Origin of the sequence: Paenibacillus alvei DSM 29, from assembly GCF_000293805.1 — a bacterium.
GTDB lineage: Bacteria > Bacillota > Bacilli > Paenibacillales > Paenibacillaceae > Paenibacillus_B > Paenibacillus_B alvei.
In genome coordinates, this window is sequence record NZ_AMBZ01000008.1 from 230,687 (window position 1) to 288,357 (window position 57,671).

At 47.4% G+C, this 57,671-nt stretch carries 51 protein-coding genes, 4 pseudogenes and 2 riboswitches (2 of these 57 running past the window's edge); of the genes and pseudogenes, 3 read left to right on the forward strand and 52 right to left on the reverse strand.

The window, feature by feature from the left end; genetic code table 11:
- From PAV_RS23745 to PAV_RS23755, 3 genes are all read right to left on the reverse strand, one after another.
- A protein-coding gene (locus tag PAV_RS23745) for a nucleobase:cation symporter-2 family protein (protein ID WP_005550445.1) crosses the window boundary here: on the reverse strand, positions 1-764 show its 5' portion. Its footprint begins 589 nt before the window's first position; only the first 764 of its 1,353 coding nucleotides appear in the window; the start codon lies at positions 762-764; the stop codon falls past the left edge of the window.
- Complete coding sequence (locus PAV_RS23750) at positions 761-1,372, reverse strand: xanthine phosphoribosyltransferase (RefSeq protein WP_040736742.1); 612 nt, start codon at positions 1,370-1,372, stop codon at positions 761-763. Before PAV_RS23750 ends, PAV_RS23745 begins: the two co-directional genes overlap by 4 nt.
- 288 nt (positions 1,373-1,660) lie before the next feature.
- Positions 1,661-1,760: riboswitch (purine riboswitch) on the reverse strand.
- Between the two features lie 141 nt (positions 1,761-1,901).
- On the reverse strand, positions 1,902-2,762 hold the full coding sequence (locus tag PAV_RS23755; protein ID WP_005550448.1) for a DUF72 domain-containing protein: 861 nt from the start codon (positions 2,760-2,762) through the stop codon (positions 1,902-1,904).
- Between the two features lie 416 nt (positions 2,763-3,178).
- Here PAV_RS23755 and PAV_RS23760 point away from each other — a divergent pair, with 416 nt between their 5' ends.
- A complete protein-coding gene (locus PAV_RS23760) occupies positions 3,179-3,817 on the forward strand; it encodes a nitroreductase family protein (protein ID WP_005550450.1) in 639 nt (212 codons plus the stop codon).
- An 87-nt stretch (positions 3,818-3,904) separates the two neighbouring features.
- On the opposite strand, the gene PAV_RS23765 is transcribed toward PAV_RS23760, so the two are convergent.
- From PAV_RS23765 to PAV_RS23805, 9 genes are all read right to left on the reverse strand, one after another.
- On the reverse strand, positions 3,905-4,315 hold the full coding sequence (locus PAV_RS23765) for a YuzC family spore coat inner layer protein (protein ID WP_005550453.1): 411 nt from the start codon (positions 4,313-4,315) through the stop codon (positions 3,905-3,907).
- A 102-nt stretch (positions 4,316-4,417) separates the two neighbouring features.
- Positions 4,418-5,356, reverse strand: a complete 939-nt coding sequence (glsA, locus tag PAV_RS23770; RefSeq protein WP_005550454.1) for a glutaminase A — start codon at positions 5,354-5,356, stop codon at positions 4,418-4,420.
- 152 nt (positions 5,357-5,508) lie between these two features.
- Positions 5,509-5,913: a DnaJ family domain-containing protein gene (locus PAV_RS23775; protein WP_005550455.1), complete on the reverse strand. Its 405-nt coding sequence runs from the start codon at positions 5,911-5,913 to the stop codon at positions 5,509-5,511.
- Positions 5,914-6,071: 158 nt separating this feature from the next.
- Positions 6,072-6,566, reverse strand: a complete 495-nt coding sequence (locus tag PAV_RS23780; protein WP_005550456.1) for a DUF3939 domain-containing protein — start codon at positions 6,564-6,566, stop codon at positions 6,072-6,074.
- 360 nt (positions 6,567-6,926) lie between these two features.
- Entirely contained in the window at positions 6,927-9,251 is a 2,325-nt protein-coding gene (metE, locus tag PAV_RS23785) for a 5-methyltetrahydropteroyltriglutamate--homocysteine S-methyltransferase (protein WP_005550458.1), read from the reverse strand.
- A 321-nt stretch (positions 9,252-9,572) separates the two neighbouring features.
- Positions 9,573-9,764, reverse strand: a riboswitch (cobalamin riboswitch).
- Between the two features lie 197 nt (positions 9,765-9,961).
- Positions 9,962-10,252, reverse strand: coding sequence for a HesB/YadR/YfhF family protein (locus PAV_RS23790; protein WP_005550460.1), 291 nt, complete (start codon positions 10,250-10,252; stop codon positions 9,962-9,964).
- 198 nt (positions 10,253-10,450) lie between these two features.
- A complete protein-coding gene (locus PAV_RS23795) occupies positions 10,451-12,865 on the reverse strand; it encodes a heavy metal translocating P-type ATPase (protein WP_005550462.1) in 2,415 nt (804 codons plus the stop codon).
- A 128-nt stretch (positions 12,866-12,993) separates the two neighbouring features.
- The gene (locus PAV_RS23800) at positions 12,994-13,194 is read right to left on the reverse strand and encodes a cation transporter (protein ID WP_005550463.1); all 201 of its coding nucleotides are present in this window, start codon (positions 13,192-13,194) and stop codon (positions 12,994-12,996) included.
- 49 nt (positions 13,195-13,243) lie between these two features.
- Entirely contained in the window at positions 13,244-13,636 is a 393-nt protein-coding gene (locus PAV_RS23805) for a metal-sensitive transcriptional regulator (RefSeq protein WP_005550465.1), read from the reverse strand.
- A gap of 223 nt (positions 13,637-13,859) precedes the next feature.
- Here PAV_RS23805 and PAV_RS23810 point away from each other — a divergent pair, with 223 nt between their 5' ends.
- Positions 13,860-14,813: an L-lactate dehydrogenase gene (locus PAV_RS23810; RefSeq protein ID WP_005550466.1), complete on the forward strand. Its 954-nt coding sequence runs from the start codon at positions 13,860-13,862 to the stop codon at positions 14,811-14,813.
- Between the two features lie 58 nt (positions 14,814-14,871).
- On the opposite strand, the gene PAV_RS23815 is transcribed toward PAV_RS23810, so the two are convergent.
- From PAV_RS23815 to PAV_RS23855, 8 genes and pseudogenes are all read right to left on the reverse strand, one after another.
- The gene (locus PAV_RS23815; protein WP_005550469.1) at positions 14,872-15,585 is read right to left on the reverse strand and encodes a lysophospholipid acyltransferase family protein; all 714 of its coding nucleotides are present in this window, start codon (positions 15,583-15,585) and stop codon (positions 14,872-14,874) included.
- Positions 15,586-15,610: 25 nt separating this feature from the next.
- Entirely contained in the window at positions 15,611-16,630 is a 1,020-nt protein-coding gene (locus tag PAV_RS23820) for a P1 family peptidase (RefSeq protein ID WP_005550471.1), read from the reverse strand.
- A 301-nt stretch (positions 16,631-16,931) separates the two neighbouring features.
- A complete protein-coding gene (locus tag PAV_RS23825) occupies positions 16,932-17,792 on the reverse strand; it encodes an SMP-30/gluconolactonase/LRE family protein (protein ID WP_005550473.1) in 861 nt (286 codons plus the stop codon).
- A gap of 206 nt (positions 17,793-17,998) precedes the next feature.
- Positions 17,999-19,500: pseudogene (locus PAV_RS23835) on the reverse strand (nicotinate phosphoribosyltransferase).
- Between the two features lie 52 nt (positions 19,501-19,552).
- Complete coding sequence (locus PAV_RS23840; RefSeq protein WP_040736749.1) at positions 19,553-20,104, reverse strand: cysteine hydrolase family protein; 552 nt, start codon at positions 20,102-20,104, stop codon at positions 19,553-19,555.
- A 77-nt stretch (positions 20,105-20,181) separates the two neighbouring features.
- On the reverse strand, positions 20,182-20,607 hold the full coding sequence (locus PAV_RS23845; protein WP_005550478.1) for a PaaI family thioesterase: 426 nt from the start codon (positions 20,605-20,607) through the stop codon (positions 20,182-20,184).
- A gap of 164 nt (positions 20,608-20,771) precedes the next feature.
- Positions 20,772-22,490 (reverse strand): long-chain-fatty-acid--CoA ligase, encoded by a 1,719-nt coding sequence (locus PAV_RS23850; protein ID WP_005550479.1) that lies wholly within the window; start codon positions 22,488-22,490, stop codon positions 20,772-20,774.
- 78 nt (positions 22,491-22,568) lie between these two features.
- A complete protein-coding gene (locus tag PAV_RS23855) occupies positions 22,569-24,386 on the reverse strand; it encodes an acyl-CoA dehydrogenase family protein (RefSeq protein ID WP_005550480.1) in 1,818 nt (605 codons plus the stop codon).
- Between the two features lie 600 nt (positions 24,387-24,986).
- Between PAV_RS23855 and PAV_RS23860 the strand changes: the two genes are divergently transcribed.
- Positions 24,987-25,994, forward strand: coding sequence for an electron transfer flavoprotein subunit alpha/FixB family protein (locus PAV_RS23860; protein WP_005550481.1), 1,008 nt, complete (start codon positions 24,987-24,989; stop codon positions 25,992-25,994).
- Between the two features lie 88 nt (positions 25,995-26,082).
- Here PAV_RS23860 and PAV_RS23865 read toward each other — a convergent pair whose 3' ends face one another.
- The 32 genes and pseudogenes from PAV_RS23865 to dapA all read right to left on the reverse strand — a co-directional run.
- Entirely contained in the window at positions 26,083-26,586 is a 504-nt protein-coding gene (locus tag PAV_RS23865) for a YlbF/YmcA family competence regulator (protein WP_005550482.1), read from the reverse strand.
- A gap of 86 nt (positions 26,587-26,672) precedes the next feature.
- Positions 26,673-28,226, reverse strand: a complete 1,554-nt coding sequence (miaB, locus tag PAV_RS23870) for a tRNA (N6-isopentenyl adenosine(37)-C2)-methylthiotransferase MiaB (RefSeq protein WP_005550483.1) — start codon at positions 28,224-28,226, stop codon at positions 26,673-26,675.
- A 590-nt stretch (positions 28,227-28,816) separates the two neighbouring features.
- Positions 28,817-29,008: pseudogene (locus PAV_RS23875) on the reverse strand (helix-turn-helix domain-containing protein); the annotation flags it as partial.
- Complete coding sequence (locus PAV_RS23880; protein WP_005550485.1) at positions 28,998-29,222, reverse strand: hypothetical protein; 225 nt, start codon at positions 29,220-29,222, stop codon at positions 28,998-29,000. The gene PAV_RS23880 and the pseudogene PAV_RS23875, both read right to left, overlap by 11 nt.
- Positions 29,223-29,281: 59 nt before the next feature.
- A complete protein-coding gene (locus tag PAV_RS23885) occupies positions 29,282-29,524 on the reverse strand; it encodes a M23 family metallopeptidase (RefSeq protein ID WP_005550486.1) in 243 nt (80 codons plus the stop codon).
- A gap of 93 nt (positions 29,525-29,617) precedes the next feature.
- Positions 29,618-29,782 (reverse strand): hypothetical protein, encoded by a 165-nt coding sequence (locus PAV_RS34915; protein WP_157267239.1) that lies wholly within the window; start codon positions 29,780-29,782, stop codon positions 29,618-29,620.
- 219 nt (positions 29,783-30,001) lie between these two features.
- Entirely contained in the window at positions 30,002-30,571 is a 570-nt protein-coding gene (pduL, locus tag PAV_RS23890; protein ID WP_005550487.1) for a phosphate propanoyltransferase, read from the reverse strand.
- A 104-nt stretch (positions 30,572-30,675) separates the two neighbouring features.
- Positions 30,676-31,542 carry a 2-oxoacid:ferredoxin oxidoreductase subunit beta gene (locus PAV_RS23895; RefSeq protein ID WP_005550488.1) on the reverse strand — a complete coding sequence of 289 codons (867 nt, stop codon included), beginning with the start codon at positions 31,540-31,542 and terminating at the stop codon, positions 30,676-30,678.
- A gap of 1 nt (position 31,543) precedes the next feature.
- Positions 31,544-33,277, reverse strand: coding sequence for a 2-oxoacid:acceptor oxidoreductase subunit alpha (locus tag PAV_RS23900; RefSeq protein WP_040736655.1), 1,734 nt, complete (start codon positions 33,275-33,277; stop codon positions 31,544-31,546).
- Between the two features lie 204 nt (positions 33,278-33,481).
- Positions 33,482-34,441: a dipeptidase gene (locus PAV_RS23905; RefSeq protein ID WP_005550491.1), complete on the reverse strand. Its 960-nt coding sequence runs from the start codon at positions 34,439-34,441 to the stop codon at positions 33,482-33,484.
- A gap of 200 nt (positions 34,442-34,641) precedes the next feature.
- On the reverse strand, positions 34,642-34,902 hold the full coding sequence (locus tag PAV_RS23910; RefSeq protein WP_005550495.1) for a stage V sporulation protein S: 261 nt from the start codon (positions 34,900-34,902) through the stop codon (positions 34,642-34,644).
- Between the two features lie 347 nt (positions 34,903-35,249).
- Positions 35,250-36,044, reverse strand: coding sequence for a TIGR00282 family metallophosphoesterase (locus tag PAV_RS23915; protein ID WP_005550496.1), 795 nt, complete (start codon positions 36,042-36,044; stop codon positions 35,250-35,252).
- A 400-nt stretch (positions 36,045-36,444) separates the two neighbouring features.
- Positions 36,445-37,992: a ribonuclease Y gene (gene rny, locus PAV_RS23920; RefSeq protein ID WP_005550497.1), complete on the reverse strand. Its 1,548-nt coding sequence runs from the start codon at positions 37,990-37,992 to the stop codon at positions 36,445-36,447.
- 303 nt (positions 37,993-38,295) lie between these two features.
- On the reverse strand, positions 38,296-38,976 hold the full coding sequence (locus PAV_RS23925) for a regulatory protein RecX (RefSeq protein ID WP_005550498.1): 681 nt from the start codon (positions 38,974-38,976) through the stop codon (positions 38,296-38,298).
- Positions 38,977-39,047: 71 nt separating this feature from the next.
- On the reverse strand, positions 39,048-40,106 hold the full coding sequence (recA, locus tag PAV_RS23930) for a recombinase RecA (protein WP_040736752.1): 1,059 nt from the start codon (positions 40,104-40,106) through the stop codon (positions 39,048-39,050).
- A 264-nt stretch (positions 40,107-40,370) separates the two neighbouring features.
- Positions 40,371-41,642 (reverse strand): competence/damage-inducible protein A, encoded by a 1,272-nt coding sequence (locus PAV_RS23935; protein ID WP_040736754.1) that lies wholly within the window; start codon positions 41,640-41,642, stop codon positions 40,371-40,373.
- A 112-nt stretch (positions 41,643-41,754) separates the two neighbouring features.
- Positions 41,755-42,333 carry a CDP-diacylglycerol--glycerol-3-phosphate 3-phosphatidyltransferase gene (pgsA, locus tag PAV_RS23940; protein ID WP_005550501.1) on the reverse strand — a complete coding sequence of 193 codons (579 nt, stop codon included), beginning with the start codon at positions 42,331-42,333 and terminating at the stop codon, positions 41,755-41,757.
- Positions 42,330-43,658, reverse strand: a complete 1,329-nt coding sequence (rimO, locus tag PAV_RS23945; protein ID WP_005550502.1) for a 30S ribosomal protein S12 methylthiotransferase RimO — start codon at positions 43,656-43,658, stop codon at positions 42,330-42,332. Before rimO ends, pgsA begins: the two co-directional genes overlap by 4 nt.
- Before the next feature lie 156 nt (positions 43,659-43,814).
- On the reverse strand, positions 43,815-44,303 hold the full coding sequence (locus PAV_RS23950; protein WP_005550503.1) for a YajQ family cyclic di-GMP-binding protein: 489 nt from the start codon (positions 44,301-44,303) through the stop codon (positions 43,815-43,817).
- Between the two features lie 125 nt (positions 44,304-44,428).
- Positions 44,429-44,593, reverse strand: a complete 165-nt coding sequence (locus tag PAV_RS35365; RefSeq protein WP_005550504.1) for a hypothetical protein — start codon at positions 44,591-44,593, stop codon at positions 44,429-44,431.
- A 140-nt stretch (positions 44,594-44,733) separates the two neighbouring features.
- Positions 44,734-45,684, reverse strand: a complete 951-nt coding sequence (locus PAV_RS23955) for a helix-turn-helix domain-containing protein (protein ID WP_081505818.1) — start codon at positions 45,682-45,684, stop codon at positions 44,734-44,736.
- A 65-nt stretch (positions 45,685-45,749) separates the two neighbouring features.
- Positions 45,750-46,513: pseudogene (locus PAV_RS23960) on the reverse strand (DUF3388 domain-containing protein).
- A 241-nt stretch (positions 46,514-46,754) separates the two neighbouring features.
- On the reverse strand, positions 46,755-47,009 hold the full coding sequence (locus tag PAV_RS23965; protein ID WP_005550507.1) for a DUF3243 domain-containing protein: 255 nt from the start codon (positions 47,007-47,009) through the stop codon (positions 46,755-46,757).
- A 92-nt stretch (positions 47,010-47,101) separates the two neighbouring features.
- Positions 47,102-47,848 (reverse strand): elongation factor P 5-aminopentanone reductase, encoded by a 747-nt coding sequence (gene ymfI / locus PAV_RS23970; protein WP_005550508.1) that lies wholly within the window; start codon positions 47,846-47,848, stop codon positions 47,102-47,104.
- An 83-nt stretch (positions 47,849-47,931) separates the two neighbouring features.
- Entirely contained in the window at positions 47,932-49,212 is a 1,281-nt protein-coding gene (yfmH, locus tag PAV_RS23975; RefSeq protein WP_005550510.1) for an EF-P 5-aminopentanol modification-associated protein YfmH, read from the reverse strand.
- Between the two features lie 3 nt (positions 49,213-49,215).
- Positions 49,216-50,496: an EF-P 5-aminopentanol modification-associated protein YfmF gene (yfmF, locus tag PAV_RS23980; protein WP_193373014.1), complete on the reverse strand. Its 1,281-nt coding sequence runs from the start codon at positions 50,494-50,496 to the stop codon at positions 49,216-49,218.
- Between the two features lie 161 nt (positions 50,497-50,657).
- Complete coding sequence (gene sleB / locus PAV_RS23985) at positions 50,658-51,413, reverse strand: spore cortex-lytic enzyme (protein WP_005550515.1); 756 nt, start codon at positions 51,411-51,413, stop codon at positions 50,658-50,660.
- Between the two features lie 145 nt (positions 51,414-51,558).
- The gene (locus PAV_RS23990) at positions 51,559-54,315 is read right to left on the reverse strand and encodes an FtsK/SpoIIIE family DNA translocase (protein ID WP_040736659.1); all 2,757 of its coding nucleotides are present in this window, start codon (positions 54,313-54,315) and stop codon (positions 51,559-51,561) included.
- Between the two features lie 145 nt (positions 54,316-54,460).
- Positions 54,461-54,670: a YlzJ-like family protein gene (locus PAV_RS23995; protein WP_005550518.1), complete on the reverse strand. Its 210-nt coding sequence runs from the start codon at positions 54,668-54,670 to the stop codon at positions 54,461-54,463.
- A 200-nt stretch (positions 54,671-54,870) separates the two neighbouring features.
- A pseudogene (locus PAV_RS24000) lies at positions 54,871-55,578 on the reverse strand (ClpP family protease); the annotation flags it as partial.
- 180 nt (positions 55,579-55,758) lie between these two features.
- Complete coding sequence (locus PAV_RS24005) at positions 55,759-57,435, reverse strand: ribonuclease J (protein WP_005550520.1); 1,677 nt, start codon at positions 57,433-57,435, stop codon at positions 55,759-55,761.
- Between the two features lie 219 nt (positions 57,436-57,654).
- Positions 57,655-57,671 carry the 3' end of a 4-hydroxy-tetrahydrodipicolinate synthase gene (gene dapA / locus PAV_RS24010; RefSeq protein WP_005550521.1) on the reverse strand. Its footprint extends 868 nt past the window's final position, so the window shows 17 of its 885 coding nt (coding positions 869-885); its start codon lies beyond the right edge, outside the window — the gene reads right to left on this strand; its stop codon occupies positions 57,655-57,657.

A 57,671-nucleotide genomic window follows, 5' to 3' on the forward strand; every position in this document is an offset into this window, starting at 1 on the left:
TCCGCAATGCCAACCATTGCAACGATAATCATCGTCAGAATGGCCGTCATGTTGAATTTCGGAACACCGAAATAAAATGGCTGAACCGCATGAAACCAAGATGCCTCTGCAACTGGCGTAAAATCAACCTGTCCCATAAAGGACGCAATTGTCGTTCCGATGACAAGACCCAGCAGAATAGATATGGCACGAATAAATCCGCCAGACAGCTTGTTCATAATGACAATGAACACAAGTACACCGAATCCGAGCAGCAAGTTCGTTGGACTTCCGAAATCTGGATTCCCTTGACCGCCGCCCAAATCATTGAACGCAACAGGAATCAGGGTTACTCCGATTATTGTGACGACCGAGCCCGTTACAACCGGAGGGAACAGCCGAATTAATTTGCCGAATAAACCGCCGAATAAGATGACAAACAGCCCCATCGCTATGATAGCGCCGTAAATATAGGATATGCCGAAGTCCTTGCCGATTGCGATCATTGGCGTGACCGCCTGGAAGGCACAACCTAAGACGACAGGCATTCCAATACCGAACCACCGATTTGCAAATACTTGCAGCAAAGTAGCTATGCCGCACATGAACAAGTCAATCGCAACCAAATACGTAATTTGCTCTTGTGAGAATCCTAAGTTACCGCCCACAATGAGTGGAACGATAACGGCTCCGGCGTACATCGCCAATACATGCTGCAAGCCAAGTGAGAAGGTTTGCAGCGGATGCCGATTTTTCACAAATATGCGGTTGTCGATTTGACTCATTGCTGCACCGCCTCGGACTTCGCTTCTTCTACAGCTTCATTTACAAATGCAACACCGTCCGCAGACAATGACGCGATACGAGCAAGGGATTCTACACGATAGCCAGCATCGAGCAGCATTTGACGGCCTGGCTGGAACGACTTTTCAATTACAATCCCGAATCCAACGACACTAGCTCCCACCTGCTCGACGATGCGAGCCAAGCCAGAAGCCGCTTCGCCGTTCGCGAGGAAGTCATCAATGATCAGTACACGGTCATCAGCGGACAAGAAGCGCTTGGATACCGTTACTTCATTCGTCTCTTGCTTCGTGAAGGAATACACCTTCTCTACAATAATATCCTCACGCAGAGTGAGTGATTTTTGCTTGCGTGCAAAAATGAGCGGAACATTCAGTTCTAATGCAGTCATTAACCCTGGCGCAATCCCGGAAGATTCAATCGTGAGCACCTTCGTAATACGTTCTCCCGCATAACGGCGCACGAATTCTTGTCCGATCGCCTGCATAAGCGCTGGATCCATTTGATGATTAAGGAAAGAGTCCACCTTCAATACATTGTTGCCCAGCACTAATCCCTCTTGCATAATTTTATCCTGAAGCCGTTTCATGTTCAGTTCCCCTTTCGATGTGTGCAGCTGTGCATCTCTCTTTATTCTCATACGATAACAGCCCGGCTCCTGATCTACCTTCGGAATGAAGGTGATTGGAACCGGGCTGTGCGATAGTTGCATGCAATGACTGAATACAAACGGAATAGCCCTATATCCCATAAGCTCAATCAAGCAAGCATGCGATCGACTGTGAACCAAGTTTCCCCGCTGGCTGACAGCTGGATGAAACGGCCGCGCTGCAGCATACCCTATGGGCGATGTACAAGCCTGCTTCATATGATAGGCTGCGGCACGTTGGTTCCCCGTAGTCCAATCATTCCGGTGATTGGGTAGAAACATGCAGGCCAATTCCTGCACATATACGAGATGACGCTGCTTTATGATGTTAGCGGTAAGTATACCTCATTTTTTTATTGAAAGGAAGTAACAATTTCTGAAAATACGACAAATTCAGAGGGCTATTATCAGATGTTGTCGCCCCTTGTCTTCATTCGATGCTGACTGATAACATCTCCTAATTTCCACCTTAATCAAATAATGTCAGCTGCTCGGCCGGAAGCGGCGGATCCTCCATCCCTAGCATTCGCTTGAACTGCTTGCCATTGTGCGCTGCATCTCCGCCCGAATTATTGTTGAAAATGACCCAGCAGCGCTTCGTATCCTTCAGAAGCGACTGGACATGCCCCTTCCATTCCTGAAGCTCTTGTTCATTGTAGCGATACAAGTAGCGAACATCTCGCCAATTCGGTTGTCCGCTTGCATTCCAGCCAGATTCGTTGCGACCATGCATACGAACCATCGTGGCTCCCATCTGTGTCGGGACAAGCACTGTCGGCACGCTCCCCTCGCCAGCTTGCGGCTCATCACAGATGCTATGTATCCAGCCTTCCTCACGCATAAAGTCGAGTGTGCGCTCTCGCATCGGTTCTGCAAACCAGCTCTGGTGTCTAAATTCCAATGCGACAGGAATCCCCTCCATCCATTCTCGCGTTCGCCGTAAGATGTCAACATTTCGCCGATCACAATGGAACCAAGGCGGGTACTGGAACAACACCGTTCTAAGCCTTCCCCTCTCCAGAAGTGCATGGACGGATTGGCGAAATACTTCAAACATCTCCTTCGTGCTTGTGAAGGGATGCTTTCCTCGAGAATGGCCTGTCATGCCCTGATACGCCTTCACAATAAATCCGAAGCTGTCTGGTGTCTGCTTACTCCAGCCTTGCATCCGTTCAGGAGATGGAATGGCATAAAAGGAGCTGTCCAATTCAACGATGGAAAAATGCTTGGCATATTCCGTTAGCTTCTCATTGGCTCGTGTACCTGGCCCGTACAGTGCGTCCTGATCTCCCCAGCCTGCAAGCCCAATTTCGATTTGATGATGCTCCATATCCGACTCCTTTCGCATCAGATGCTACTGCCTATGTTGATTTACGACTCCATCTATGTATAAAGTACATATAAAGTACATTCTATATAACAAACTTAATTGAAGTGATTGGCCTCGCTGTTCCTAATCCCTTTTCCCTGGCTAAACGAAAGCAGCGAGGACTCTATCCATTGCCCCTATAATCCCCTTCTCTATTGTGCAATCTTTCGCATAGGATTTCAATTGTGTCCGCTCCTTTCGGAGAACAATTGCACACACTGAAGATGATGCTGCTTGTTTCTGTCTTCAAATAGGTTGATCATTGATTCAATAACGATAATTATGCTACTATATATTCGTTAGCACAATATTATCCATCACAAGATACTCGTTAGCATTTTATATGCGTATATCGCCTTGAAAGGATGACAATTACGATGACTATATCGATGACTGCAAGCGAAGCAATGCTTTCGCGCCATTCCGTACGTAAATACGTCCCAAATACTCCGATTGCTGCAACAGAATTGAACGAAATTTTGGAGTTGGCTGCTTCTGCTCCTTCTTCATGGAACCTGCAGCATTGGCGCTTCCTCGTCTTCCAACAGGAAGAAACAAAACAAAAGCTGCTTCCGATTTCGTACAATCAACAGCAAGTTGTGGACTGCTCAGCGGTGATTGCTGTACTTGGAGATACACAAGCGAACTTGATGGCTCCCGAATTGTACGGCGAGCAGCTTCAAGCAGGCAATATCACACAGCAAGTGCATGATACACTGGTGGGCAACATTAATCGCGCCTATGAATCATCTGCACAGCTTGGTACCGAAGAAGCGATTCGCAACGGTTCGCTTGCTTCCATGCAATTGATGCTGGCTGCAAAAGCCAAAGGATGGGACACTTGCCCGATGGGCGGCTTCAATAAGGAGCAGTTCGTTACAGAATTCAATATCCCATCCCGCTATGTGCCGGTCATGCTGATCACACTCGGCAAAGCTGCTGCTCCAGCGCATGCTACAAGCCGCCTGCCTCTAGAACGCACTGTATTTCATGAGACATTTCCAGCCAACCAATAAGCTAGCATGATTCATGCTTGCCTATCAACAATATGATTCGAAAGTAACAAAAGCGCCCATCCCTAGGATGAGGCGCTTTTGACGTCATTACATTGGATTCCAACGCATCTTCACTTCCAATTCACAGCACCGTGATTCCGAAGAATCCGTATTGAAAGTCAACTTGATACCATCAGGCGTAGACTTCACTTCCAGCCTCGATTGTACACCGATATCCCGAATTAAACGCGTTACTTCCGTTCTATTTCCCCGCTGTGCAGCATCCATAATAGCAGTCGCTAATGTTCTCGACTTCCTTAGGCGATCCAGCACGCGGACAGCCTGTTCTGCTAGAGAATGGGTACTATCTGCAGATGATACAAATTTACTCGAATCAACGGGTGGATACGTATCCGGAATGCGCTCACTCTTGCCTGCTACCGGACGGACAGGGGTTACTCGTACAATGGATTGGTTTGAGCCCACACGATACGTAATCCCCAGTTCATTGGACGACATCTTACACATCCCTCGTTTCTTGCGTAATCCGTACGAAGAGGTACTATGTCAGCCTATGTGAGGAGGACTTATTTCGTGTGCTCTTTTCATATTCTCACAGTATTAAAAGATGCTCCAATCATATCGCTCCGACAATGCGCCGAGCAAATGAACGCCTGCAACGCTATTTCCTTTCTTATTCAGGGCGGGACCTACCACTCCGATCCCCATCTTGCCTGGGATTACCGCAAGAATCCCCCCGGAAACTCCACTTTTGGCCGGTATCCCCACTTGAATTGCAAACTCTCCCGAGGCATTGTACATGCCGCATGTTACCATGAATGAATTCGCAATTTGTACATAATGCTTCGGAATGTAGCAGCGCCCGTTCTGAGGATTGCAGCCTCCATTCGCCAAGACAAGCGCCATACGCGCAAGATGGTCTGTGTTGACCTCGATCGCACATTGGCGAAAATACACTTCGAGCGTATCCTCGACATCGGCTTGAAGAACACCATTATCCTTCAAAAAGTAAGCGAGCGAGCGGTTGCGATGGGCAGTATCTCTCTCCGATTGATACACCTCTTCATTCCATGTTATCGTTGGGTCATCTGCCAATTCACGGATGAATTCAAGCATGCGCATCGATTTTTCTTGCGGAGTTTCGCCTTCAATCAGCGAGGCGATCGCGATTGCTCCCGCATTAATGAACGGATTGAACGGCTTGCCCGGATCAACGAGCTCAAGCTTCAAGATCGAGTTGAAATCATCTCCAGTAGGCTCCATGCCTACCTTACTAAATACGCCTGCTTCACCACTATCGAGCAAAGCGAGGAGCAGTGAAAATACTTTGGATATACTTTGCATCGTAAACGTTAACTTGCAATCGCCTGCATGCACTTGTTCACCTTGAATACCGAACAACGATATGCACAGCGCGTCCTTCGGAGCACTTGCAAGCCCGGGTATATAAGAAGCGACCTCTCCATCCTGTGATACAGTCCGGCTCTCCTCTACCCATTGAGGGAGCTCTCTTCTAAGTTGTTGCCAATAGGTCGTCATACCATGTACACCTTTCCTTCCTTCTATCCCAACATTGCAATGAACCTATCTGCATTGCTCTGCTTCAATATGTACGGTTATATCTATCGTTTCATGGATAACGAATTCACATGCGTCAAATGAGCTGCTCCTGAGTCTAGTTTGTCCAATTTTCACTTCTCATCGGGAGACTTCGTGACACCGGTCACCTTGCTTACGATTTGCGATTCATATTGGGCAAACGCGGGCACAACAGTCCACCCACGCTCCTCCATCATCATCTGCAGCCGGAGTTTCCGTTCATTCAGCTGCTTCCGAGTGTCGCCTATCCTTTGCTTATCTTCTGGATCACACGCTGCAAGAAGCTCCTCCAAACGTACGATTTCACGTCCAAGATATATAGGTTCAGGCAGCAGTCCAGCATTTTGCATCATCAAATATGCAGGCCGCAATTCCTCAGGAACATGGGTCAAATCTTTCAGATCTAATGGCCTCCCTTTGCCAGGCAGTTGATCAAATGCGCCTTCCTTCATCGCTTCTTGAATTTTCTGCTCTGCCATCCATCCGATGATGTCCATGATTACGCACCTCGCTCATCATTCGACTATAAATAACGAAGACATTCCATCTAATAGGATACCACTAATCGCCCCAGAATTTTAACTGGAAAATAAACAAAAAGAGCTTATCTCCCATCATAGGAGGCAAGCTCTTGTTCCCCTATACAGTTTGAGCCTCAGTTGAGGGCTCCTTGCGTTTTATGCCAATCCTCTTCATGTGTCAGCAAAAATTGCTCGGTCGTTAAGTAAAGCGAGATTGGCGGCTTCTCTTTTAAATAGTGGCGCTGCACGAGCAAGTCATAATGAACTTGGCGATTGCGCGTGCCCGAGAGTACGGGAAGATCATCATGTTCATCCAAATAATCATCCACCGCAGCCTGCACCATATCGAGATATATCGGAATATGCTTGTCTTTCTCATCAAATATTTCGTACGTATATTGGGACATATAAAATTTCTGATCCGATTCCCCGCCCAAGTAACGGCGCAGACGCTTCAAATCAATGCTGTGATCTGCTAGCATCAGTGTTGTGCGTTTGATTTCATTCGGCATATCTTTTTCGTATTGAAGCACCGCTCTGCGCACATCCTCCACAGTCACGTGCACCCTTTTACGTACCGATGGAGAAACCTGTTTGTTCCGTTTGAACCATTGTGTAATCCAACGCATATCAGATCCCACCTTTCTGCTTCCGGAAGTAGGGTACGGGAAGATGGAAGCAGGAGATATGTATCCGCTTACATCCCTATTATACCATATCTTTTCTTCATTTGATATATCCTTATATCTCGACATCCTTTACGTATAAATAACCATTTTCGTTCTCCTTTACTCATGTCCAGAAATCAAGTTGTCCATATGCCATCTATTGCATATTTCAAATTTTAATCTTTCTTATTCCACTCCACTTTAAGAAAGAAGGGCCATCCCTGCATGGCAATCACGATGATTGCGAGAGATGACCCTTTCCTACTTAAATGATCCTATTGAGGTATAATTGCATGTTGCGGGGAGTGGTAATGAACAAGCTTATGCTTCAGTTGATACGGCCGCTGCATGACGGGCACGAGCAAGCTTCGTTGCTTCTACCATGTTGCGCAATGCTGCTACTGTTTCAGGCTCGCGGCGAGTTTTCAGACCACAGTCCGGGTTAATCCAGAACGTCTCTACTGGAAGCACGCGCAGTGCCTGTTCGATGATTCGATCAATCTCTTCCACCGCTGGGACGCGGGGACTGTGAATGTCATAGACGCCAAGTCCGATGCCAAGCTCATAGCTTTGCTTCTCCAGCGTTCCAATCATATCGCCGCCGCTTCGTGCCGTTTCAAGTGAAATGACGTCCGCATCCATCTTGCGGATTGTGTCAACCATATCGGAGAAATCACAATAGCACATATGCGTATGCACTTGCGTTTCCGGCGCTGCTCCGCAGGTGGCAAGGCGGAACGCCAATACCGCCCAATCGGTGTAATAAACAGCATCCTCTGCCTTCAGCGGCATGCCTTCCTTCACCGCCGGCTCATCGACCTGGATCATGCCGATTCCGGCTTTCTCCAGCGCAGCAATCTCTTGGCGAAGCGCATAGGCCAGTTGGAACGCAGCTTGCTCACGCGGGATATCATCGCGGACAAAAGACCAGTTCAAGATTGTGACTGGGCCAGTAAGCATCCCTTTAACCGGATGAGAAGTCAAGGATTGAGCAAATGCCGTTTCCTTCACTGTCATTGCCTCTGTAAACGCAACATCTCCATACAACACTGGCGGTTTCACACAGCGCGAACCATAGGATTGAACCCATCCAAACTTTGTAAATGCGAACCCATCTAACTTTTCACCGAAATATTCGACCATATCTGTCCGTTCGAACTCGCCATGCACCAGAACGTCAATTCCGATCTCTTCTTGAATGCGGATCCATCGTGTCATTTCATCTTCTAAATACGTTTCGTATGTCTTTGCATCCCATTCGCCCTTGCGGAAACGAAGGCGAGCGCGGCGAATATCCGCAGTTTGCGGCATACTTCCGATCGTTGTTGTCGGCAGCAGCGGCAAGGAAGGCCAGCGCTTACGATGCAGCTCCTTGCGCTCTTCAAATGGAAGGCGTTCAATTCCTTTTTCTTTTTCTGTCCGAAGCAGCTCCTCCAAAGCCTGAACCACTTGCGGACGCTGTCTCGAAGGCTCATTGCGCCAAGCTTGAACGCGAGCGCCGCTGTCTGTGAGCACTGCGCGAGTCTCCTCGCTTGGGCTTGAGAAATGACGAGCAAGCGCAGCAGTCTCCTCCAGCTTCTCGTCTGCGAACGCCAAGGCTTCTCTAACAGGGGCTGGCAATTCAATCTCCCGCTTCGCAGTCAACGGTACATGCAGCAGGCTGCATGATGGCTGTACGATCCAGCGCTCCCTCGGGACAATACCTTCCACCGATTCGAGCCAAGCCGCTGCTGCGGCTAGATCCGTACGCCAAATATTACGGCCATCAATGATACCGATGGCAAGCTGCTTCTGTTCTGGGAATCCAAATTTACGCAGTGCTGCTTCATTTCTACCTTTATCATGAACAAAATCAAGACCGAGCGTATCTACCGGAAGCGACACGAACGATTCGTAATCTGATACTGCATCGAAGTATGTTTGCACCCATAGCGACAAGCTTGGAGCCGCCTTGCGAAGCTCAGCATATATTTCCTGCACTGCCGGCCAATGTTCGTGCGGCATCTCCAGAACGAATGCCGGCTCATCCAATTGAACGGTCTTCACGCCTTCCTGCTCCAATTCACTCAAGAGCTGTCCATATACTCCAGCGAATTGACGAAGTACATTCAAGCGTTCTTCCGGTTTAATCCCTTTAATAAAGCGGACATACGTATAGGGGCCGATGATGACTGGCTTTCCTTCAATGCCATGGGCTTGCTTAGCCCTGCGATATGCTTGCAGCGGGCGGTTGACCGTCAATTGCGGAGCCTTGCCCTCCCACTCTGGCACAATGTAGTGATAGTTCGTGTTGAACCACTTCGTCATCTCGCAAGCGACGGCATCCTGTGTGCCTCGAGCCAATGCGAACAGCAAATCCGCGCTTACTTCACCTCCATTGTAGGAGAACCGTGAAGGAATCAATCCGAAAGTAGCAGTCATATCAAGCACATGATCATACCAGGTGTAATCATTGACCGGAATCAGATCAATACCTGCCTCTTGCATCGTCTTCAGGCGAACGTCATTGATGCGTTCCAGCTCATCCTCCAATTGCTCCGCAGAGCTGTTGCCTGCCCAATACTGCTCCAATGCCTTTTTCCATTCCCGGTCGTATCCGATCCGAGGGTAACCTGCTGTGCTTGTCTTGATTGAATTGGCTGTCATCATACTGCCCCTCTCATGCGTAATTTTGCCGTACGGGATTAATTGGACAATTTCTATCGCTTAACACGGAATTAGAATTGCAGTCGAACTCACTACTCCACCTTATGAGACGTTTATGGATCGCCTTGTGCATTCATTACATCCTTAATATGCAAAAAAGACATTCCTGTCCCATAACAGAAATGTCTCGTAAACGTCCATGAAGGCATAATGGAATAGATCGTTCCTTCCGGCTCATTAGCAAAAAACACCTCATGCTAAGAGGAATCGAAATGACGATATCCATGCTTACGAACACTTCCCTATCTCCCGTAGGTACGAACAGTGTTGTCAAAACAGGCAGGTCTCCTGGCTTCAGCTTCATTGGCCATTGCAGCCTTCCCGATTCCTTACAAACCAGTGGCTCTCTCGCAATACCTCAACTGTCACAGTGGCGGGACCGCGCCGGATTTCCAACCGGCTTCCCTATTAAGCTCCGACGTTACCCGAAGCACCTGTTTCCCATATTCAATTACATTGAAAGCCGCTTTCACACATCTTCCAATTGAGAACGATTATATATCTAACCAGAGCGATTGACAAGAATTTTTTCTCAGTTTCTATTCGAAAAAAATCCTGACCCCGCCCGCTTCATTTGTACATAAGCTCCCCTTACATACACAATAGGCGAGCCTCACGGCTCGCCTAACGATCATTGATGGGGTGATATGCTAGATGACCATCCCTTCATGTACGAAAACAATATCTTCGTCCTTCTCATCCAGCGTCAATTCGCGATTATCCAAGAACCATACATCATTTTGCTCCATAAAGAACGTAATGCCGTTCACGACTTCCGTCACTGCTGGATATTGCGGACTGTCTTTCATGATGCCGAATGAATAAGGCCCTGAAGCACTGAATCCGCTGTAGCGCACAAAGATGCGCACTTGATCTCCTGCTGTAAATCCCCAATCGGCCAAAAAACGCTCGACTGCCTTCGCTGTAACGCGTAATTGCATGCTCAGACCTCCTTAATCCAACCTATCATCATTTATGATCATACCACGCGCATATATCATTTGTTAACACCAAAGTTGTTGGTACGAATATGGTCTGCGCCTTTTTCCGACTGTCCGCATTACGCAGATGTTGAGCATACAACACATGTCCGTTGTCGGCATTCATCCACCATAGCTCAGAAAAGCCTCTCCTTGAAATTACAGCTTGATCCGCTGAAGACGAAGCGCATTGAGCACGACCGAGACTGAACTGAACGCCATGGCCGCGCCTGCAAGCCATGGAGCAAGCAGACCGGATGCTGCAATCGGAATGCCGAGCGTATTGTAAATAAGCGCCCAGAACAAGTTTTGCTTAATATTGCGCATCGTCCGGCGGCTCATCTCCATCGCATCAGCAATCCCGTTCAAGTCGCCGCGCATCAAAGTTACACCTGCTGTCTCCATTGCTACATCCGTCCCTGTACCGATAGCGAAGCCAATGTCAGCCGCGGCAAGCGCAGGTGCGTCGTTGATGCCATCGCCTACCATGGCAACGACTGTGCCGTCCTGCTGCAGCTCACGAACATGCTGCGCTTTTTGTTCAGGCAGCACCTCTGCAAATACATCATCAATCCCGACTTGTGAAGCGATGGCTTTCGCTGTTCGAATGTTGTCCCCTGTCATCATCACTACGCGAATCCCCATCTGATGGAGCCGCTCAATCGCCTGCTTCGAGGAAGCCTTCACCTGATCAGCTACAGCAACAATCCCTCTCCACTTGCCATCAACCGCAATCAACATCGCCGTCTTGCCTGACTGTTCCATCTCCTGCAGTGCTGCTTCCGCGTTACTGCTTACGATTCCGTTCTTCTCCATCCATCTGCGCGTCCCGACAATGATGGATTGCCCATTTACTTGAGCCTCTATGCCATATCCAGGCTCAGCGCGGAATGAAGTCGGCTCAACCGTACTAATTCCTTGCTCGGACAGTCCCTTCACAATCGCTTGCGCAAGCGGATGCTCAGACTGCTTTTCGGCAGATGCAAGCAGGGTCAAGAGCTCTGCCTTCTCCTCTTCATTCACATCAGGAAGCACAACATCGGTAAGCGAAGGCGCCCCTTCTGTTACGGTACCCGTCTTATCGAGCACAACAGTCTGAACTCGATAAGCTCCCTCTAAGTGTTCGCCTCCACGGAATAGAACACCATATTCGGCCGCACGACCCGTACCAGCCATGATAGAAGTTGGTGTAGCCAGACCTAATGCGCATGGACAAGCAATGACGAGCACAGCGATGGTACGAGATAAGGCGATACCGAAGTTCCCGGGCTCAACTGCGAAGTACCATAGCAAAAACACAAGAACTGCAATCCCAACGACGATCGGTACGAAAATGCCTGAAATTTTATCCGCAATCCGCTGAATAGGAGCCTTGGATCCCTGTGCTTCCTCGACGATTTTAATAATTTGCGACAGAGCCGTTTCGGAGCCTATCTGAGTCGCTTGCATCGTGAAAGCGCCTTGCGCATTCACTGTAGCACCATACACATTATCCCCAGCCTGCTTCTCCACAGGAACACTTTCCCCAGTCAGCATGGACTCATCTACGGTTGAAGTACCACTAACGACAACTCCATCTACTGGAACCTTCTCGCCTGGACGAACGAGCACGATGTCTCCACTCGCCACATCTTCCACTGGCACTTCTACTTGTTCGCCATTGCGCACAACCGTTGCCGTTTTAGCACGAAGTCCCATGAGAGCGCGAATTGCCTGAGAGGAGCGCCCTTTCGCAGAAGCCTCCAGCCATTTTCCAAGCAGAATAAGGGTAATGAGCACAGCGCTCGTTTCAAAGTACATTTCAGGATGATGAAGTTGGCCGATTTGCCATTGCCACGCCAAATACACACTGTACACATACGCAGAAGTCGTGCCGAGAGCAACCAGCACATCCATATTGGCACTGCCGCTGCGAAGCGCTTTGTACGCCCCCACATAGAACCGTGCACCAATGATAAATTGAACCGGCGCAGCTAGAATCATCTGCACCCAAGGGTGCATGAACCATTCCGGCACCCATATCCATGAAGTGAACGAAAAATGTCCTACCATCGACCATAGAAGCGGAATCGACAAAATAGCCGAGACAAGAAATGTGTTGCGCAGACGGCGCATATTCCGCTGGGTCGGCGACTCTTGTTCCCCTTCACCCTCTTCCTTCTTCAATCGGCCTGTATATCCAAGCTGGGCAATTTTATTCAAAATATCTTCTTGCTTTAATCCAATGTAAGTTATTTTTGCAGTCTCAGTCGCCAAGTTAACGGCAGCGCTCTGCACGCCCGGCAATCGATTCAGCCCCTTTTCAATTCGGGTTGAACAGGCGGCACAGGTCATGCCTTCAATTTGCAAATCCATTGTTTCAACCGGCACCTTATACCCCAGATGCTCAATCTTATCTACAACCTGCTGTAAGGATACAGCATCGCCGTCATACTGCACGGCTGCTCGTTCAGAAGCCAGATTTACTGCTGCTTCCTCTATGCCGTCCATGCGCTTCAAGCCTTTTTCAATCCGGGTTGCACACGCAGCACAGGTCATGCCTTCAATCGGCAACGTTGTATGCTTTTCTGCCATGGTCAAGTCCTCCCTACTCTCATAAATATACCCCTATACCCTATATCCAATTCCAAAAGAAAACTCCTCGTAAGGAGTATTCTCGGTTGAATGATTTCGGGCAGGATGAAAGCGCCGCGCCCTAATTATTAAACTACATCGTATCCTTGATCCTCAATTGCCTCGCGAATTTGTTCTGGCTTCACCTTGGACTCATCATACGATATCGTCACTTGCTTCGCTGCCAAATCAACTTGAGCTGAAGCTCCTGTACCTTCAACCGCACGTTCTACCGCTTGCTTGCAGTGCCCGCATGTCATGCCTTCTACTTTCCATGTTACGTTTGTCATCACGATTTCCTCCCCTTGCGGCTGTTGCTTTAAATTGGAACAACCATTATTATTTAAGTAATTTATGAATCGTTGTTAACAGTTCATCAATAACTTCCGGTTCACCATCTTGCAAGCGCTCAACGACACAACTCTTCATATGCCCTTCGAGCAGCAATCTTCCAACAGAATGAAGAGCCGACTGGATGGATGCGATTTGATTCAGTACATCATCACAGTAAGTATCTCGTTCAATCATGGATTTCACGCCCCGCACTTGACCTTCAATGCGATTCAATCGGTGAATCAGCTTCTTTTTCATTTCGTCAGAGTGATGGCTCTTCCTCTTGCCTTCTGTTGAATGGCATGCCCCCCCATCCTCAATTGAGGAGCAACCATCATCTGATTCGAAAGCAGCGTCCAGTACGTCATCGACTTGTTCATCGATACGTTCGTTTGACATTTGTGTATCACCACCTCATGTATCTAATATACTATACCCCCCCACCCTATGCAAGCCTTTTTCTCACTCTTTTTTTAAACTGAATGGTACTTTTTGTAGCATGGAAATTAGGGTTGGTTATTTTTTCGGAAAATGGTTAAAATTTAAGTGGTTAGTCTGGCTTCTTGTCGCTGGTCAACACATGAATTTATCGTTTACTACTTAAGAGGAGGCAATACTTATTATGACTCAAATGACAAAAGTGTCCCGTGTCGCATTGATCGGATCGGGCTTTGTAGGCTCTAGCTACGCATTCGCATTATTCAATCAAGGCTTGGCCGCTGAGCTTGTCATCATCGACGCAAACCGCAAAAAAGCAGAGGGAGATGCGATGGACTTGAATCATGGACTTCCATTCGCATCCAATATGCGCATCTGGGCCGGAGACTACAGCGATTGCAAGGACGCGGACTTAGTTGTCATTACAGCAGGCGCGAACCAAGCTCCTGGCGAAACTCGACTTGATCTGATCGGCAAAAACGCGAACATCTTCAAATCGATCGTCACTTCCGTAATGGAAAGCGGCTTTGACGGATTGTTCCTCGTCGCGACGAACCCGGTCGATGTCCTTACATATGCAACCTGGAAATATTCTGGTCTGCCTGCGCACCGTGTCATCGGTTCAGGCACCATTTTAGATACAGCACGCCTTCGTTATTTGTTGGGTGAAAAGATCGGCGTCGATCCGCGCAACGTCCACGCTTATATCATGGGCGAACATGGAGACACTGAACTTCCTGTGTGGAGTAATGTCAGCATCGGCGGCCAACCGCTTGAGCACTATCGCAAGACACATGGCAATCCTACTCAAGAAGAATTGGATGAGATTTTCGTCAATGTGCGTGATGCGGCTTATCATATCATCGAACGCAAAGGTGCAACTTACTACGGAATTGCCATGGGATTGGCTCGCTTGACGAAGGCCATTCTGAAGAATGAGAACTCTGTATTGTCCGTATCTGGACTGCTTACTGGCCAGTACGGCTTGGACGATGTCTATATCGGGGTGCCAGCTGTCGTCAATCGTCAAGGTATCCGCGATATTTATGAGCTGCACTTGTCCGAAGAAGAGATGCAGAAGCTGCACCATTCCGCAAGCGTACTCAAACAAGCTATTTCTTCGGTGTTTCCAAAATAGCTTCTGATTCATCCAATGAAAAAGGCGCACTCTTCTAAAGAGATGCGCCTTTCCTGTATTATGCATTCATGATCATGGTGCGCACTTGCTCTGGCAGCATTGCTGCCTCTTCTTTCGACAGAGCGGAAGTCATAACGGCTGGAAGAACCGTCACCTCGACATGAGCTGGGCGAATCCAATTGCCGTTCGCCTCCATCAGCTTGTACGAACCGGATATACGAACCGGCACAATAGGCACTCCTGACTTTGTAGCCACTCGGAAGCCGCCATTTTTGAACTCCCCGATTTGATCGCCCTTGCTGCGCGTTCCTTCAGGGAAAATAACAATAGGATGCCCGCTCCCTACAAGCTTGCCTGCTTCATTCAAGCTGTTCATCGCCTGGCGTACATTGCTCCGATCCACGAAAATGCAGCGCAAGTATTTCATCCATACGCGAATGAAGGGCAGCTTGGCTAACTCCGCTTTAGCCATCAGCGCCTTCGGCTTGCCGATATGTCCGAGCATGATCGGTACATCGAAATTCCCTTGATGATTGGCGATAAAGACTGCACCGCCTTCCGGAATATGTTCCAATCCACGTACTGTGACTTTCGCTCCAGCTACACGCAGTAAGGAACGTGCCCACCTTCCTACCTGTTTGGCTGTGTAAGCGTCCAGCTCTTCAAGTCGCCCTTGTCTGTACAGTCTATTCGCCTTCATCATACCTGGAATGATAAAAATTAAATAAAGCCAAAAATAAATAAACCAAATGATTGTTCGTATGAATTTCATGCTGTAATTCCCTTCTACATATCGATCAAGTCAGCCATTCCTGCGAACATGGCGTGCCGTCTACAGATTGTGCCGCAACAATGGCATTATGAACAGCATAGCCAAGCACTTCCGCTGCCCACATCCCTGCAAGATCCACAGAAGACTCAACTCCGCCCGTCGTCATTGCGAACACCGTGTCCCCATCATACATCGTATGGACTGGATAAATCGTTCGAGCCAATCCATTGTGGGCCATTTGAGCAATTTTCGTCATTTCGGTTTTGGTGAATGAACCGTTACAGGCAACCGCAGCAATCGTCGTATTCGTACCCGGCTTCAACGTTCCTTGAAAAGGATTAGCCAATTGGGTAAGAAAGGACAACGGATCAATAAAGCTCCCCTTTTCATCTGATCTTGCACCAGCCAGTGTTCTGCCGTTCTTCGGGTGTCTAACCTCGCCGACTGCATTGACTGCGACAGCGGCTCCAACAATCAGTCCATTGGGCAATTGTACAGAAGCCGTGCCGAATCCGCCTTTCATTGACCGATCAATGCCCGCGAATTTGCCAAGCGTTGCACCCGTTCCCGCACCAACATTCCCTTCGGCAACCATTCCAGATGAAGCGCTCACTGCAGCCGCATATCCCATCTCTGCAGTTGGTACAACTGTGGGATCGCCAAGCGCCAGGTCAAATAAAATCGCCGAAGGTACGATTGGCACCTTCGCAACGCCGACATCCAATCCAATCTCCTGCTCCTGCAGCCGCTGCATGACCCCTTGTGCGGCAGCAAGTCCAAATGCGCTTCCGCCGCTAAGGCAAAGAGCATGTATATGCTGAACGAGCGCCGTCGGCTGCAAAAGCTCCGTCTCACGAGTACCTGGCGCTGAACCCCGGACATCGACGCCGCATACAGCGCCTTGCTCGGCTACAATGACGGTACAGCCCGTAAGTGCAATATTGTCCTGTGCATGGCCTACAGCAATGCCAGGTACATCTGTTATTGATCCAGGATAGCGAGCGGGCTTGTCACCCGCTCTATTCGTATAATGGGATGATTCCATATGCTCACCCTTTCCGGTCTGATTATGATGCGCCCTGCTATTTCCACACCAATCCGCTTCAGATTGCAACAAGAACGTGGCACCATTTTGGGCAAGCCTACACGCCTGTAAGAGGAAAATTGTCGAAAAAAGTAAACTTTTGCAGAAAAATGCACGTTTTTGCGCTTTCCCGAGAAATAATTTTGTCTTCCTTTCCCGAGATAGCGGCCCCTTGGCCTGTCATACATCGGATAGTCCAAAATCCTGCATGAAGCAGAGAAAGGAGCCCGATTGCAATGGGCTCCTCTTTGACATTAGGATGTTATACAAGTCCGAACAATCTGCGGCAGCGGCCAGGACGGTTCGCTCGGAATCGCTCGACATTGCCCTGATCCATCATCGTGACATATACGGTACATCCATCTTCGCCACCGAAGGTCACATTTGTGCAGTTGCTTCCATGGAGTCGTATCTCTTCGAGCAGAGTTCCATCCGGAGCGAGAACTGCTACCGTCCCTTTGCCAAAGCGAGCAACGTACAGATTGCCGTCTATATCACAGCGCATCCCATCCAGTCCGAAATCCGGAAACTCATGAAATAGCCGCTTGTTCGAAATACTTCCGTCCTCATGAAGATCATAGACCCATATTCGGCGTTGAACCGACTCGTTAACATACAACAGACGCTCGTCCGAGCTCACCTCTATGCCGTTCGTAGTTCCCATGCCCGTTTCCAACAATGTCATTTCTCCATTTGGACGGATGCGCCAGATTTGCCCGGAATCATCGGCCCACTTCGGATCACTTGCAAATATAATATCATTCGCCATAATTGCAATATCGTTCGGCTGATTCATTGTTGGATCGTGTGCAAGCACTTGCAGCTCCTTCGTCACAAAGGAATATCGGAACACATGATGTCCTGCATAATCGGCGATGCACATCTCCCCTCTGCGATTAAAGCGGATACCATTGCCTATGCATCCCTCGGGAAGCTCCAGAAACACAGAGCATTCGCCTGCCGGTGTGACTTTTCCAATAGTGCCTTGGCGTTCATAATTGACCGCGTACAAATTGCCTTCCTTATCGCAAGCAGGACCTTCTATGCCTTGTGTAAACCCATGCTGTGGTGTAAATACCTCACTGCTTCGCATTTCCACTGATCCATCAAACGTCTGACTCATGCTATCTCCCTCTCCCTCTTCGCATGTACATCATTCATAACGTTAAACGATCTTGCTCATGGTACGGCCTAACAGAAGTAAATCGCTTCATAGCCGCAATTGCAGTATGACAGCGATTCCTATCCCCGCATAAAATTCGCACAATCTCGCGTTAGACGGGGAAGTCAACTCGTATGATCAGAGCTTGTCCAACTCACCGATGTTCATTATTTATCGTGATCCTCATCCGAATCTCCAGCATCCATTTGGAATGAACGCAATTTTTCCTTCTCTTGCACATGCGCCTCAATCATGTCGCGCTTGAGCTCCCAGGCCTTCGTGCTCACATCGACATGATACTGCTCTGGGTTCGTCTTCCGCAAATATTCCGGCCAGAACAGTTGCAGCTGCTCCTTATGGTAGTTGCGGATCTCCTCCAGAGGCGGGCGTTCATATACAAGCTTGCCGTCCCGATATACAGGCTGAAGCAGCAGTTCTGCATCATAACTCTCCACATATTTGTGTAAGTATGGGTGAATTGGATCAAACAGCTTAATTTTCGCCCGACGCTTTACATCATCCTCTTCAGAGAGGCAAATGTAGTCAGCGATCGCTTTTTCTTTTTCTTATGAATGATGCGGTAAACATCCTTCTTGCCTGGCGTCGTGACCTTCTCTGGATTCGCAGAAATTTTGATCGTTGGCTGCATCTCTCCGTTTACTTCACGAGATACAAGCTTGTACACGCCGCCAAGCGAAGGCTGATCCGCTGCCGTAATCAGTTGTGTGCCGACTCCCCACATTTCCACACGAGCACCCTGTGATTTCAAGTCTGAAATCGTATACTCATCCAAATCGTTAGATGCACAAATCTGCACATTAGTCAGACCGGCCTCATCCAGCAGCTTGCGGGCTTGAATGGACAAGTACGCAATGTCCCCGCTGTCGAGTCGAATCGCCTGTAGCTTCTTCCCTTTTTTCTCCAGCTCAAGACCAATTTGAATCGCATTCGGAATTCCGCTGTGCAGCGTATCATACGTATCGACGAGCAGCGTCACCTGATTAGGCAGCGCTTCAGCGAATGCATGAAAAGCCTCTTCCTCGCTCTCGAAGCTTTGCACCCACGCATGAGCATGCGTCCCTTTTGTCGGAATACCGAACCTACGGCCCGCGAGCATATTTGAAGTGGCATGGAAGCCTGCCAAGTAAGCTGCACGCGCGCCCCATAATGCAGCATCTGCCTCTTGGGCCCGGCGTGTGCCGAATTCCATCAAAATATCGTTCGGAGCGACATGCTTGATGCGCGAAGCCTTGGTTGCGATCAATGTCTGAAAGTTCATGAAGTTCAATAGAGCTGTCTCAATCAGTTGCGTTTCGAACACACGTCCCTCTACGCGAATAAGCGGCTCATTGGCGAATACGAGCGTACCTTCTCGAACTGCATCAATCTGTCCGGTAAAACGGAATGCGCGCAGCTCTTCCAGAAACGCTTTCTCGTATTGCTCTTCCTGCATACCTAGATACTCTATGTCTTCTTCTGTGAAATGCAAATGCTCAATATACTCAACAATTCGCTCAAGACCGGCGAACACGGCATACCCATTATGGAAGGGCAGCTTGCGGAAAAATGCTTCAAACACCGTCTGCTGATTATGTGTGCCATTCTTCCAGTGCGCATACATCATATTGATTTGATATTTATCTGTGTGTAAGGCCATTGATGTATTCATCAAGTCATCTCTCTTTCTACCGTTTACCAGTCAGACTGTATGCGGCAATTAACTATTCTGTGCGGTACCCGCTTACAATTTGGGCACCAAGCGAATTGTGGAAGTGCTGCAATGCCCACGCATGAGCTTGCCCGTTAAAGGTTGCAACAGCATCCTCATGAACAACAATTTTATATCCTTTATTATAAGCATCCACTGCCGTATGAAGCACGCAGATGTCTGTACATACGCCAACCAAGTGAATCTCTTGAATATGTCTAGCTCGCAATTGCATATCTAGATCGGTACCGCAAAATGAGCTGTATCTGGTCTTATCCATCCAATATACATCTGATTTATGACGCTCGTAGGCATCGGCTACTTTGCCGTATAGGTTCCGCCCTTCAGTCCCCCGAATGTTATGGGGCGGGAACAACGCTGATTCCGGATGGTACGGATCCTGCTCCTCATGCAGATCCACGGCCATCGTAACAAAATCACCAGCAGCCGCGAAGGACTCTACCAAATCCGCAACACGATCCTCGATATGTACGGCTGGATCTCCGCAAGGAAGGCGACCAATCACAAAATCATACGTATAATCAATGACAATTAATGCCTTCAATTCCAATTGCATCCCCTCTCCGAGGCCCGCTATCCGATAGTTAGCTTATCGTCATTATGACAAATCGGTGCTAAATGTCAACCACCTGCACGCGGGCTTCTCACGTGAAAAGTTCCTGTCGCCATCGTACCGAGCTCACCTTGCTCGTTCACAATTGTCCCTTGAATCGTAAGCACGCGCTTCGTTGCATGGGTAACATGCGCTCGAGCTTCCAATATGCCCAGCTTCATTGGACGCAAAAAGTTCACATTCAAGCTCCCCGTCACAATGTTCTGATCCTGCTTATATGCAGTGGCGGCAATCCCCATCGTATTGTCCAGCAGAGAAGATAATACGCCTCCATTCACAATGCCCATCATATTCAAATGGTGATCCTTCGCGTCAAGACGAACGACCACTTCCTTCTCATCCGCATGAACGAGCTCACAGCCCAAGTATCCCCAGAATGACGTTTGCGCGCTTTCCTTTATTTCATCCCACCGCAAGATTTGCTCGTTGCTCATGTTGGCCACCTCTCGATTTATCCGCCATTATTTACCTTACAGTATACCGACATTATGCCCTTCTATCACTAACAAAATGTCGAAAGAAGCGAAGGCCGATCGTTTTGATGACCGGCCTTCTCCTCTATTTTATCACATTGTTGCTTCAAATGGTTCGTCTCCTGCTACTTATCGTCAGAAGAGTTGTCGCCATGATGCTCGTGTTGGAGCCGGCGCTGCGCCTCTTCTTCAACCAGCTTACGGCGAAGCACTTTGCCAACCATCGTCTTAGGCAGCTCCCCTCGGAACTCGATTTGCCGAGGAATTTTAAATGCAGCCAGCTTCGCACGGCACCAACCGACCAAGTCCTCCTCTGTAATCGTTGAACCATCCACTCGTACGATGAAAGCCTTGACCGTTTCCCCTCGATATGGATCTGGAACTCCGATTACTGCTGCTTCTTTCACCTGAGGATGCTCGAACAGCACCTCTTCTACATCGCGCGGGAATACTTTGAATCCGCTTGCATTAATCATCTCCTTCTTCCGATCAACGATCGAGAAGAACCCATCCTCATCCATCTTCGCCATGTCACCGGTTAGCAGCCAGCCCTCTTTCAATACTTCCGCTGTCTCTCTAGGCCGATTCCAATACCCCTTCATAACCTGCGGTCCGCGTACGGCGAGCTCTCCGATAGAGCCTATCGGCAATTCTTCAAGAGTATCTGGATTTACAACTTTAGCATCAGTGTCCGGGAATGGAACCCCAATCGTTCCAGCCTTCCGATACCCCCATACCGGATTGGCATGCGTAACCGGGGAAGACTCTGTTAAGCCGTATCCCTCAATCAATCTCCCGCCCGTAATGGCTTCAAATCTTTCTTGTACCTCAAGCGGGAGAGGCGCGGAACCAGACACACATGCCTGCACCGATGATAAATCATAACGAGCAACCTCTTTATGGTGATTGATCGCAATATACATTGTCGGAGCGCCGGGGAATATCGTTACCTTTTCCTTGGAGATCGATTCCAGCACTTGTTTTGTATCGAACCGCGGCAGCAATATCAGCTTGCCTGCCAGATGGATGCCCAAATTAAGAAGAACCGTCAAGCCGAATACATGAAAGCACGGAAGTGCTGCAAGAAACGTTTCCTTGCCTCTTTGTGCGCAGTAGAACCAATTTGCCGTTTGCGTTGTATTTGCGAGCAAATTATAATGCGTCAGCATGACACCCTTGGCTACTCCTGTTGTCCCGCCCGTATATTGAAACATAGCCACATCCTGCTCGGCATCGACAGGACAAATCGTAGTCAGCGGAGCACTTGAAGCGAGCCAGCGCTTATAGCGTATTACACCAGGCACCTCAGGAACCGCAAGCGATTGACCTTCCTTCTTCATTTTGAGCGGATACAGCCAATTTTTCGGGAAAGGCAAATAATCACGGATCGAGGTTACGATCATATGATTAAGCTTGGTTTTCTGCTTGACATGCAGTACACGAGCAAACAGCAAATCGAGTGTTATGATTACCGTTGCCCCTGAATCCTCCAATTGGTGAGCCAGTTCTCCCTCCATGTACAGCGGACTGGTCATCACTACGATTCCACCCATAAATAACGTGCCATAATAGGCAATAAGCATTTGCGGGCAATTCGGCAGCATGATGGCAACCCGATCCCCTGCACTCACCCCGAGCGAGCGCAAGCCGCCTGCAAATTGATAAACTGAAGCAAGCAATTCACGATAAGAAAGCGCCTTACCCATGAATTCAATCGCTGTACGCTCTGGGTACTCAGCAGCAGCCTTCTCCAGCAGGTGTGCCACATTATGCTTCGGATAGTCGAACGACGGAGCTACTTCTTTCGGATAATGGCGCAGCCAAGGCCTTTCATCAGCACTCATGTGCTACTCCCCTTCCTCGTTCAGTCTGCGCTGCGCGCAAGGCAGCAGCGCAGATCAGTCACTGAAAATAGCGCTTAATTACATCACGATATACCGTTCGTTCGCGATTACACGAACAGCGATGTCCCGCTTCTGCGAAATTAAGGACAATGGCGAGGTGCGGCTGAACTTCTTGAGCAAAGAGAGCTGCGTGCGAAGCACGTCCCCTGATGCAGCTTCATGGAGTGTTTCCTTTGCTCTTTGCTCGATAACCTGGATCGAATCGCGAACGAATACCTGAGTCATCCGCATAGCCAGAGCAGCCTTCTCCTCTCCAAAGCGGTTGATTAGCTTATTCGTTCGCAGTATCGCGCTTTCTGCCGCATAAATGTAAATCATCATATCAGCAAGGGCAGAGAGAACCTCCTGCTGCTCCTCGATACGTGTTCCATATTTCTGAACAGCGGTTCCACCCACGACCAGAAAAGCGGTCTTCATTTGGTTCAATAGTCCATATAGAACAGACAAGGGATCCTCTTCGCTGTCGCTAAGAGATGGACGGAATGCAAGCACCTCTTCCTGCAGCCGCTCCAATCGCTCCATTAATGGGAGCTCTCCCTTCAATGCTTTTTTCAGCAGCGTACCTGGAATGAGAAGCCGGTTGATTTCATTCGTGCCCTCGAAAATGCGGTTAATGCGCGCATCACGATAAATTCGCTCCACCTTGTATTCTTGGGTGTAACCATAGCCACCGTGAATTTGCACGCCTTCATCCGCAATTGTATGCAGTGCTTCACTGCCGAACACCTTAATAATGGAGCATTCAAGGGCAAATTCTGCGATTGCTTTGGCTGGAGACGCGACCGTATGCGTACCGCCTTGTGTTCCCGTATCCGTTGACTTCTCATGTAAGCCCTGGAGCATAGCGTCGATATAACCAGAGGTTCGATAAACCATGCTTTCTAATACATAAGTTAGCGTATTCATCTCGGCAAGCTTCTTCCCAATAAGCGGGAAGCTGCTGATCGGCTTGCCGAACTGCGTTCTTGCATTCGCATAGGCAGAAGCCAGCTGGATCGTTTCCTTTGCTGCGCCAAGACAGCCCGCCCCTAGCTTGAATCTGCCGATATTTAATATGTTAAAAGCAATAAGGTGCCCTTTCCCGATCTCTCCGAGCACATTATCAACAGGTACACGCATGTTATCAAAGTAAATCGGGCAGGTGGATGAGCCCTTGATTCCCATCTTTTTCTCTTCCGGTCCAACCGTAAATCCTTCCATGCCCCGCTCCACGATAAACGCCGTAAATTTCTCACCGTCTACCTTCGCATATACGATAAAAATATCCGCAAATCCTGCGTTCGTAATATACAGTTTTGAGCCGTTTAAAGTATAATGGGCCCCATCCTCAGTCAGCTTAGCAGTTGTACGAGCGCCTAGTGCATCAGATCCTGAGGCGGGTTCGGTTAAACAATAGGCGGCTATTTTAGCGCCAGTTGCTAGTTGCGGCAAATATGTGCGCTTTTGCTGTTCGGTTCCAAAGTACACGATCGGCAGTGTCCCAATCCCTACGTGAGCCCCAATGGACAATGCGAAGGACGATGCCTTCGCCAGATTCTCATTTACGATCGTGGAGCTCACCTTATCGAGTCCCAGCCCGCCAAAAGCTTCGGGTATATCCACGGCTAATAGGCCGAGCTCACCAGCCTTGCGCATCAGTTGAACTGTCAGCTCGTAATTGAGCCGTTCAATCTCTTCATCATGCTGCAGCACATCCCCTTCGACAAAAGCCTTTGTTGTATCGGCGAACAACCGCTGCTCTGAGGTGAAATCCTCGGGCGTTACTACCCATTCAAGCTTCGGCTCGTCAATAACGAAACCACCGCCCCTTATTCGCGTCGTAGACGCTGCATCCATGCCTCATTCCTCCTGTCCCATGCTGTTCATCTCGTACAGTGCTGTTCGGATAGCTTCGTCCCAGGCTGTCCCAAGCCTATGTAGCCAAACCTGTGCCGAAAGACGGGTTTACAGCTATCCGTCCCCCATTTGTAATGAGTAAGACAAGCCATTTTACATAAATTAGCAACCCTTCTCCCCTTCCTTATGCAGGATGCTGTCTAATCTGTACTCACGCAACTTGGCTGTACGTAAAGAACTATGTTTGATGGATATGAGTTTTGACACTAAAAAATTCGTCCTTGCCCTTGCTATGACCGCTGGTTAATGAAATTGCTGAATCAGGAATAGAGATAAGTTAACAAATTCCCCCATACAATGATTGCATAAAGTTGAGAATAAGTCTTAATTACAGACCGGTCTGCTCTTGGAAGACGGAGGAAAGAGGATTATTCATCCTTATGACGAATATGGCAATAAAGAAACAGGAAAGTGGAAAGGGAACTATGGCGGACATCCCTCTAATCACTTCGTTACACATCGACCATGCGCTTGCTTCTAAACGATAAGATCTACAAGTAAGCCGCAAGCGTGCTATCGACTGGAAAGGAGTGCTGCCCTATGAGCCGCACATATGCTGTAATTGCTGAAATACGTGGAACTCGATTGCACCAGGTTACATTCGAAGCGCTTGGTGCTGCTGCGCAGATGGCGAAGCCTGATGATCGAATTATTGTGCTTGTCATTGGATATCAACTTGCAGAGGACACCATCCAGTCCTTAAAGATTCGAGGAATTGCGCAAGTTAGCTGCGCAGATGATGAAAGGTATAGATATTACGAGGCAGAAACCTATTTTTCGGCATTGCAAGCATTTACGGAACAGCAATCACCAGATGTCGTGCTGCTTGGACACACGGCTATGGGACGCGACCTTGCCCCTATGCTTGCTGCCCAGCTCCATACTGGCCATATTTCAGATGTCGTCTCCATACAATCGGATGCGGCTGGCAGTACGTTCTTGAGACCTGTCTATGCAGGCAAAGCATTTGAAACAAAACGCTTTGCCAACCAAGCCCGACCTTGGATTATCACGATCCGGCCTAACTACTTCAGTCCTATAACCCAACAAGCTGGAATGCTTCCCGCGTATCAGTCCGTAAATGATCCTCAATTTATTTCCCTGCTTGCCCCGGCCTCATCCTTACGGACTGTCGTCCATGAAGTTGTGACCAGAATGAGCGGATCTGTAAATTTGTCTGAGGCTAAAATTATTATATCTGGCGGGCGCGGTGTGAAAAGCCCCGCAGGTTTCAAGCCGCTGGAGCAGCTGGCCCGTGTACTGAATGGTGCAGTCGGGGCTTCGCGCGGCGCTTGTGATGCCGGCTATTGCGATTACTCTCTGCAGATCGGACAAACGGGCAAGGTCGTTACGCCCGAAATTTATTTCGCATGTGGAATTAGCGGCGCCATCCAACATATTGCAGGGATGGGTCAATCCCGCACTATCGTTGCCATCAATATTGATCCATATGCTCCTATTTTCAAGGTAGCCAATTACGCTATTGTTGGCGACTTATTCGAGGTTGTGCCGCTGCTTACCGAACAATTCCGCAAGCTATTATCCTAATTTGCTTCCTCTCACCCTATTTCCTTCAACAATCGCAAAAGAAGGCTTCCCGCCTTAACTGCAGGAAGCCTTCTTATTTCATCCTATGCTAATCGCATGATTCTGGCGCTTCTGGTGTGGCTGCTTCTACCTCGATCTTCTCAGATACCGTGTCACGAATAACCGACATGATCAGTTGAAGCAAATAATTTACATCACTCTGGCTTTGCTGGAATTCCACAACGAGCGGAATATTATCCAGTTCGTCTTGGAGCTCGCTAATCTCATTTTCAATTTTATCCACCATCTTAGCGTTTTGGAATGATTGGAACGCAACCAATTCCTTTTGCTTTTTCTTAATCGAGGAGATCAGCTCTTGTACCCTATTATGCATCTGAATTTGCTTCTCGGCTTGCTGGAATTGCCGAACCTCATCTGTCGTGAGAATAAGCTCGGACAACTGCTTCGCCTTTGCCATAATATCTTCGCGGACTAGCAAGTCCCGCGTATTGAACTTCGGTATTCCGCATCCCGATCGATGGACATGCTCCTCATGTTCCGAGTGTTCTGCGTGTTCCGAATTCACCTTTGAAGATTGTGACTGTTGCGTCAATGAGAACCTCTCCCATCTATTCGGCCTGAATTGTATTGGTAAAATCTATCTCTTCTCGTTTATTGTATCCGATAATACAGAAAAGGTTAAGAAGTCATTTGCATCGGTTCTGTGACAAGCACACCCTTGATGTAATATGACATAATATCTGTAATTTTAACATGTACGATTTGACCGATCAACGATGCCGGACCTGCAAAATGGACAAGCTTGTTCGTACGCGTACGTGCAGATAAAATGTCAGGGTTATTCTTGCTTTCCCCTTCTACCAAGACTTCAACGACTTGATCCATCAATCGTTCGTTACTGCGACGACTCTGCTCCTGCAGCAGTGCATTCAAGCGCTGCAAGCGCTCCTTCTTCACTTCCATCGGAACATTGTCTTCCATCCCTGCCGCTGGCGTGCCTTCTCGCGGTGAATAGATAAAAGTGTAGGCAAAGTCGAATTCTACCTCTCGCACGAGAGACATCGTTTCTTCGAACTGTTCATCTGTCTCGCCTGGGAAACCGACGATAATATCTGTCGTAAAGACGACATCTGGAATCGCCTGCTTGATTTTGAAAGCCAGTTCCAGGAAGCGTTCCCGGTCATACTTGCGGCTCATTTTCTTCAATATTTCCGTGCTTCCTGATTGTACAGGAAGATGAATATGCTCAACCAAATTGCCGCGCTTTGCAAGCACCTCAATTAATCGGTCATCAAAGTCTCTTGGATGAGAAGTGGTAAAGCGAATGCGCGGTACATCGATGGTACGAATTTCATCCATCAAATCGCCGAATGAATAGGTAATGTCGGCAAAATCTTTACCGTAAGCGTTGACATTTTGGCCGAGCAGTGTAATCTCCTTGAACCCTTGACGAGCCAAGTCTCTAACCTCAGCAATTACGTCTTCCGGACGGCGGCTGCGCTCTTTCCCGCGTGTGTACGGAACGATGCAGTATGTACAGAACTTATCGCAGCCATACATAATGTTGACCCATGCTCGCATACCTTCCCGCTTCTTCGGCAGATTTTCAATAATGTCGCCTTCTTTAGACCATACCTCCACGACCATTTCCTTATTGAACAAGGCATCGCGAATCAGCACCGGCAAGCGGTGAATATTATGTGTACCGAATACGATATCAACGAATTGATGCTTTTGCATGATTCGATTCACGACATTTTCTTCTTGGGACATACAACCGCACACGCCAAGAATAAGCCCAGGTCTTTGCAGCTTCAATGTCTTCAAATGTCCGAGTTCGCCAAAAACTTTATCCTCTGCATTTTCACGAATCGCACATGTATTTAATAAAATGATATCGGCCTGTTTCCGATCTTCCGTTTTTTCATAGCCCATTTGTTCGAGTAAGCCGCTCATTGTCTCGGAATCATGCTCGTTCATCTGGCAGCCGAATGTATAGATGATATATTTCTTTCCAACACCTAGATCCTTTAGCTCCTCAGTCACTGCCTGATCATAATGCACCTGAATATCCTGTTTGCCCCGTTGCTTCTCTTGACGCTGGTTAGGCTCCGAAATAATGTTGATTTCACGACCATTTATACGAATCCGTTTACCTTGTTCATCCTCGGAAATGACTTTGGCATTCGAGAAATCAAAATATTTGGAGTAATCTTTCGACTCTTTGTTCATTTGTGTCGGCACTCCTTCTTCTCAATCGATTCTGTAGGTTTTCATTGTGGTGTTCATTTGTAGTCTTCTATCTTTATGCAAACCACCAATGTATGTACATGAACATCACTTCGAATTATACCATCATCCGAAGATGAGAGCCAAGAATGAACTTCCAGATTTAGTTATTACGGAGTGGACAACATGGCCCTATGCTATCCAAAATACTGTAAACAGTAAGAATTTCCAAAATTCAAAATGGACAGGATTGGTCATTGTGGCCTGGTGTTAAACATCGTTTTTGCGGGTAGAGTGTGGATCATGTATGAAAAAAAGCCTCGGAGCATTCCGGGGCTTACTTTTTTGGCTTAGGTCTCATTGTGTCATAAACAGGTTTATTGCACTTTAAAGCAGGTATATACTTCATCCACCCAGCGGCCACGCATCGCAGTCATATAAAGATGAAATCCATTTCAGGTCAATATTTTATATTGATTGACGTACAATGATGTTATAAGGAATAAGGAGGAAGAACATTCTCTTGAAGGTGCTAATTTTCCACTCACTTTATAGATTCAATTCTTTTCCGCTTTCCTTCTGTATCTTTTCAAGCTATATTGTTTGCCAATAGGCTGTTCAAGTCGCTTGTGTTCTCCGTTTTTGTACCATCTCATCCACGTTTGTATTTGCGTCCTGTTTTTGATGTGTAACTCTTTCATGACTTCTTTAACGGTAATTCCCGCTAATCTCATTTCTATTGCTTTCAGCTTCACTTCCAATGGATAACTCACTCTAGGTGCCATCACAAGCACCACAAGAATCTACGTTCAGTACGAGACAGCTTATCGCGTATTCCCCAAATTCCTTGCCCTCGATTGTAATCTGATTGTCCTTTACAACCGTAATGACACCATTCGAAATACAGTGAGTCAACTCATTCGGTAATAGTGGGTGAACCGGAGGAACTGGCATCGCTAAAACCGTTGCTGTTGCCAATACATTGGATGATTTTTTCATAGTCTGTAAGCCTCCTAGGTATGTTCCTTTGCGTTACATTTCCTAAAGACGGGCGCGCGTCAACTAATGTTGCAAGTGAAAAAAAGCCAATCCCCCCTGAAAACGGAAGGACGGGAGCCTGTACCTGCTTGACCTTCCCGGGCGTGTACTACTTCACCAGCTACGAAAGCACAGATAGGAGCTTTATGGCTCTTAACAATATCAATGTCTGTATGAAATACTGTGCCGCCGTTGAATGGATCACTTCTGTATCCATATGGGCTTGTTACGCGGAATCCATATTCTCCCCAATTAATTGTCATTCTGACATCTCCTTTTCGTGACTCTAACCGTTATTTTTTATCAAGATCCGATTTGCCCAGTTCAATAACCCAATTCAATACAGGCAGCGGCAGCTAGTCATTCCATCCTGATCCTATGCTGTTGGCTATCATGGACTGTAACACATGGTAGAGAGTACTGAGGGCGATCGCCCCAAATACAAGACCAGGCAACCCGAACATGACGTCAAGCAGATGCCCGCCACACGGAAGCAGCAGAATGAAAAATGTCCTTGCCACGCCTCCAAACCGCTTTCCATTTGTCCATCTCTAAACCTCCCCAATTGAAATAGCCCCCACGCTGGTGAGGGCATAAAAATAGCATAGCGCTGACCGTCTATGCGGCAGCGCCTAAACTACATATTTAATATGAACTCTGCTCTTACAAAGTAGTCATCTATGCAAAAAAGGCACAGCCCATAAGGACTGCACCTTTAATTTCTTAGTATGATTCAATAATTAATCAATGATCTCAGCTGTGTCGCCGTTTTTTACACCAGCAGCATTCGCTTCGTCTGTGTCGATATGCATGTCCAATGCAAATTTTTCGGAAACACGTGCAATCACGTTTTCAAATACAACACCGCGCTCTCCGCCTACACGTACGCGAAGCTTTTGCTTGTCTTGAATCCCCCATTTTTCTGCATCAGAAGTATGGAAGTGAATGTGACGCGCAGCTACGATAACGCCGTCTTGCAGTTCAACTTCACCGGCAGGTCCTTTTACAAGAATACCTGGAGTACCTTCGATATCACCAGATTCGCGAACTGGTGCTTTTACACCAATTGCAAAGGAGTCAGTACGGGAAATTTCCAATTGGGATGCAGGGCGTGCAGGTCCCAAAATACGAACTTTATTGAAGGATCCTTTGGAACCTACAACTTCAACTGTTTCGTTCGCAGCATATTGTCCTGGCTGGGACAATGGCTTGAACTCAGTCAATTGATAGCCTTTGCCGAACAAAATCTCGATATGTTCTTGAGTCAAATGAATATGGCGAGCGGATACGCCGACAGGTACGTTTTTCATTTCTCTTCCACCTCACGTATGTGTTCTCTCTAGCTAGTACCAAATCATATTATACTACGAAAAGCAACAAGGCATGCGCCTAAAGACGCATGCCTTTTCAACAATTATTTGAATTCTGCCACCAATTTGTCAAATTCTTCAGAAGAAAGACGAATATTTTGCTTCGCTAACGGTTCAGCGCGGAATCCAGATACGAGATTCTCATAGCTCTTCTTCGATGTATCTTGATAGATAAGACCTGTTATCATTCCATCTGTTTCCATCAGCTTCGTCATTGCCGCGATGCGGTTAGACGGATCATAGCCTTCCACGGAATCCAAATTGATGATGTTCTCCTTGAACCAATCATACGTATTGATCTTGTTGAAGGTTACACATGGGCTGAACACGTTGATTAATGAGAAGCCTTCGTGCTTGATGCCTTCTTCAATCAAGGATGTCAGCTGCTTCAAATCACTTGAGAACGATTGTGCTACGAAGGTAGCTCCCGCGGAGAGCGCAATTTCAAGCGGACTCAATGTGTTCTCGATTGCGCCTTCCGGTGTACTCTTCGTCTTAAAGCCGACCGCGCTGCGTGGCGAAGTCTGACCTTTCGTTAATCCATAGATTTGATTATCCATTACGATGTAGGTTATGTTGATGTTACGACGAATCGCATGCACCGTATGTCCCATCCCAATCGCGAAGCCGTCTCCATCCCCGCCGGATGCAATGACGGTCAAGTCGCGATTGGCCAGCTTCAATCCTTGTGCGATTGGAAGCGCACGGCCGTGAATGCTGTGGAAGCCGTATGCATTAATATATCCTGAAATCCGACCAGAACAACCAATCCCTGATACAACTGCCAAATTCTCAGGTTCCAATCCGACATTGGCAGCTGCGCGTTGAATGGCTGCCTGAATTGAGAAGTCGCCGCAGCCTGGGCACCAATTCGGCTTCACATTGTTGCGAAACTCTTTGAACGTTGCCATTCTAGACCAACTCCTTGCTTTGTTTGTACAATTCCAAAGGCAGGAACGGAGTTCCATCATATTTATTAATTCGGCGAAGCTTCTCTCCGAATCCGACGTTCAGTTTCACTTGATCAGCCAATTGGCCAGTAGCATTGTTCTCTACCACAACGATTTGCTTCGCCTTCTGCGCATGCGGAGTGAATAGCTCTGTTGGGAACGGATAGATTTGACGAACGGTGATGTGGTTCGTCTTTACACCGTCTGCTTCCAAGCGTCTGCGCGCTTCATCAATCGTACCGCCTGTGGAGCCCATACCCACCAGAAGTAAATCTGGTTCTTCATGCGGTACATCTGCATGAATGGCGTTTGTCACCTGCAGCCCATTCAATTTGTTCAACCGTTTGTCCATCATCTTCTTGCGGTTCACTGCACTTTCCGACGGTCTGCCGATCTCGTCGTGCTCTACGCCAGTTACGTGGTGAAGCCCGCCTTTCTCTCCTGGGATAACACGTGGAGAGATGCCGTCTTCCGTAAACTCATAGCGCTTAAACTGTTGGTTAGCCTCTAACGGAGGTACATCACTCACCAGCTTGCCGCGGTCGATCATGATTTGCTCATAATCCAGCATTTCACATGTTTGCTTGCCGAGAGACAATTGCAAATCCGTCAATACGATAACTGGACATTGGTATTTCTCTGCTAGGTTGAATGCTTCTACTGTATCGAAGAAGCACTCTTCTATTGAACTTGGCGCGATCACGATCTTTGGAATTTCACCGTGCGTCCCGTAAATCATCGCGTTCATATCACTTTGTTCCTGCTTCGTCGGAAGCCCTGTACTTGGACCGCCGCGCTGTGTATTTACGATTACAATCGGTGTTTCCGTCATCCCCGCAAGACCGATTGCCTCAGTCTTCAAGGATAGACCAGGACCTGCGGACGCAGTCAATGCACGTACGCCTCCATAGTTAGCGCCGATCGCCATCGTAACTGCTGCGATCTCATCCTCTGTTTGAATAACCGTGCCGCCGAACTTCGGCAGACGCTTAATCAAATATTCCATAATCTCAGATGCTGGCGTAATTGGATAAGCCGCCATCAGGCGGCATCCTGCTGCCACTGCACCCAAGCCAATTGCATCGTTACCTATCATGAACAGCTTCTGCTTGCCATCAGCCGGCTCCAGCTTGAAATCATCAAGCGGACCGCCTGCTTGCTCCAGCACGAACTCTGCACCTCTACGTGCCGCCTCTACGTTCTTCTCTACGACTGCTGGACCCTTACGACTGAATTCCTCTTCAAGCGCCTTGTTGAAGACCTCCAGCGGCAATCCAAGCAGTGCCCATGAAGCGCCTGAAGCAACCATGTTCTTCATGAGAGAAGCACCCAGCTCTTCCGCGATTGCTGTGAACGGAACAGCGAACAGACGTGCATCTACACCTTCTGGCACAGTCGGATTGAACTTTGCATCTGCGACGATAACGCCGCCCGAACGAAGTTCACCAACGTTCAAATCGATGGATTCCTGGTCGAATGCGACCAGAATGTCCAAGTCGTCTGAAATTGCACGAATCGGCTTCGTACTGATACGAATCTTGTTGTTCGTATGACCACCCTTAATACGAGAAGAAAAATGACGGTAACCATATAAATAGTATCCAAGACGATTCAATGCCGTCGAGAAAATACGGTCCGTACTTTCTACGCCTTCCCCTTGCTGACCCCCGATTTTCCAAGACAATTGACTAATCAAGCTCGCCCACTCCTTTTGAAAGGTGACTCGCATATGCATCACGACGGATGCCACCAAAATTCGATAAATTGTAACAAGTAAAATACTGTAATGGTTGAGTCAATCTCATTCTATGTCCAGAGGTTGGAAAAAGCAAGCGTTTTCGCCGATGTCCACGATAGCAAGTTTCGATAGATATGATACCTTCATGAGATGAATGGACAATTATCCTTTCCTCGCAGGAAGGTTCGTCTTCAGAAACTGGACAGCATTGCTATGAGCAATGCGATTGACAAATTCCGACGAATATCTGTATTCGATCGCTTCCAGCAAATTGCCGTATCGACCGGCGTGTTCCAACCCTTGCACCTTGCGATCAATGCCGTCGAAGTCCGAGCCGAACATGATATGATGTTCACCGCCCAATTCACATATCCGATCGATATGGCGAAGCAAATCCTCAATCGTAACAGCTTGGCGATCCGAGATAAATTGCGGTACAAATGTTATTCCGATTCTGCCGTCACGCTCGATAATTGCCTTAATCTGTGCATCACTCAAGTTTCTTGGATGGGCAAGCACATGAGCCGAATTGGAATGAGATGCGAATACGGGACGCGCTGTGAGCTCCAACAGCTCCCAGAAAGCACGTTCATTCAAATGGGAGACATCTACCAGCATCCCCAGCTTGTCACACTCGCGAATGAGTTGTTTCCCCTTGTTCGTAAAGCCAGCCTGCCTCGGCTCTAGGGTTCCGTCTACAGCCCAGTTTGAGTGATTCCAAGTCAATCCAAGGAAACGAACGCCAAGCTCAAATGCAGTTCGCACATACACCATGTCGCCTTCCAGACCGTCAACACCTTCAATGGACAGCAATGCCCCCGTTGCCTGGGGAATTTTCTCCCAATGCTCAACATCTTCGCGCCACCGAATAAGGGACACGTCTGGCAGTGAACATATCCGTTCTCGCAGCAAATCAATACAACGCAAAATTTGAGAGAATTGCGGAGGGCCGCTAAGTAAAGCTTCTTCTAAAAATACCGCAAAAACCTGCATGCCTACATTACCTGCCCGCATACGCGGCAGCGTAATATCCAGTGCATCCTCGCTCATAAAATCCAGTTTGCCAGTGTAGAGCATCTTGTACAATACATCGCAATGAAAATCAATAATTCGTTGTGTCATGTTATCCCGTCTCCTTCTTTTTGTTATTCTTATCGGATCGCTAATCTATTCCGCCGCTATTCGAAACTGTGCTTGTCCGAATTGCCGCACCTAGATCCATCTTATCCATCTTTCTTCCCGAGGAACACAAAGCAAAAAACCTGCTTACGTTGTAAACAGGCTGAAAAAAGTCGTTACTCACACACCACTGTCGACGTATATTATCTGGGCTCAACTATCAATTTAATTGCTGTCCGATCCTCGCCATCGATGACAATATCCGTGAAAGCGGGAACACAAATCAAATCCACACCACTTGGTGCAACGAATCCCCGTGCAATGGCAACGGCCTTAATTGCCTGGTTCAAGGCCCCTGCGCCAATTGCTTGCAGTTCGGCTGCTCCCCGTTCACGCAAAACCCCTGCTAACGCTCCAGCTACCGAATTAGGATTGGACTTTGCTGAAACCTTTAATACTTCCATGGAAAGTACCTCCTCGGGATTGTTAAGGTTAGACTCCATTATTACAACATATTCGTGAATGTGCTAAAAATTCCTTCACAATGCAGATTCATTCACTTTCGGGCAGCCTGGCTCGACTGGTTCGGATTTAGGCTCCGCTCTGTTCAAGCGTCATCCGTTAACAATAACCATTCCATAAACGCTTCTTTATCGCTTCCCCCCAATTCAAGAACCTCCTGAGCACCTTCCTATCCCAACGTTTAGCATGGCTTACCGTTCATCTTACCTATCATTCAACGCATACAGCAAAAAGGCGAAGCCAGTGCTCTCGCACTTGCCTCGCCTGCTTCTTACCGCAATTACTGCAATTACTCCATTATCCACTCGTCTTCACGAACACGGATCTTTTCAAGCTTAACAGCCTTGCCGGTAGCTTCATCAATTTCGACTACAAGCCCATGGAACTGCCATTTTCCTTCGTCAACAACGAAACGGACTGGTAGCTGTGTCTTGAACTTGCGTAGCACAGCTTCCCTTTCCATTCCCAGCACGCCTTCCTTGGAGCCTACCATACCCACATCTGTTAAGTAAGCAGTGCCTCCTGGCAAGATTGTATCGTCATTTGTCTGTACATGCGTATGTGTACCTACTACAAGTGACGCGCGGCCATCCAAGTGCCAACCCATCGCAATCTTCTCTGACGTTGCCTCAGCGTGGAAGTCAACAAGTATCGCCCGCGATTTCTTCCCCAGTGATTCAATGATTTCATCCGTCGTACGGAATGGGCAATCAATAGCCGGCAAAAAGGTGCGGCCTTGCACATTGACGATTACCAGTTCCTTGCCGTTGGCCTTAATTACCGTATGACCTTGGCCTGGTGTCCCGGGCGGGAAGTTCGCTGGGCGAACCATGCGTTTCTCGTTGTCAATCCATTCGAATATATCCTTATTGTCCCATGTGTGGTTCCCCATTGTAAAGCCGTGAACGCCTAGATCAACGAACTCCTTAATAATCGCAGAAGTTACACCTCTGCCTCCGGCAGCATTTTCAGCGTTCGCAATGATGATGTGCGGATTGTGCTTTTGCTTGAGTGACGGAAGAACCTGCTTGAGGGCTTTGCGCCCCGTATTTCCGACGATATCTCCGATAAACATTACTTTCATCTTGCCTAAGTCCTCCTTGCGACAGCCTCTAGCCCAGTTCTTCTTGAGTTCCGACCAGTTGAGGCAGCTTTCTATCTCCTAACCATTTCTTCGATGTATTAAAAAAAGGTCGGTTTGCAGCATCGAGAAGGTTGCGCGAACTTGAAGCGTATGCTTCCGTAGTGAGTTTTGCATTGCAAAACTTGTAGGGAGCGGCGAAGTGTAGATGAGACTACATGAGCAGCTGAATGTTTCCGTTGGAAACATACTTCGAAAGCATACGCCCTTCGAAAGTGAACGCACGATTCGATGTCAAGTTACTCTCTGTATCTCTTTGTGCCCAAAAGCGAACTTTTTGAACAACCGCTAAAAGGGAGAAGTGGCCTAATTAGGCCACTTCTCCAAATCCTATATGTGCATCCTATTTCGCATATTCAACCGCTCGGGTTTCGCGAATGACCGTTACCTTAATATGCCCTGGATAATCCAATTCATTTTCAATCGTCTTCGTAATTTCACGAGCAAGACGATATGCTTCGGCATCATCAATCTTCTCCGGTTGTACCATTACGCGGACTTCACGTCCCGCTTGAATCGCGTATGATTTCTCAACGCCCTCGAACGACTCTGAAATCTCTTCCAGTTTTTCAAGTCGTTTGATGTATGTTTCAAGCGTTTCCCTACGAGCGCCTGGTCTTGCTGCCGACAAAGCGTCAGCGGCAGCGACCAGCATAGCGATGACAGATGTTGCTTCACAGTCGCCATGGTGGGATGCGATGCTGTTAATGACTACAGGATGTTCTTTATACTTCTTCGCCAACTCTACGCCGATTTCGACGTGAGATCCTTCAACTTCATGATCCAACGCTTTTCCGATGTCATGCAACAGCCCGGCACGTTTGGCTAACGTTACATCCTCTCCAAGCTCTCCTGCCATCAAACCGGCAAGATAAGCCACTTCCATAGAGTGCTTCAGTACGTTCTGTCCATAACTTGTACGGAACTTCAAACGACCCAATATTTTGATCAAATCAGGATGCAATCCGTGCACGCCGACTTCGAATGTAGCTTGTTCTCCGTATTCGCGAATCCGCTCGTCCACTTCCTTGCGCGACTTCTCCACCATTTCCTCGATGCGAGCTGGGTGAATACGTCCGTCTGCAACGAGCTTCTCAAGAGATGTTCTTGCAATTTCACGGCGAATCGGGTCGAATCCGGACAGAATAACCGCTTCAGGCGTGTCATCGATAATGAGATCGATCCCTGTCAACGTCTCGAGCGCGCGGATATTTCGTCCTTCGCGACCGATAATGCGGCCCTTCATCTCTTCGTTCGGCAATGCAACAACGGATACCGTCGTTTCTGCGACATGATCTGCAGCGCAACGCTGGATAGCCATCGTAATAATCTCACGGGAGCGCTTGTCCGCTTCCTCGCGAGCTTGCTGCTCAATCTCTTTAATCATTTGCGCCGTTTCATGACGCACTTCTTGCTCTACATTCGTCAAAATAATTGTACGCGCATCTTCCATCGTCAGATTCGAAATGCGTTCTAATTCTGTAACTTGCTGCTGACAAATTTGATCGATCTGTTCTTGTGTTTCTTCGATTCGTTTCTCTTTAGCAGCTACTTGTTCTTCTTTACGTTCCAGCGCTTCTAACTTTTTATCCAACGACTCTTCTTTTTGCAATAAGCGTCTTTCGAGTCGTTGAACTTCGTTCCGTCGTTCGCGGATGTCCTTCTCCGCTTCATTGCGAAGCTTATGGATTTCGTCCTTCGCTTCAAGCACTGCTTCTTTCTTCAGCGCTTCAGCTTCCTTGCGCGCACCATCCATAATTTGTTCCGCGGCGTGTTCAGCACTCGTTATCTTCGCTTCGGCAAGCGATTTGCGAATCAGGTATCCGATTCCAAACCCCAAGAACAATGCGGCCACAACGAGAACGATCGCGAGCCAAAGTTGTACGTTCATTGCCTCACCTCCCCGTTGGTTCCTCCAAGCACTGCTTGGGACAGGTTACATTTTTGGTTTTCAAGTTTCCCTATTCATTAATCAACTCAATAGACTAGTGTTCGTGCACTAGCCTATGTATATGCTCTAGGCATACACGGGCGTCGCCTTAAGGCGACAATCGGAAATCAGTAAATTGGCGAAATGAATCATTAGAAATCAATCTCTGGAAGAGGGGATTGATCTCGTGAAAATAAAGATACATGTTCATTTTATTATTCATGAAAAGATATTGTCAAGCAAATGACGTGAGTGGTCACTTTATTATTCGTCAAGATGGCCTGATACACCCTCTTCATCAACTTGCTCATCCGCTGCAGCATAAGCTGCCCGACGCGCCATATCCATTGGGAAGCCTCTGCGGGCGAGGAAGGCTGCCACTTTTTGCTTGCGCAGATGCATTTCCCCCTTCGTCTGTCTCCATTTTTTGCGAGCGGCATGCAGTGCGCTTTCCCATTCCTCTTCCGGATCTATCGAATAAAGCGCAGTTTCAATATGCCGATCCTGCACTCCCTTTTGCTTCAGCTCATGCTGAATCCAGCGGCGCCCCTTCATATGACGATTCAGACGCTGATGCGCCCATTGCATTGCATATGATTTATCATCGACCAACCACTCCCGTTCCAAACGATCGAGCACCTCATGCACGATGCCGTCTTCATAGCCCTTCTGGGCTAGGTTACGTGCGAGTTCGATGCGTGTACGTGGTTTGCGCTGCAAATACTTAATCGCTTGCACGTAGGCCTTATTCCCTTCGTCTGCACGCAATATCTCCGTAAGGGAGTCGAGTGACAGTTCTGATCCTTTTAATAGTCGGAACTTGATCATCACATCTTCATGCACTTCAAGCGGAGCTGCCCCATCGAAATGAATCGTATAGCGACCAGCCTGTCTCTCCACGCGCTCTACGCGTGTGATTGTTACGATACGTTCACTATCCTTCAAACGGCTCTCCTCCATACAAATACATAGAAGCACCTTCGCCTAACGCGAAGGTGCTTTGAGCAGACAACGAATTATTCGTCGTCACCTAATTCCAATTCTAATGTATCATCATCATCTTCACTAACACCCTTAGCAGGGATTGTTGTCGTTAGATTGCTTGCTTCACGAATTTGATTTTCAATGGATAACGCAATTTCCGAATGTTCCTTCAAGAATTGCTTCGCATTCTCGCGACCTTGGCCCAATCGCTCACCCTCGAAGGAATACCAAGCACCGCTCTTCTGCACGATATCCATCTCTGTGCCAATATCGACGATGCTTCCCTCGCGTGAGATACCTTCACCATACATGATGTCGATGTCTGCCTGCTTGAACGGAGGAGCAACCTTATTCTTAACAACCTTGATGCGTGTACGGTTACCAATCATATCTGTACCTTGCTTAATTGTCTCAACACGGCGTACCTCAAGACGAACACTGGAATAGAACTTCAATGCACGGCCGCCTGGCGTTGTTTCTGGGTTACCGAACATCACGCCAACCTTCTCACGAAGCTGGTTGATGAAGATCGCAATCGTCTTCGATTTGCTGATTGCACCAGACAATTTACGCAATGCCTGCGACATCAAGCGAGCCTGAAGACCGACATGGGAGTCTCCCATTTCGCCTTCAATCTCTGCCTTCGGAACAAGTGCTGCAACAGAGTCAATAACGATAATGTCGACAGCACCGCTTCGTACCAATGCTTCCGCAATTTCAAGCGCTTGCTCCCCTGTATCTGGCTGGGACAACAGAAGTTCGTCAATATTGACGCCCAGCTTGCTTGCATATAGCGGATCCAACGCGTGTTCCGCATCAATAAATGCAGCTTGTCCACCAGTCTTCTGTACTTCAGCGATCGCATGAAGCGCAACCGTTGTCTTACCGGAAGATTCTGGTCCATAAACCTCGATAATTCGACCTCTCGGCAAACCGCCGATTCCTAAAGCTATATCTAATGCAAGAGATCCGCTTGGTACAATCTCGACTTGCATGTGATTGGATTCGCCAAGTTTCATGATCGAACCTTTACCGAATTGTTTCTCAATTTGACGCAAAGCCATTTCTAACGCAGCGCGACGATCTGACACAAACTCACTTCCTTCACTGATTCGTTTGATATATACATCATAACGTGTTTCATTCGGTTTGCCAAGCATTTTTTCGAACATACATTCGTTTTTTGACGAACACACCCACTTCAATATCCATTTTTACCATATATTAGATATATCAATTTGCCGGATGCAGCCAACAAAAAAACCGCAACAAAGCGCACATACACTTTGTTACGGTTCTTCCGCATCTATAATCGATTGTAGCTTCCGCTCTTTATTTTGTCAACAATTTCTAAATTACATCGCATTATGCACGGATCGTTCCTGCAGCCGTCTCCATAACCGATACATAATGGCATATACCGTACGGCGGCGTATCCCTTCCCGATCTCCATTCAAACGCAACTCTTCAACAACAACTTCCTTCCCCTTCTCGGCAATTGCTATATAAACCAAGCCGACAGGCTTACGCTCCGAATGGTCAGGCCCTGCAACTCCTGTTATGGCTACTGTGAAATCAGTATCAGCAATGTCCTGCATCCCTTCAACCATAGCCTTGGCAGTTTGCTCACTTACTGCTCCAGGTGCATGCTCTCCCTCAAGCAGCTCATGAGGCACGCCAAGAATTCGTTCCTTCATTTCGTTCGAGTAGGTCACCGCACCGCCAGCGAACACATGCGAGCTTCCAGGGATCGCCGTAATCGTATCAGCGAACATCCCTCCTGTACAGCTTTCGGCAGCGGATAAGGTTAACCCATATTGCGTCAACTGCTTCACAAGCACTTCTGGGAGCGGCAAATCCTCAGTTGCATAGAGATGCAAGCCCAGTCGGGTGCGAATTTCACGTTCCACCTGATCGAGCTTCAACTCGGCTTCTGTCCGATCTGTCCCTTTTACAGCCAATCGAACAAGTACCTCCCCTTCCTTTGCATAGGTGGCAATCGTTGTATCTGTTTGCTGCTCGATCAGATCGAGAAGAGCATTTTCGAGACCTGATTCTCCGATGCCCGCAAATTTCAGCATTCGCGTATACAAGGAGGATTGATCAATGACTTGCCGACGCTGCAGCCACGGAATCGCCTCATTGTCGAGCATTGGCTTCATTTCACGTGGAGGTCCTGGAAGCAGTACATACGTTGTTCCATTATGTTGGAGGACATTCCCAACGGCGAGGCCTGTCGAGTTCTGCAGTACATCAGCCCCATCAATGACATGCGCTTGACGCTTATTGCTTTCAACCATATGGATGCCGCGCCCTGCAAACATCTCTGTCATCTTGGCCATTGCCGGTTCATCGTATGTCATCTTACGACCTAACATTTCCGCAAGTACATCCTTCGTCAAATCATCCATCGTTGGTCCTAGACCGCCGGTAAAAATGAGCAGGTCAGAACGATCCCGAGCTGTTTCAATAGTCTGTTGAATTCGCTTGGCGTTATCTCCGACAACCGTATGATAAAACACATCCACACCAACCAAAGCCAATTGCTGTGAAATATATTGAGCATTCGTATTTACAATTTGTCCGAGCAGCAGCTCAGTGCCAACTGCAATGATTTCTGCTTTCATGTCAACCACCATCCCCATAAGTCTGTACATAAGAATAGGTGCCTCTTCCACCCCGGAAACAGCCGGAAATACGGAAAAAGCACCTATTTACCTAACAGCTTCCGCTCATCTATCACGAAAGATGCAGCACATTTTTATTTTTGACAAAATAGTCAATTCCCGAGTAGACCGTGATCAACGCGGCAACCCACGTCGCCAATATATCAAATCGGAAATGAAGAAACGCAAACGGAAAGTTGTTAAGCAGCATTGCCGCAATCGCCGTTATTTGTGTTGCCGTCTTCCATTTTCCCCACTTGCTGGCAGCAACAACCGTTCCTTCGAGCAAAGCAACTTGACGAAGGCCTGTAACCGCGAACTCACGGCTGATAATGACAACCGCGATCCACGCATCACACTTTTGCATCTCAACAAGAGAGATGAGTACCGCCGCTACGAGCAGCTTGTCCGCAAGAGGATCAAGCAGCTTTCCTAAATTTGTAACCATTTTGCGTTTACGGGCGATATAACCATCCAATCCATCAGTACTTGCAGCAATAATGAAGATCAAGGCCGCAATAATCTGGTTGTAAGTAATCGAAAACCCCTCTAGTTCAATCGCAGGCAAATAATCAAAGTTCACCAATAGGAAGAACATCATTATTGGCACAAGAAAAATACGGACCAACGTTATCTTGTTCGCCAGATTCACGCGAGACCCTCCCCGGCTAAGTCAAATTCAAGCGCATGAGTAATCCTTACCTTGGCAATTTCCCCAATACTCAATGGCTGGCCGGAAATAAATACTTCCCCGTCAATTTCAGGGGCGTCGAATTGCGAGCGGCCGATGAATACATCATTGCGGCCATCGTAACGCTCAACAAGGACTTCCAATATATCACCAATACGCTTCTCACTTACTTCTTTAGATACTTGACGTTGAATCTCCATAAGCGTATTCGCACGCCATTCTTTCACCTCATCAGGGACATGGTCAGGCAAGCGAGTTGCCGGCGTGTCCTCTTCGGAAGAATAGGTGAATACACCTAATCGATCGAACTTCATTTCCCTAATAAAGTCGCATAGTCTGTCAAAGTCTTCGTCCGTTTCTCCGGGGAACCCTACAATAATAGACGTACGCAGCGCTACACCCGGGATTCGTTCACGGATTTTGTTCACGAGCTCTCTGGAATCACGCTGGCGGCCCGGACGTCTCATACGCTTCAAAATGCTATCTTCGCTATGCTGCAATGGCATATCGATATACTTGCAAATCTTCGGATTGCTTGCAATCGTATCCATAAGCTCCTCGGTGAAGAAACCAGGATATGCGTAGTGCAGGCGAACCCATTCCACACCTGGAATTTCGCTTACTTTATTCATCAACTCCGGCAGCTTGAAGCCATCGTACAAGTCTACACCGTAATTCGTGGAATCCTGGGCAATTAAGCTAATCTCCTTAACCCCTTGTTCTGCCAGCTGGGCTACCTCCGCAAGAATTGACTCCATTGTACGGCTGCGGAACTTGCCTCTCATAATTGGAATACTGCAGAAGGTACAATTGTTGTCACAGCCCTCGGCAATCTTGACATACGCCGTATAGCGCGGAGTCGCCACTTTACGCGGAAGGATGCGATCATAATCGAACACAGGATTGCCTACCCGGATAGGCTTGCTTCCCTGCAGTGCTTCATCAACAATATCATTGATTTTATCAAAGTCGCCTGTACCAACGATACCATCAATCTCCGGCATTTCATCGAGAAGCTGCTCTTTGTATCGCTGTGTTAAACAGCCCGAAACGATGAGCGCCTTCAGCTCTGCGGTTTCCTTCAGATCTGCCAATCTTAAAATCGTATTGACCGATTCTTCCTTAGCAGCATCAATGAATCCACATGTGTTGACGATGATAACCGTTGCGTCTTCTTCATTTTCCACCAACTCATATCCACGCTCATAAATTAAGCCGGACATAATCTCGGAATCAACCAAGTTTTTGTCGCAGCCCAACGTTACGATTTTAATCTTTTCTGTCATTTTACATCCCCCATAAGGCAGACTCCTATTTGGAGTATTTTCATATCCGTATATCTATGTATCTCATCAAGTATAATACAGTCATGACTTTGGAGTCAAAAAACAAAAAAGGCCCATCATCCTTCTACCTTACAGCTGTGATGATGGGCTATCCGCTTAGCGATAATTCGTAAATTGCAGATCTAGCGGCAGATTTGCACCCCGTAGCAGCTGCATGACAGCTTGCAAATCGTCTTTACTTTTACCAGTAACTCGAATCTGATCTCCTTGAATCTGGCTTTTTACTTTAAGCTTCGAGTCACGGATCATAATATTAATTTTTTTAGCTGTATCCTGATCAATCCCCTGCTTACACTTCGCCCGCTGTCGTACAGCAGCTGACGCTGCCGGCTCAATTTTACCGAAGTCCATATTTTTGATAGCTACACCGCGCTTGGCCATTTTTGATTGCAATATATCAATGACACTCTTTAGTTTGAACTCATCATCCGATACAATGATCACTTCATCCTTCTCAAGGGTAATTTTACTTTTACTTCCTTTAAAATCGTATCGAGATTCAATTTCCTTCATTGCCTGAGTAATTGCATTATTCATTTCCTGCAGATCCAGCTTGGATACAATATCAAATGAACTGTCCGCCATATTTGGTTCCTCCTTCAAGATACCACTTAATTCCATATGTACAAACTTAACGTTATGTATATACACAAAGGCATTCTCAAACAGGCTCAAGCCTGCAAAAGAATGCCCCTGCAGCATGCGATTGTCTAAAAACGAACGCGTGCTGGCGCTCGGAACATATCAAGCACTCCTAGTAAAATATGTGCAAGCCCAAAGCCTAACACGCCATACCCCCAAACACTTGGCATCAAGTAATACCCTAACAAGCTGACCACAATACCAGCACCGGTAACGATCCAACTGGTTGCCATTGCTCGACACCTCACCTTGTATTTAATCGGAGTTCACAATTATCGCCGCAGCTATATTGTCTCCTGTGAAAAAGTGATTATGTCCAGCGGCAGGATGTAATTCGAACCAAACCAGCCATTGGGTCATGCTGTTTATGCACCTAGTGATTGCCTTGATCCATGTTCGTTGTAGGGGATCCCTCTTGCTTTTCTGCTTGTAGCTTCTGCGCTTCCTCGTAAGAAATCCATTGCAGGCGAATATTTTTGGAGCCCTCATTGTCGGATTTATTCAACGGCTCCCCAGCAACCGTAACTTCGATCGCCTTAGCATAACCAGCGCGAATGAACATACCTTGATCCGTCATATCGAACGATACGGTTTGATCCTTCTCCAATGTTTCATAATGGAGCTTCTTCCCGCTGCTATTCTTCTCATGAACGGCCAGCCAGCTTCTGTCATTAACTGCTTTAATTTCAACCTTCACAGGTGTATTCGCTGGGGCCGATACTTGATACACATCCTCAGAACGCTTAGAGGTTTGCAATACGACAATTGGCTTCTGCTCCTGTTTCGGAGGTTCTGGAGTAGTAGGCTTAACTGGCTGTTGAACCGCTCCACCGGCATTGTTTTGTCCTGCTTTGTCGCCATTGGCCGCTCCATTCGCGCCCGTAGATGGTGTCTGTGTCTCCGTAATATTCGTATCATCAGAAGTGTTGTCCGATGTTCCCGGATTCACTTTCATGACGACGAAGAAATAGACAATGACACCGATTAAAATGATGAAAGCCCATAGAAGCAGCGTCGATGCCCAGCGTCCAAATCGATCAGACGATGACGATTGTACACTGCGTTTCTTCGTTCGCATGAGCGGCTCGACTGACGGCTCGGGTTCCGGTGTCGGAATATCGTTGCGATAATACTGCAAAATTTCATCAGGGTTCAAGCCTACCGTCTCTGCGTACGTTTTGACAAAGGCACGTACATAGAACGAACCCGGCAGCACCTTATAGTCCCCTTCCTCAATCGCCTCCAAGTAACGCTTACGAATTTTCGTAGCTTCTTGGACATCATCCAGGGAAAGATTTTTTTCTAGCCTTGCTTTTTTAATAATTGCCCTAACTCTGACACAACTTCACCTCCTGTCCATAATCCAAGCTGCACCTGCGTACTGCTATGTTAAATTTCGTTATAATTTATCGTAAACGATTCGTACGTAATTTCCTCATCCGGATTGTTGCGCAATTCGATAATGTAATCAAAAAATCATAATCATAACTGGTTTCTTGAACAAATATATCTGGATGCTCAATTACCTTCGTGGATGGCATATTGATAATTTCCTCGAGCAATGAAGCATGTTTCTCATTCGAACGAATCGTGCTTACAATGCCATCGATAATAAAGATATTGTTCGGGTTCAGTTCCTCATCAGACATTTGACTGCGCACGGTCTGTCTGAGCAGCGTAGAGGATACAAATGTCCAGCGCTTCATCGCACACACGCTTCCAGCAATAATGGATTCCGTCTTGCCAACCCGCGGCATTCCTCGAAGCCCGATCACCTGTTGCCCATCACGCTTGAATATTTCACCCAAAAAATCAACAAGCAAGCCAAGCTCGTCTCTTGTAAAGCGGAACGTCTTTCGATCATCAGAATCGCGTTCAATATATCTGCCATGGCGTACAGCCAGTATATCAACCAGCTTCGGCTGCCGCAGTGCGGACACTGTAATATTGTCAACCTTTTTCAGCATCTGCCCCATGATTTCGATCTTCTCATCATCATCCGTTTGCAGAAGCATTCCTCTTGTCTTGTCTTCTACACCGTTAATAGTCAAAATGTTTACTTCGAGCATTCCTAGCAGCGAAGCAATATCCCCGAGAAGACCAGGGCGGTTTTTATGTATCTTATATTCCATATACCACTGTTTGTACTCCATGACACACCTCATCCGCGGTTATCCGCCGTTTTCCATTCTACAATACATGGGACACAAATTCCACCGGAGTCGGGCTAAAAAACGAGAAAAAACGCAATACTTTCTAAATTTCTCCGATTCAGTACCATTATAGCAGGTTCTGAGCATGTATTCATGTCGTTTGCATGAAGATGAGGGTATGAAAAGAAAGAAAGTTCGGTTCAGAACTTCCTTTCTTTTGATATATGGACAAAATGACGAATTACCCGTTTTGCTCAGCCAATTTTACCATCAAACGAGCAATCGTTTTCCGCTCCTCGTCAGAGCCGACACTCCACAATTCTTTCAATGCACTTTCTTGTGCATTTTTCGGGTCAACCTTCTCTTCCAAAAACGAACCGATTTCATAAGCAAGCTTGGAAATTGTTTCTTCAGACATGCCTAGCCCTTTTGCTTGCTTGACACGTTCTCCAAGAAACTTTTTCCACGAGTCGAAGTTTTCAAGTACTGATGACACGAGAACGCCCTCCTAGTGGTCTAATGTGAATTCATCAGTCGTAATATGTGCCTATGCCACCGGAATTATGCGTAACATATCAAGCATTAGACTTACATTTGCCATCCGCCATTTGGACTAATAACTTGTCCTGTGATATATCCCGATTCAGGCAGTGCCAAATAATAAATCAGGGAAGCAACCTCTTCCGGTGTTCCAAGTCTGCCTAATGGAATATCTTCTTGGAGCGCCATTCGTTCTTCTTTATCCAAATGCTTAACCATATCGGTATCCACCACACCCGGTGCTACCGCATTTACAGTTACTCCAGAAGGCGCCAGCTCTTTCGCTAATGCCTTTGTAAAGGCATTAACGCCGCCTTTGGCCATCGAATACATGACTTCACAGGAGGCTCCAGTGATTCCCCAAATGGAGGATACATTGATAATTCGACCATACTTTTGCGTTATCATATACGGAGCAAATCGTTGCGTACACATGAACATCCCCTTCAAATTAATGTCCATACAGTCCATCCATTCCTGCTCCGTTACATCCGTGAACAGACCGTAATAAGCAACACCAGCATTATTGACCAATATATCAGGTGTGAAACCCAACTCATCAAGCTTTTCCTTCATTCGATCAAGCTGCTCCATATCTCTGAGATCAGCAGTGATTGTCATGACCTGCGCACCATGATTCAGACACTTGCGAGCCACTTCATTCGCAGCTTCGTGTGAATTTAAATAATGAATCACGATCTTCATACCTACTTGAGCGAAACGTTCCGCAATCGCTGCTCCAATCCCACGGCTAGCTCCAGTTATTAGGACAGATGTCTCTGACAAAGCTTTCATACTTGCTCTCCCCCTTTTTTTGTGGACAAGTATTGTACATATAAAAAAGAAAGCGCACCTGATTGCAGGTACGCCTTCGTATGTTACGGTTGTTCGACAATAGACACTGCTAGTCGATTCCAATCAAAATGATCCTTCAACCGCTGATGCACTTGTTCTAACGTTAGCGTCTCGTATACCGAAAGTATATCAAATAAATCGGTATCACGGAACTTATACTTCGTAAATTCGTTGGCAATCGCTTCAGGAGAATTTAGCATCCGCAAGTAAGAGCCAATCGACTTATTGCGGATACGCTCGAATGCACCCTGCTCGAAGCCCGATACTTTGCGCTCATCAATTAGCTCCCTAACCCGCTTCACCAAACCATCAGGGTCTTTCGTTTCCCCGCCGATAATCGAGAAGGCATAATCAGAGCTGCAATTGAATTCGCTGCCAAATGAATCTGTCGTTAAACCTTCCTCATACAGCGTCTGATATAACGGCGAGCTACTGCCCAACATCAAATCCAGCATAATGCGCGTCTTTATTTCATGCTCCAACAGTTCCTTACCCTCTAGGCCGGGACGAGGTTCTTTACAACCGAATAAACATCGAGGAAGAGATACGGGAAGCTTGGAGACTCGTCTTGTCTCCTTCACCGTGTCTGGTTCCTCCTCGAATATGCGGCGTATCTGCCCTTGCGGCTCATATGTCTTGCTGGCCTGATTGCTGCGTACTAACTCGAAGATGCTTTTCGGTTCAACACCGCCTACGACGAACAACAGCATGTTGGAAGGATGGTAGAAGGTATGGTAGCACGTATAGAGTGTTTCCTTCGTAATCGTCCCGATTGATTCTATCGTACCTGCAATATCAATATGTACAGGATGAACATGGTACATTGCCTCAATAAGGCCAAAGTACACCCGCCACGCTGCATTATCGCGATACATGTTAATTTCCTGACCGATTATGCCCTTTTCTTTTTCTACATTTTCATCTGTAAAATAAGGCCTTTGTACGAAATCAATCAACGTCTCCAGGCTCTCTTCAATTCGGGACGTGGATGAAAACAAATAGACCGTACGATCAAAAGTAGTAAAAGCATTCGCAGATGCACCCTGTTCGGCAAACTTAGCAAAAATATCTCCTTCAGGCTCTTCAAACATTTTATGCTCCAAGAAGTGTGCGATCCCATCTGGAACTTGAATCTCTTCTTGTCCTTCCACATGAAAATGATTATCGATAGAGCCATATTTTGTGGAAAAAGTAGCGTATGTCTTCTGGAATCCCGTCTTAGGGAGCACGTACACATCTAATCCATTATCCATCTGTTCATAATAGATCGTTTCTTGCAAATTGGAGTAATGACGTTGTTCCATCGATTAGGCCTCCTCCCTATTGCGCAAGAAATAAATCGTATCCAACTGGAAGGTCAGAGCGACCTTTTGAATATGCGCTGCGTCGATATGCTCTACCTCGTCAATGAGTTGGGACGTACTGCGCTCTTTTCCAGACAGCACCCGGTTGAAATCAAAGCCAATCATTTCAAACGAGGAATCATCAATTTCACGCAGTTGATTCGCAATCATGGCTTTCGTCTGACTGATTTCGAGTGGCTGCAGTTGTCCTGCCTTCATTGCCTCAAGCTGCTCAATAATAATTTCCCTGGCTTTATCAAAATGCTCGAACTCAATCCCAGACTGAATCGTGCAAATGCCTTTATGCCCTTCGAAGCGGGAGGCAGCATAGTAGGCTAGACTGTTCTTTTCACGCACATTGATAAACAGCTTGGAATGCGGGTACCCGCCCAAGATGCCATTGTACATTAACACAGCAGGATAGGCATCATCAGCATAGGTAATGGTGGAGCGAAGCCCCATATTCAGTTTTCCTTGACTGACTTCGAGACGTTCAATAACGGTGTTCGGTTCGCCTATGCGCGGCACTGGTATAGAACGGGCATATGGCGTCTCAACCGAGCGACCGATACGGAACGATGACTCTACACAGCGTTCAACCTCTTCATAGGTTGTATCCCCAACAACATAAACGTCAATTGCCGCATGCTCAAGCAGCCAGCGATACTTTTCGGTTAATGCGGCCGCATCAATCGAGTCTAAATCTTGCCGATTGCCAAGCGCATGCAGGCGATACGGTTCGTTTTTGCACATTTCCTCTACGCAGCGTTCTGCCGCATAACGGATTTTATCGTTAACGATCGACTCAATACGCTGACGCAAGGTTTCTTTCTCCTCGTCCACATACTTACTGCGAAAGGTACCATTATCCATGGCTGGAGTCGTAATTGCTTCGCCTAAAAACTGAAATGCCTGTGCAAGCAAGGACTCTGACGAGCTCACAAAAACATCATTGATAACGTCCATACGGAACTGAATGATTTGATAATCCGCTCGCTTGAACACATCGAAGCCAAATCCTGCTCCGTACAACTCATCCAAGCGCTCGCGGAATCGTATCGTTTCCGGATACGAAGACGTGCCTCTCCGCAGTACAAAAGGCGTTAGTGCCGTAGTCGTTAAGGTATCCTCTTGGAGTGGGATCCCTACATACACAGAGATGGCGAACGTTTTAAAGCGCTTTGTCGGCATAACATGAACACGCATGCCTTTTACCTTTCCCCGTTCAAATGTCGGTTTGCTCACCATATCTAACCCCATTTCTTCATATGATCAATCATTCATTACCAATAACATACCGGAATGGAAACAAAGAAGCAAATGGCCTGCTGCCATTGCTTCTTCATCCCGCTTCCATATGTAACATCTCGTTACGTCTCATTTCTTTCGTCGCTTCGATCACTTCATTACATACAGAATATATGCTTGCCGATTGTTTTCACCTGAGGACGTGTCCAAATCCATTTGGACGTAGCGGTTTCAGGGTTGAAATAATATAGGCAGCCGCCGGAAGGATCCCATCCATTAATTGCATCCTTAACTGCTCGTTTTGCCGTCTCATTTGGTTCTAACCAGATCTGTCCATCGGCTACTGCGGTAAAAGCGCCTGGTTGGAAAATAACACCGTATGCCGTCTTCGGGAAGCTCGGCGATTTCACCCGATTCAAAATAACAGCTGCTACAGCTACCTGCCCTTCATAAGGCTCTCCACGTGCTTCACCATAGACCGCATTCGCCATAAATTTCAGATCATTTTCCGATAGCCCCAAATTGTTGGAACCGCTTATATTGTTATTTGTTGAGCCAGAAGGCTTGTTTGGTGCCGTCCCGCCCGTAGTTTCAGGCTTCCAGTTTTTCGTCGCCTTTACTAGCATTTCTTTGGTCTTCGGCCCAACGATTCCGTCTGACTTCATGCCAAACTTCCATTGGAACCACGTCACTGCATTTTTCGTCGCTGGGCCAAAGATACCGTCGGTCTTGCCGTCATAATACCCGAGAAACTTCAATCGACCTTGTAACTCCTTCACATCTTGCCCCTGTGAGCCTTGCTGCAATGTCGCATTGCTAAATGTGGCTTCCGTCTTGCCCATTTGCTTGTACTGGAATGCCCCAATCAGCACGAATACGATGCATATCGTAATCCAAATCATCCGTTTTCTCATGCCTAACGTCTACCTCTCTCTTGTGAATTTGACAGGATTGGCAACTTTATTATGAGATAACAGGGAAAGATCTATGCACTTGCATACACTCCTCCATGCACAACAAAAGAGGACGCCAAAGCATCCTCTTTTATGGTTCCCTACACTATGATGATATTTTACTCTGCTGATACTGTTCCAGCGTCATTAGTACTTCGCGCGGTCGACTGCCTTCATGTGCGCCGATCAAACCTTGCATATGCATATGATCAATTAAGCGGCTGGCGCGGTTATATCCGATTCTCATCCGGCGTTGAAGCAGTGATGCCGATGCTTGCTGCGCCTCCAGCACAATTTGAATAGCTTGGTCGTACAATTCATCGACTGGTTCATCCGAGGCATGTCCGCTTTCATCAATCTCCGGCACTAATTCCTCATTGTATTCCGCCTGCGCTTGACCGCTTACGAAGCCAACGACAGCTTCGACCTCTTGATCGGATAAGAATGCTCCCTGCACCCGTATCGGCTTGGAGGAGCCCATCGGCAGGAAGAGCATATCGCCACGTCCAAGCAGCTTCTCAGCGCCAGCCATGTCCAAAATGGTTCGTGAATCCACTTGAGAAGATACACCGAATGCAATTCGCGATGGAATGTTTGCCTTGATGACCCCAGTGATAACGTCAACAGAAGGACGTTGAGTCGCGATAATCAAGTGAATACCTGCTGCACGCGCCATTTGGGCTAGGCGGCATATCGAATCCTCTACATCATTGGCAGCAACCATCATCAAGTCCGCAAGCTCATCGACAATAATAACGATATACGGCAGAACCTTATCCGGTTCATCTGCTACTAGCTTGTTATACCCCTCAATGTTCCGGGTTCCTGATTTGGAGAACAATTCATATCGTTTTTCCATTTCAACGACGATTTTCTTCAAGGCTAACGAAGCGCGTCTCGGATCTGTAACGACGGGGGCAAGCAAATGTGGAATACCGTTGTATACATTCAATTCGACCATCTTCGGGTCAACCATCAGGAACTTCACTTCATCCGGTTTTGCCTTGTAGAGGATACTCGTTATAATCCCATTAATACATACCGACTTCCCTGAACCTGTAGCACCTGCAACAAGCAAGTGGGGCATGCGGGCCAGATTACCTACGATTGGCGTTCCTGCAATATCACGTCCCAATGTAATGGACAACCTTGATGGCGCATCGATAAACGTCGGTGTCTCCATGACTTCACGCATCGTTACAACCGAAACCTCATTGTTCGGCACTTCAATCCCAATAGCGGATTTGCCCGGAATCGGCGCTTCCATGCGAATGTCCTTAGCGGCTAGCGCAAGTGCGATATCATCCGACAGACTAACGATTCTGCTGACCTTTACCCCGATGTCAGGCTGAATTTCATAACGAGTTACTGCCGGTCCACGTACAACCTCTAGCACCTTCGCCCTTACACCGAAGCTCTCAAGGGTTGCTTCCAGCTTGCGAGCCGTCTGCATGAAGTCGGATTGATCGCCACCTTTCCCGCTTCCTTGCTGTTTAGCAAGCAGGTTGAATGGCGGCATTTTATATGGCTTCGGAGGCGGCTTCTGAATAACAACAGCTTCGTTTGTACCTTCACCGTCACTCAGCAATCCATCCGTCTCTAATTGGACGTCACCTTCACTCTCCACTACGTCATTCTGATGGCGAAGAGGAGACGCTCCTTGCTGTACACCTTGTGTTTCTGCTTGAGGATCATTATTCCAATCATCTTCAATATCATCCGCCCCTTCTTCCCACGTTGCAGGCTTTGTAAAGCCTCCTACCTCCTCAGCATGATGGGACTTCTCATCTCCGCTATCATCTGTCGCTGTAAAGTCGCGGAACAACGGGGTATGTGACTGATCATCATCCTGTTCAATGCGAGCAAGCAGCGCATTCAGCTTGGAAGCATTGCTTACCGTATTCATTGATGCTGTATCAGCTTCTGGGTGTATATTGTGATCGTCATTCAATCTAGCTGTATGCGGCTTGCTCGAATGAGCGGTATGTCGCTCATTATATTCCTCATCCTCTTCTTTCGATGCGAGGAATCGCTTTTTTCCTGCTTCACTTAATTTGCCGAATATTTGCATGAACACTGGCGTTCTGCTTGAATCATTCTCTTCTTCATCGTCCAATTCATCATCCAGCATGTAATCGTCGTCTGAATCCTTTTTCGCCGATTTACGATTTTTACTTTCCATACGTTTGCGTTCATTAAGACGCGCCTTACGTTTCTTCTTGATGATTGCCGCAAATTTCTTCACTTGAACACGGATAAGCTTCACAAGATCGACATAAGACAATTGCGTTGCCAGCATGAAGCCGATGAAGAGCATAACAATGGTAAGCAGCTTTGTTCCTAGAGCTCCAAACAGCACAAATAGCGTACAGTAAAGGATTGCTCCAATGTAACCGCCGCTAATATCCTTCTGCAGCATCGTTCCTGCCGTCCCCGTATCGGTAGCCTGCACGAGCTCTAAGTTCAAAGCTTTATGTATATCATTTAATATGTATCCAGCACTTACTTCATCTGCAGTTGGCAAAATACGCTGTTCTACTGCATGCACGGTACTTATCATCGTCAAAGCTAGTATAATGACCATGATGCCACTCTTGCGGGAGTTCCAGCCTGAAGGCCACTGGCGTTTAATCATAACCGACAATCCAATATATATGAACACGAGCGGTATGAAAAAGTACCATTTACCTAACAACAAGCCTGATATTTTGGATAAGGAGCGCCCGAACGCCGCTCCGCCTGCCAATGCAATGACGGAACAGGTAATCAGCAATATGCCATATATTTCATATTTCAAGCTCTTGCTGAAGGATTGCTTTTTCTTCTTCTTACGGGCCAAAATGCCGTCACCTCCATCCCTCATTATAACACAGAACAACCGTTCTTCCTATGACCATTCCATAACTAGGGAAAAGGGAAAATAAAAAGACAGAACCCAGGTCAGGTTCTGTCTGTCTGCTTGAACATATATGGGATTAAACCATCCGCAATGTCTTAGACCTTACATATTAACACAGTGATAATATGGTGCCAGGGGCGAAGCTTGGATCCAAAAAGTCCTGCATGCCTGTATTCTTCAACAGCCGCTCGACTTTCACGGTCGTATTGTCGACCTGCTGCACTAGCAGCGTACGTCCCTGCCACTGCATTTCGAAAAATGCCGGCTCCTTATCGAATCCTTGCAAGACCTGCTCCATCGGTATGATTGTATGAAGCATTATCCTCGCTCCTTTGCCGGCACATACATTGCTTGCGTACCTGCATGCTGATTGTGTTGCTGCTGCTGCTGATTAGCTCCACATTGTTCACCAGATATGATCGGCTGCTCAGCCCCAGCATGATGCCCGCCATGTTCTTGATGCGATCCATAATGATTAGCGTGCGCATGGTCATGATGGCCACCATCCGAGCCTCTCTCCTCACGTTTCTCATCAATTAAGCGATTCAAATGCTTCAATGCCGTACCAATACCCCCGACTTCATCAATAAGACCATACTTAACAGCATCATGCCCAATTACTGTCGTACCGATATCGCGTGTCAGTTCTCCAGTTGTGAACATTAAGTCCTTGAATTTGGACTCTGAAATATTTGAATGAGCCTTTACAAAGCGTACGACCCGCTCCTGCATCTTCTCCAAATACTCAAAAGTTTGCGGTACACCGATTACGAGCCCTGTTAATCGAATTGGATGAATCGTCATGGTTGCCGTCTCTGCAATTAAACTGACATCGGCAGCTACGGCAATTGGAACCCCGATGCTATGCCCTCCTCCTAGCACCAATGTCACGGATGGCTTGGACAATGAGGATATCATCTCGGCTATGGCCAGCCCTGCCTCTACGTCTCCCCCAACCGTATTTAATACGATGAGCACACCCTCAATTTTTGGATTCTGTTCCACCGCAATTAATTGTGGGATCACATGCTCATATTTGGTTGTTTTATTTTGAGGAGGCAATACAATATGCCCCTCGATTTGACCGATAATGTTCAAGCAATAAATATTAGATTCGCCGGTTGTCGGGATCGACGCCGTACCTAGTTGTTGAATTGTTTCCACTGTAGGGGGAGCTTTAGTTGGCTGCTGCGGCTGACCTTGTGGATCTAAAGGCTGTTCGTTCATCATCTTCCATTACCTCCAATTGACCGGTACAATGCCGTCATAGCATGCTTCACGTAAAGATGTTTTATACGCTGATTCATATGCATAAAAAAGCTGCCGTCCCTGCAGATTGCAGAGACGGCAGCTTGTAACGTACGTGAGCGAGAATGACTGGTGACTGGGATTCTCGCTCACTTCGTTCTATACTTCCATAATGATTGGCAAAATCATCGGACGACGACGCGTTTGTTCGTACAAGAAACGTCCAAGCGCATCTTTTACGTTCGTCTTCAATGATGCCCATTCGTTCACATTTTCATTCATTAGCTTATGCAGTGTTGAAGTGACGATGCGGTTCGCTTCATCAAGCAGTCCTTCCGATTCACGGACATACACAAATCCGCGAGAGATAATGTCTGGTCCGGAGAGAATCGTACCTTCTTGCTTGCTGAGTGTAACAACAACAACCAATATTCCGTCTTGTGACAACAGCTTTCGATCGCGCAATACGATATTGCCGACATCGCCGACACCAAGACCATCAATAAGTACATAACCGGATTGAACCTTAGAGCCCCGGCGTGCAACACCATTCGTAATTTCAACAGTATCGCCAATATCCGTAATAAAGATATTCTCCCGCTCAATTCCGACTGCTTCTGCCAAGTCAGCGTGGTGACGCAGCATGCGGTATTCACCGTGAATCGGAATGAAGTACTTCGGCTTCATCAGATTCAGCATCAGCTTCAGTTCTTCTTGGCTGCCGTGACCGGATACGTGTACACCAGTCTTGGAGCCGCCATAGATGACATGAGCGCCGAGGCGGCACAGTTCATCTACCGTTCTGCCCACATATTTCTCATTGCCTGGAATTGGTGTAGCCGCGATCACGACTGTATCCCCTGGCAAAATATCAACCTTGCGGTGCGTAGAGCGCGCCATGCGCGTTAAGGCTGACATCGGTTCACCTTGAGAGCCCGTGGACAGGATAACTACTCGATCAGCAGCCATCTTATTCACTTCTTCTGGTTCGATCAGCATACCATCTGGTATGTTCAAGTAGCCTAGCTCGGAAGCGATCGTGACGACGTTCACCATGCTCCGACCGATAACGGTTAACTTGCGATTTGTCGAATATGCAGCATCAATGACTTGTTGAATACGGTGAATATTTGAAGCGAATGTCGCAACAACTACGCGCTGCTCCGCCTTCCGGAAAATATCTTCCAGAACGACACCCACACTACTTTCAGATGGAGTAAAGCCTGGGCGTTCTGCATTCGTACTGTCTGACAACAGTGCAAGAACCCCTCTTTGGCCAATTTCCGCCATACGCTGCAGATCAGCATATTGACCGTTAACCGGCGTATGGTCAAACTTAAAGTCTCCTGTATGAACGACGCATCCTTCTGGAGTATCGAGACATACACCGACCGAATCCGGGATGGAATGGTTCGTTTTGAAAAAGCTTGCGCGAATAGTGCCTAGCTGAATTTCCGAATCAGCTGTAATCAGAATTCGCTTTGTTTCACCTAGCAAATTCGCTTCCCGCAACTTGCTCTCAATCAATCCGAGCGTCAATCTTGTTCCGTATACTGGAACGTTCAAATGCTTCAGTACATATGGCAACCCGCCAATATGATCTTCATGTCCGTGCGTAATCAAGATTGCTCTTACCTTATCTCGATTCTCCGTGAGGTATGAAATATCCGGGATGACAATATCTATTCCGAGCATGTCTTCTTCCGGGAACTTCAACCCTGCGTCTACGACGACGATATCGTTACCGTATTGGACGACGTACATATTTTTTCCGATTTCACCTACGCCGCCCAATGCGAAGATGGACAATTTATCAACGTTGTTTTTCTTCGACAATTGGATCTTAACCTCCTATATTCAGTTGGCCGTCGTACCAATGAACATCCTTCTTTTGAAAAATATACCGCACCCAGTCACTTGATATCCATTATACATGAACAAAAGTAGAAAACACAAGTCGGCGATTTGTCCCCTATTGTTGCCGAAAAACACAAAACCGATGCTGGATATCAGCATCGGCTTAGTAAAAGTGCAATTATTCGCTTACTAAAACAGCTATTTTCCTTTATTTT

Coding starts and splice junctions, on each gene's coding strand:
- PAV_RS23750 (WP_040736742.1), bottom strand. CDS start 1,372: ATGAAACGGCTTCAGGATAAAATTATGCAAGAGGGATTAGTGCTGGGC.
- PAV_RS23755 (WP_005550448.1), bottom strand. CDS start 2,762: ATGGAGCATCATCAAATCGAAATTGGGCTTGCAGGCTGGGGAGATCAG.
- PAV_RS23760 (WP_005550450.1), top strand. CDS start 3,179: ATGACTATATCGATGACTGCAAGCGAAGCAATGCTTTCGCGCCATTCC.
- PAV_RS23765 (WP_005550453.1), bottom strand. CDS start 4,315: ATGTCGTCCAATGAACTGGGGATTACGTATCGTGTGGGCTCAAACCAA.
- glsA (WP_005550454.1), bottom strand. CDS start 5,356: ATGACGACCTATTGGCAACAACTTAGAAGAGAGCTCCCTCAATGGGTA.
- PAV_RS23775 (WP_005550455.1), bottom strand. CDS start 5,913: ATGGACATCATCGGATGGATGGCAGAGCAGAAAATTCAAGAAGCGATG.
- PAV_RS23780 (WP_005550456.1), bottom strand. CDS start 6,566: ATGCGTTGGATTACACAATGGTTCAAACGGAACAAACAGGTTTCTCCA.
- metE (WP_005550458.1), bottom strand. CDS start 9,251: ATGACAGCCAATTCAATCAAGACAAGCACAGCAGGTTACCCTCGGATC.
- PAV_RS23790 (WP_005550460.1), bottom strand. CDS start 10,252: ATGCAATTACGCGTTACAGCGAAGGCAGTCGAGCGTTTTTTGGCCGAT.
- PAV_RS23795 (WP_005550462.1), bottom strand. CDS start 12,865: ATGGCAGAAAAGCATACAACGTTGCCGATTGAAGGCATGACCTGTGCT.
- PAV_RS23800 (WP_005550463.1), bottom strand. CDS start 13,194: ATGACAAACGTAACATGGAAAGTAGAAGGCATGACATGCGGGCACTGC.
- PAV_RS23805 (WP_005550465.1), bottom strand. CDS start 13,636: ATGTCAAACGAACGTATCGATGAACAAGTCGATGACGTACTGGACGCT.
- PAV_RS23810 (WP_005550466.1), top strand. CDS start 13,860: ATGACTCAAATGACAAAAGTGTCCCGTGTCGCATTGATCGGATCGGGC.
- PAV_RS23815 (WP_005550469.1), bottom strand. CDS start 15,585: ATGAAATTCATACGAACAATCATTTGGTTTATTTATTTTTGGCTTTAT.
- PAV_RS23820 (WP_005550471.1), bottom strand. CDS start 16,630: ATGGAATCATCCCATTATACGAATAGAGCGGGTGACAAGCCCGCTCGC.
- PAV_RS23825 (WP_005550473.1), bottom strand. CDS start 17,792: ATGAGTCAGACGTTTGATGGATCAGTGGAAATGCGAAGCAGTGAGGTA.
- PAV_RS23845 (WP_005550478.1), bottom strand. CDS start 20,607: ATGAGCAACGAGCAAATCTTGCGGTGGGATGAAATAAAGGAAAGCGCG.
- PAV_RS23850 (WP_005550479.1), bottom strand. CDS start 22,490: ATGAGTGCTGATGAAAGGCCTTGGCTGCGCCATTATCCGAAAGAAGTA.
- PAV_RS23855 (WP_005550480.1), bottom strand. CDS start 24,386: ATGGATGCAGCGTCTACGACGCGAATAAGGGGCGGTGGTTTCGTTATT.
- PAV_RS23860 (WP_005550481.1), top strand. CDS start 24,987: ATGAGCCGCACATATGCTGTAATTGCTGAAATACGTGGAACTCGATTG.
- miaB (WP_005550483.1), bottom strand. CDS start 28,226: ATGAACAAAGAGTCGAAAGATTACTCCAAATATTTTGATTTCTCGAAT.
- PAV_RS23880 (WP_005550485.1), bottom strand. CDS start 29,222: ATGAAAAAATCATCCAATGTATTGGCAACAGCAACGGTTTTAGCGATG.
- PAV_RS23885 (WP_005550486.1), bottom strand. CDS start 29,524: ATGACAATTAATTGGGGAGAATATGGATTCCGCGTAACAAGCCCATAT.
- pduL (WP_005550487.1), bottom strand. CDS start 30,571: ATGAAAAACGTACCTGTCGGCGTATCCGCTCGCCATATTCATTTGACT.
- PAV_RS23895 (WP_005550488.1), bottom strand. CDS start 31,542: ATGGCAACGTTCAAAGAGTTTCGCAACAATGTGAAGCCGAATTGGTGC.
- PAV_RS23905 (WP_005550491.1), bottom strand. CDS start 34,441: ATGACACAACGAATTATTGATTTTCATTGCGATGTATTGTACAAGATG.
- PAV_RS23910 (WP_005550495.1), bottom strand. CDS start 34,902: ATGGAAGTATTAAAGGTTTCAGCAAAGTCCAATCCTAATTCGGTAGCT.
- PAV_RS23915 (WP_005550496.1), bottom strand. CDS start 36,044: ATGAAAGTAATGTTTATCGGAGATATCGTCGGAAATACGGGGCGCAAA.
- rny (WP_005550497.1), bottom strand. CDS start 37,992: ATGAACGTACAACTTTGGCTCGCGATCGTTCTCGTTGTGGCCGCATTG.
- PAV_RS23935 (WP_040736754.1), bottom strand. CDS start 41,642: ATGAAAGCAGAAATCATTGCAGTTGGCACTGAGCTGCTGCTCGGACAA.
- rimO (WP_005550502.1), bottom strand. CDS start 43,658: ATGACAGAAAAGATTAAAATCGTAACGTTGGGCTGCGACAAAAACTTG.
- PAV_RS23950 (WP_005550503.1), bottom strand. CDS start 44,303: ATGGCGGACAGTTCATTTGATATTGTATCCAAGCTGGATCTGCAGGAA.
- PAV_RS35365 (WP_005550504.1), bottom strand. CDS start 44,593: ATGGCAACCAGTTGGATCGTTACCGGTGCTGGTATTGTGGTCAGCTTG.
- ymfI (WP_005550508.1), bottom strand. CDS start 47,848: ATGAAAGCTTTGTCAGAGACATCTGTCCTAATAACTGGAGCTAGCCGT.
- yfmH (WP_005550510.1), bottom strand. CDS start 49,212: ATGGAACAACGTCATTACTCCAATTTGCAAGAAACGATCTATTATGAA.
- sleB (WP_005550515.1), bottom strand. CDS start 51,413: ATGAGAAAACGGATGATTTGGATTACGATATGCATCGTATTCGTGCTG.
- PAV_RS23990 (WP_040736659.1), bottom strand. CDS start 54,315: ATGAGGGATGGAGGTGACGGCATTTTGGCCCGTAAGAAGAAGAAAAAG.
- PAV_RS23995 (WP_005550518.1), bottom strand. CDS start 54,670: ATGCTTCATACAATCATACCGATGGAGCAGGTCTTGCAAGGATTCGAT.